Consider the following 57,671-nt stretch of genomic DNA (forward strand, 5'->3'; position numbering starts at 1 on the left):
AATGTTCTCCCCATCCAGTGAATCGAATTCCCGGATAAAGTTTTCTGTCATAGTATTTTCACGGTATACATCGGACCTCTTCGAACGATACTCCTTTCCCTGCCCGGCCCCTTCTTTTGCCAACTTATATTGTTTTGTATCTTTCAATCCGTTCTGCTCCAGATATTCCAGATACCGCTTTTCTGTAGTGTCATACTGATGTCCGACATCTATCCCGTGAAAAACCGTATCGGGACACTCCTCCTTTATCCGTTTATAGAAGTCTATTGCAAGAGGGTTTTGCGCCAATGTTCCTGTCCAGTCCTCGTATAACGCATCTAAAATATCATCATTATCCGACTCCATCCATATATTTAAAAATTCGCCGCCGGCATACGATAATTCGATAAACAAATGACGCATACCGTCATTGTGGTAATAGTCCTTCCATATTTCCAATTCCTTTTGTAATATTTTTTCTTCTGCGTGTTGTTCTCCGTATAAATAAATTTGTCCGGGTGACTGTGTTTCCGGTTTTGCCGTACAGGCCGTGATCCCAAACAGCATAGTTATCGCGATGACAAGTGCACCCCATTTTTTCTTTTTCATAAATCTATGTCCCCCCTGTATTCACAAAATAGCAATCGCCATTAAGTGAATTATAGCACATATAAAATGTTAATGTCGGAATCTTTTCACCTTCTTATGGTCTTCATAACTTTTGTTAGCTTTGGTACGATACATATAATATTACCTCACACTGCCTCAGTCAAAAACAACTCCGGCCTTTCACAAGCCGGAGTTGTTTTAATACAGAGTCCAATCCCCTACTCGACGATAAATCCCTCTGTTATGGGCTGACCGTCATCCGTATTTCCATCAGAACGCTCATAATCCTTTATAACAGAGCCGTCTGGCTGGGTAATCACAAGATAGAATACTTGTCCCTCTTCAATGAGCATTGGATATGCCCTATAGATTGATATTACCCCATTCTTTTTGTTATCTTTAAAATCTTCATAGGCATCTTCCAAACGCCAAAATTCGCACCACGTTTCATCTTCAGAGATCTGATGTTTTCCAAAGTATAACGCTTCATAGCTCTTCCCGTTTACTTCCATAGTATCTACTCTCAGTGGTTCGATATCTTTTATTATCCAAATCAAATCTTCTGAGTGAACGATATCACCATAATGCTGCTTTAGCTGGTTTCCCATACAGGGAACCCTACCCGTCTCGGACTCCATAGCATCAAGCCCTGTATGCGCTCCGCCAAAGATACCCATAATGCTCTCCTCCTCCAGCGAATCGAATTCCCGGATAAAGTTTTTTACCATTACATTTTCACGATATACCTCAGACCTCTTTGAGCGGTACTCTTTTCCTTGTTCAGCCCCTTCTTTTGCCAACGTATACTCTTCTGTATCTTCCAATCCGTTCTGCTCCAGATATTCCAGATACCGCTTTTCCGTAGTTTCATACTGATGCCCGACATCTATCCCATGGAAAATCGTATCGGGACATTCCTTCTTTATCTGTTTATAGAAATCCAGTACAAGGGGATTATGTCCCAATGTTCCTTCCCAATCCCCGTATAAAGCATTTAAAAAATCATCATTATCCGACTCCATCCACAAATTTAGATGTTGGCCGCCGGCATAGGAATACTCAACGAACAAGTGACGCATACCGTCATTGTGGTAATGCTCCTTCCATATCTCCAATTCCCTCTGTAATATTTTTTCTTCTGCGTGCTGTTCCCCGTATAAATATATTTGTCCGGGTGACTGTGTTTCCGTCTTTTCGGAGCAGGCTGTGCTCCCACACAGTAAAGTGATCGCAACGACAAGTGCGCCCCATTTTTTCATAACCACCTCTTATTTCAAACTATTGATTATCATTATATGGAATTAAACCATGAAATTGAAAGCTCATCATCCTTTATGTTTAACACCAGATTTTCCTTTGTTTTTTCGTTATACCAGTTATATGAATTTTTATCTCCTTTACCTTCCTTTCCATATCTTTCTCGTAATTTTTCCAGCACCTGACTCTCTAGTTCCTTTTTGGGATTTTTCACACCCCATTTAATATAACTTATTACATTTGCTGACAATGAAATTGCATTATAGCTTACTTCCCCTTCAGCACCGCAGATTTTAGCAGTATCTTTATAAAATGCAAAGCCCTCCAAATCAATGGAACTTTCGGCTGTAGCAGGAAGCTTATCCACATTTTGATTGAGATAATTGACAAAAGCGAACTCATCCTCTATTGGGTTGCCCTTCGCGTCATATAAGGGTACTTGTTTTTTAGCCGGTATCAATGCCCCCAGTATATTAAATGCTGAAGAATAATTATCAATCTTTTGTTGTTCGGAATCCTTGTAAGATGTAATATTTCCGGATGGGGCCAGCGCTAATTCTGCCAGCGCATTGAACGTAGTATGTACTTGCAGCGCCGCATCATAACATTTTTGAAGTTCCTCCGGACATTTCTGTAATTCTTGAATATAAGTGTTGAGCTTGCTCTGGATATCTTTTACATGCGTCAACTTCTTCTGGATGTCCTCATCATTATAAACATTTTGAATTGCCCCGTTAAAATCACTTGTTCCGGTTATGTACTTATTCGTCTCTTTATTATACTTCTTATAAATAGAATCTACCCACACATTAATTGTCAATACACAGACAGATTCGGCATCGGTGGCGCCGCTATAGCTAGACGAATATAATGCGTTTAAGTTATCCACAGCACTATTATACTCTCGTATTTTACGAACCTCGGCCTCCTGCTGCTCACGGATTTTTGCATTTCTCTGTGATACTATAATGCCTATAATAATGCATAACAAGGCTGCCGCCCCCAAAACCGCGCCGATAATGACTCCTTTTTTTGATTTACCTGCCGGCTTAGCTGTATCCGCCTTGGCACTTCTATATCCTTCCTCCGGAGCTGCTCCATTCATAATAGGCTGTTCATACCCCGTTTCTACCTCTTCGCTAATCAAACATTCCTCTTTTGCTTGTATCGGGCACCCACATTCCGGGCAACTGTCAGCTTTGTCGCTAATCTCTTTTCCACACTCTGGACACTTTATTAATGCCATAATTTTTCCTCCCTCATATTTAAAAATATACTAATTCATAATTCTCTCTTACTACTCATACGGTTCATAGACAAAAGTATCTGCTCCCACTTCTTTTTTCAGGCTGGTTCCTTCTCTTGTAAAAACAGCTTTAATCTCATAATTATTTTTTTCAACCAAGGTTTCACCCTCTAAGATATGGTATCTTCTACCACTTTCTGTAGCACTTAATCTCACCTTAAGCTTCTCTGGTTTCTTTCCTTTGACAGCGTAATCGTCTGCATAATAAAATCGAAGTTCCCCATCACGGTAAGTAGCTTCAATAATAAGAAAATCATCTGCTATATCTGACTTTTTATCGGAAGACTCCGTTTGTATCCACTTACCTAAGAACCCGCTGTCCAGCGCCCTCTTAATTTCACTTTTCATGTGCTCGCTGTCTTCTACCTCAGCATCCATATCCATAAGTTTTTCATACGCTTCTGATATTTTCAAGTTGGCCGCCAAGTCAGAAGCCTCCTGATAAAGCATCTTATTTCTGGCTTCGCTCATCTCCTCTTCCAAGTTCTGATATCTGAACTTTCCTTTAATGTTGCACCATTTTTCATATGCTTCTTTATACTGCTGATTTAAAAAATAGTATTTACCAAAATAGTATATGCCTTCTTCATAACCGGAATCCTCGAGTATTTGCAATGCCTCCAATGTGGTATCTGTCGTCTGTCCTTTGTCAATATCCTGTTTAACACCTTGATAGAGTGAATCTATATACAATTCCACACTGTCTTTATAGTCTTGTATTCTTCCGTAAAGTCTGGCTGCATCAAAATATTCGCCTTCCTGATACTTATTAAACGCCATCAAGTAATTGGTCTTTCTTTGTATGAATTCTTCCGCTTTCTGATACTGTTCATCACTATCTTTGTAGCCTGACGATTTGGCAAAATAATCTTTGGCTTCAGCATATTCTTCCTGCTCCATGCAAGTAATGCCCTGCTCATAATTTCGTGAGGGTATAATCTCCTTGTTGATATACATGTAAACCGCCACAACTACACAAAGGACTCCAATAATCACTCCAACACGCAGCGCTATCTTTCTTCCCTTTTTAATACGCTCTTTTCTTTCTGCTGCCTTTTCAACCTTAATCCGTTGCTGCTCTTCTTGCGCTTTCTGTTCTTTTTCCCTGCGGATTTCAAGATTTTTCTCTAGCTTTTCCTTTAAGGTAATTTCAGTCCACCACTCATACTCCTTTTGGCAGCATGGACATACTGTATCCTCCTTTAAATAATAAGTTCCACACGGACAAAATCGGATATTTTCTAATTCACATGGAAAGTAAACATCCTGACATACCACCCTTTCTTCACTCAGCTCAGTGAGCAATTCCTCGTAGAGTTCTTCGTTAAGACAGCGTTGTAGCGGCTGTTTTGGGGGTAATGGATTATAATTTTTATTTTCTTCATTACACCAAACTGTTTCATCTACAAACACAATTTTTGTACAGGTCAGCAGTACGTTTCTGGTTCGATTATTAGGAAGGCTTATTGGAATATCCCCTCCAAATATTGCCAATGACTGAACGCTTAAATCCAGATAAATAAATTGAGCAGCATTTTCCAACGGCTCATTTCCCGGCCCGCTGCAAAAAATTTTAACATAAACTGCCTTGATAATCTTATGGCCTAGATTCTGAAACTTAAATTGGGCCAGAACCTCATTCTTTTCTCTGTCGTAGGTCAGACCAGAATTTATCAATAATAAAGGGCAATCTTTTAAGTACTCTTCTCTATATGTTCTTTTTAGGATTTCATATCGCTCCATTTATCTCCCCCCTTCTCAAGATGTATACGCTTACAACTCGGGAATCTTTTCTTCATCTGGCCTTATAGACAAGAACAAAGCCGCCGTACCTGTAATAGCGCTAATAATAAAGCATCCCGTCCCCATTACGGCATACGCTGTAAAATACGTACCATTGATGATATAGTTATACGCGTCTCCTCCTACATAGGCATTGATACTTGTTTTACTATAAGAAAACTCTGAATCCGGATTTTTATAACTGTTCTTTTTATAAAATCCTACCGACAACATAATAATACCTAGCACGATAAATAGGATTGCCAGCACCTTTAAATACTTTATTGCCTTCTCCTTACTCATAAATCCCCCTCCTCTTCTTCGTCTATTTGTACAAATAAATTATATCATATTCGACATTCTTCGTCACTATTAAATAATTTGTTCTGCCAACTGCAGGTGGGTTTTATGACTCTTTTCATCGGAATCAGCATTAACGTGGCATGAGAATTAAAAAAGACAATCGAAACCGATTGTCTTTCTATTTTACATATAGCTTTCTATTTCTCAGATAAGCCAAAGTTCTCAGGCACAACAGGATTTTCCTTCTGCTTTATCGGAACAATAGCATTTTGTGGTTCAACAGGATCGCCTACCGTATAGTCGTCCCCCATCTCCTCGTCCGGGCAGACCGTTGTCCATGCCATCTCCATTACATCGTCAACGGTAAGGCCGCTCTTTGTAATAATTCCAAGGCGCAGATAGTCTTCAGCAATCTCACGAAGCGCATTTTCAGTAAATGCATCCGAAAGTCCAAAGTGCAATGAATCCCAGAACTCCATCTGGTTTTGTTTTTCACCGGTCATCTTATTTGTATCGAACATAGTCTGGACTGCCTCTTCAGAATTGAGACGGTTATACTCTCCGGCACGTTTGATTGCTTTCACTACATACTTTGCATGTACAGGGTTCTTTTCAATAAAGTCGTTGTTCATAGCGGTCACACAGCAGGCCTCGTCCTGAAATTCTTTGCTGTATGAAATGGAGCAGATCATACGCATATCTTCACGGTAGTTAGCCAGTACAAAATAATCCGAGAAAATAGAAGCGTCTACTTCGCCGCTCTCCATAGCCGCTACAGTCGCCGCGCTATCGTTAATATCTAAGAACTCTACGTCCTTGGTAGGATCGACTCCATATTCATCCAATAAGCGGTAACAGATATTCTGGTCGGAATTCCCGATACCGTCATGAATAGCTATTTTCTTGCCAACCAGATCTTCTGCAGTCTGGATATCGCTGTCAGCAGGCACAAAAATTGATTTACAGCCGATATGGGAACCTGCCACAAATGTCATATTAACATTGTTCGTAATAGGAACCAGCATGGTGGCAATATGATCCGTTCCCCACATGCACTGCCCTGTACCTACTGTCTCCACGACAGAGCTGCCCTCCACATAGGAAGCGTTAATTCCATATTCTTCATAATAACCGAGAACCTCAGCCATATATTTTGCGGATACACAAGCGCCGCCGTTGAAAAGATAATTAAGCTCCGTACCAAATGCAGGTTCTTTCTGCATTGCCTCCCAGTCTTCCTCTGATACGGCTTCTGGGCGTTCCAAAGTTTTTCCCGCTTCTTTTTTGGAAGAATCCTCTTTTTTAGACTCTTCCTTCTGTCCGCAGGCAGCGAGTGACAGTGTCATGACTACAGCTAGCGCCGCTGCCATAAATCGTTTTAATTTCATAATACATACCTCTCTTTTCATAATGCTATTTATCCATAAAATCATGGGAACTGCAGCAATTCCTCAGATTCATGGGAACATGATACATAGTAGATGCCCCTATCTCCTGCCTCCAAAGTGGAGTCTGTTGAGAATTTCATTGCGGTACTCTACAAAAACGGCAGAAGAGCGGTCTCTGGGATACTCTTCTTCTATTTTAATATCAGCTACCACCCGCCCGGGATTCGCGTCCATGACAATGACACGGGTTCCCATATAGATGGCTTCATCCACATCATGCGTGACCATCATAGCAAGCTGCTGATTCTCATGCCAGATTTTGAGGATTTCATCCTGCATATTCATACGAGTAAAGGCATCCAGCGCTCCTAATGGCTCGTCCAGAAGGAGAATGTCGGGTTCACTGATTAGGGAACGCACAAGCGCCACCCTCTGTGCCATCCCTCCTGATAACTGTCCCGGATAATCCCGCCGGAATGACTCCAACCCGATTACCCTCAGCATCTGCTCTACTTTCTCTTCATTGCCCTTCAGTTTCCCCTGCATCTTTAGGCTAAACGCAATATTCTTCTCCACCGTCAGCCATGGGAACAATGTAGGCTTCTGGAACACCATGCTGCGCTCCGGCGACGGTTCCCGAACCTCATTCCCATTTACGGCCACCCTGCCGGTAGTCGGGTGAATCAGCCCTGCCACNTCCAACCCGATTACCCTCAGCATCTGCTCTACTTTCTCTTCATTGCCCTTCAGTTTCCCCTGCATCTTTAGGCTAAACGCAATATTCTTCTCCACCGTCAGCCATGGGAACAATGTAGGCTTCTGGAACACCATGCTGCGCTCCGGCGACGGTTCCCGAACCTCATTCCCATTTACGGCCACCCTGCCGGTAGTCGGGTGAATCAGCCCTGCCACCAGCCGGAGAATTGTGGATTTGCCGCAACCGGAAGGTCCTACCAGACTGATGAACTCGCCTCCATTGAGTGTCAGGTCAATCTCATTTAAGGCATGGGTCACTTCATCGTTCTCCACCTTTGCAAAACTTTTTGATACCCGTTCCAATTTTAACGTAACATTTTTCTCCGCCATCTATTTTACAACTCCATTCTGCCATCTCAACACCCGGCGCTTAATCAGGTCAAGCCCCTTTGTAACAACAGTAAAAATAAAGCAAATCACAAACAATGCAGCAAACATTTTATCATAACTTGCCCAGGATTTAGCCCATGTCATATACCAGCCAAGCCCAGCCTTAACTCCCATCATCTCTGCAATCATAATTGCGACGCAGGCAGAGCTCATAGCCTGTGTGCACCCCTGCAGAATAGAAGGCATAGCATGCGGAATGGCAACTCTGAATATCAGCTGTCTGTCACCTGCTCCCAGTGTCCTTGCCGCTTCGAAAAAGTCTTTATCCACATTAGAAATACCTGTCATAGATGCGACAGTAACCGCGAACCATGATCCCAGTGCAATAATAAATACCGCGCCTTTAAATAGAGAAGTAGCTACGACCATCACTATCGGTATCCAAGTAGATGTAGGAATGGGACCCAGAAATTTGATAACCGGATTTACCCAATATCTCGCTCTTTCTGAATATCCACAAGTGATGCCGGTGACAAGCCCAAGGCCCACACCTATAAAATATCCTAAGAACAACAGCCGCAATGTATGCAGTGTACTTTCTATTAGATAAGCACGGTCAATCCATGCGATATTTAAAATGTAATTCATGCACGGAACAAACGGTTGCGTCAAAATACCTGTCTTTAACGTCAGATAATCGTATCCTGCAAGTAATAAAAACAATACCGCGTACAATGGTGCCTTATATAAAAGTTTGTCTATGACTTTCTTATCTCGCCTTATTCTTTTCACTATGGCGAACAAAAAGTAAACGCAGTACGCACAGATAAATGCAATGATTACTCCCAGATATGTACCCGGATTATCGTTAGGACTTCCGTCCGGTATAATAAGATACTCCAAAATAGCGATAACACCACAAATTATTGGAAGAAACATTATCACCCAGTCTAATATAATCCGTCCCCGAGTTTTTTTCTTTTCCTCCAATTCACGCAGCTGCTGTCTGGTCAGCTTGCCGGTATGGCCTGTCTCTCTTTCTTCTGAGCATTTTTCATTCTTTTGTACCATAAGGCATCCTCTCCTCGTATCTCATAATTAACTGCTGTCTTAGTTTAACAAACACGATTGTTTAAGTAAAATTCAAAATTATAATGATTCTTCAAAGTCATTTGTTTTTTCTATATACTATATACAAAATTAAAAAAACCTCTGCTTCTCCATTTAAAAAGAAAAGCAGAGGTTTTTATATACCTGTACACTATTCAGTTACTAAAGAAATCTCTTCCGCCAACTGCGGGTAGGCTTTCAGTTCACTCTCAATATAGCTTTCTAAAAAGGCCTTCATGCTATTCCGGCTGTAACGGTTTCCATGGATAATCTGTCCAAGACGCCGGACCGTATTTTCCACCGTATCATCTACAAGGATATAGTCATACTGTGCGGCACCAAGTATCTCCTCCTGTGCATAGTCAAGGCGTTCTTTGATTACCTCGTCGCTCTCGGTATGCCTCTCATAGAGCCGTCGCTCCAGTTCCTCCCAAGACGGCGGCATCAAGAAGATAAGTGTTGCGTCCGGACAAAGTACCCGTATCTTCATCGCCCCGATAATATCCGCCACTAATATTACATTCTTCCCCGCATTCCTCGCATCCTCTATTGTTTTTCTCGGGGTTCCATACCCGTTTCTATTATAGTAAGAATGCTCTAACAACTGGTTCGACCGCGCCGCCCGCTCAAATTCCAGATGTGAGACGAAGAAATAGTCTTTGCCGTCAACTTCACCCTCATGAGGCTCGCGTGTCGTCATAGATACGCATTTTACTGCATTGGGATGCTCAGCCAGATACTGTTTAATCGCAGTACGCTTACCAACTCCACTCGGTCCGGATATAATTATCAACTGCCCTTTTTCCGCTATTTTATCAAAATATTCTTTTCGTTCACTCATACGCAACTTCACCTTTCTTTTTTCGCTCTTATTTTTCCTATATTTACATTATAATTGTTTATTGTCTGAAACGTCAACCAAAGATAATTTGTTAACAAACATCTTCCAAAATTAACTATACGCTTTGTGTAAAGTTTGCTTGACACGCGCTTCCCAACGTACTATACTGAAAATGTAAAGTTTACTGTACAGCAACAGGGTGACCAAATTGTTAAATTCGCTGGGTAATATATACATTGACAAAAACAAATAAATATAGTACATTTGTATCAAGCGTATAGTACAATAATACAATATTCAAATATATTATCAAAAGGAGAGAGTCATGATTGAGATTAAGAACTTATCTAAAATTTTCAAACTTAACAAAAAGCAGATGGCAGAGCTAAAGACCAAAGATCCTGTGAAGACAGCCGTGGACGATTTAAGCCTGACTGCAAAGAAAGGAGAAATCTACGGTCTGCTTGGCCCCAACGGCGCAGGGAAAACTACGACGCTGCGTTGTATTGCCACCATTATCAAGCCTACAAAGGGTGAGATATATGTCAACGGGCATGAAGTACAGAAGGAGCCGGAGGCTGTGCGCACCAGCATCGGTTTTCTGACTAGTGACATTAAGCTGGATGAACAGTTCGATGTGGATTATATGTTCCAGTTCTTCGGCCGCCTCCATAACGTCCCTAAAGATGTGCTGAATCGAAGAAAGGAAGAGCTTTTTACATATTTTGGCATAAAAGAATTTGCCCATAAGCAAATCAAAGAGTTATCCACCGGTATGAAGCAAAAGGCAGCGATTGCAGTCAGTCTTGCTCACAATCCTGATATCGTGATTTTCGATGAGCCCACCAACGGCCTTGATATCATTACCGCCAGAAGCGTAACCGACTATTTAAAGAAACTGAAGGACGAGGGCAAATTAATCATCGTATCCACCCACATTATGTCCGAAGCGGAAAAGTTGTGTGACCGCATAGGAATTATCGTGGATGGACGGAAAATTGCGGAGGGTACATTGGGCGAGCTTCTTCATGAGACTGGAGCCGAAGATTTAGAGGACGCCTTTTTTGAATTATATAGAAATAGAAAGGAGGAAGCATAAGATGAACGGAATCAAACAAATTTTTAAGAAAGAACTGGACCGTGTATTTAAGGATAAGAAAATGATATTTTCCGTATTTCTGCTTCCCGTGCTCATTATGGTCGTCATCATGTCTATTGTAGGCAATCTGGCGTCCAACATGGAGGATGACATCGAAAATCACACCTCTATTGTCTATATACAGAATGAACCGGAATCTTTCGCAGAATTTCAGCGGCAGGCCACTGCCAAGTATAGTTTGAAGTTCATAGAATCCGCCGAAGACAGAAAAAAGGCTGAGAACGACATTTTAAATGGCAAAGCCGATTTAATCATTGAGTTCCCTGAAAGCTTTGACGCACAAGTGGCCGACTATGAGGAAGGGGACACAATCCCTCAGATTAAAACATATTATAACCCTTCCGAGGACTATTCCAACAGCGCCTTCCGCAATATATCCGGAACCACGCTTGAAGAATACCGCCAGATGCTGCTGGCACAAAGAATGGGGAATCTGGAGCAGATCGTAGTCTTCGAAGTCAATTCCGACAATGACAATATGATCATTCAGGACGACAAAAAAGCCAGCGGGAAAGCCGTCGGTATGATGCTTCCTTACTTTATAACCATTCTTTTGTTCGCGGGAGCAATGGGTATCGGCTCTGATATGATTGCCGGCGAAAAGGAACGCGGCACTATGGCAAGCCTTCTCGTGTCACCAATCAAACGAAGTTCCATCGTTCTGGGCAAAGTATTTTCCCTTATGGCCATATCAGGACTCTCCTCACTGGTATACGTGATTGTCATGGTAGTCTGTATGCCGCTTATGATGAAATCCATGGCCCCGGGCTCCGGCAGCGATTTGAACCTGCAGCTATCCGTTTCCCAGATTGTAATGCTGGGCGCACTGCTGGTGGCAATCGCTTTCCTGTATTCAACGATTATTGCTCTGCTCTCCGTGTTCGCCAAATCCACGAAGGAAGCAAACACCTACATTATGCCGGTTTACATGCTCGTACTGATTATCGGACTTATTACAATGTTCACAACGGGTGAGGCCAATAACATAAATTTCTTTATTCCGATTTATAACAACGCTCTGGCATTCCAAGGAATACTAAGTCAGGACATCACAGTTATGCAGTATGTCGTGACGCTCATAGAGACATTGGCATTAGGCGGCATACTCACGGCAATCGTGGTGAAAGCATTTGAGACAGAAAAAGTAATGGCAAAATAGATTTGTAAGGAAGTGATTCAAATGAGAACAATGGAATTTAAAATGGAACGGAACGGATTGATAGAAGTGGGTGACAAGGCAGTCGTCACAGAAGGCGTATTGCCCAACTCTTACTACTACACAATAGAGCCGGCAGTGGCGATGAGCGGCAATTACCGTACCTCCGAGCGACTGAAATCCAAAGAGGGAATCGTGAAGGAAATCAAAGAGACCTCAAAAGGATTCTATATCATTGCTGAATTTGACGAACCGTAATTACAGCAAAGTACTCTGTGAAGTTTAAAACTAGATGCTGGGCATGCTTATGCTAGCAAAGCTTTTTCCCGCAGCCCATGCGCAGTTGTAACATAGTAAAAAGAACCGCATTGGTAGATTAGCGAATTCATTAATCTACCAATGCGGTTCTTCTACAGTCGTCCCTATTCCATTAGAATAGCTACTTGATTAATCTGATATCCTAGTTACACGTATATGTCCCCACTCGCTCTCAGGATCAAGGTTTTTCACTTTATACTCGAATTCATGTTCCGTTAGTTTCAATATTTTGAACCATTGTCTATATTTATCCGAATCTTTTTCAGCAATGCACAAAAAGCCGTCTTTAATTATCCACTTTTTATCCTCAACATCACTTGTATCTTGTTTTGTATGGATATAATAATCTAATGTTTTACTTTCATAAACATTGAGCTCGACTGTAATATTAAGATTTGTCCCTTGACCTTGCCACTTCCCAATCAACAATTCTTCTTCACTTGGCGGCCTATCCTTAAAATAAAAAAAGAGTACAAGAGCGAATACAGCAAAAGCAATAGCAATGCTACCAACAATATAAACTTTTTTCTTATTACTTTTTAAAGTACTAACTTTATCTTGCAATGCAGCTTTTTTAATTTCCTTTATTGGACAACCACAATAAGGACATCTTTCAGCTTTATCACTTATTTCTTTTCCACACTCGCTACACTTAAATAACGCCATTATATAGCCTCCTATAACTAGTTATGCATCCTTGGGATACCAATTTATACTTAGTTTGGTATACTCCACATCTGTCCTTAATTCAACGCGTACACCGTCTTCATTTTTCCAAACATACCCCTTATTATCTATATCGCTGAACTTATTCTCTGATTCATATGATTCATCAAACTTCCCATATATTTTAGTTAAATAATCAAGGAACTTATTAATTTCCTCCTCTGTATAGCTGTTATCATTTCCCTGCCAAGCAACAATACTAATTTGTTCCGGCTCACAGTCACCAGCCGCTTCGTGCTGATAATAATAGCTTACTTCTCCTTCATAACCCAGTATCTGTTTAGTCTGCTTTGCAATAACAAGTCCTGTGAAAATTTCTTCTTCCTTAACATCTGACGGTAAATCTTTTGCGTATTTCCCTAAATAATCAGAATACACACTAAGTTCATTATTTCCTGTCATTTTTATGAAAACAACTATAATAGCTATCACAATTATAAGAACGGAAATCCCCAACAATACCTTCTTCTTATTTAACATCATTTTTTTAGCTATCTCAGGAATCTCTTTATCCTTAATTGCAATATCTCTCTTTATTGGATAGCCACACTTAGGGCACGCCTCCTCATTACCGCTCACCAGTGTCTTACATTCCGGGCATTCTATCTTTTGCTGAGCTTTTTCTTGCTCTTTTAGTCGTCGCCTATACTCTCCTATATTAAAACCACAATTAACGCAATTCTCAGCTTTATCGCTCACTTCTTTAGCACACGATGGACACTTAATTAAAGACATACTTCTCCCCCCGTTCTCATTAAATTATCATTCTTTATGAAAGTTATAAGTTACGTTTATTTTATCATTTCTCAGATACAATCACAAGATGATTCCTACAGTTCAACATGTAGAGAACTGTAATTACAGCGGGATTCTCCGTGAAATTTATTGCATTTCATCACATACTCTGATATGCACTTCTCTTAGCTGCTCCTTGGATACCTTTCCCGGAGCGCCGCACATCACATCCTGTGCCCTTTTATTCATAGGAAATGCTATCACCTCCCGTATGTTCTCTTCGCCGCCAAGCAGCATGACCATTCTGTCCAGACCGGGAGCGATGCCTGCATGAGGCGGGGCGCCATAACAAAATGCCTGATACATGGCCGGAAACTTCTTCTTCACATCTTCCTCACACATCCCCACAAGCTCAAAGGCCTTTACCATAATATCCGGTTCATGGTTCCGCACCGCGCCGGAGGACAATTCTATCCCGTTGCACACCAAGTCGTACTGGTAGGCATAGATGTCCAGCGGCTCCTTCTCCATGAGCGCTTTCATTCCTCCCTGCGGCATCGAAAACGGATTATGGCAGAACTCCAGTTTTCCGCTCTCCTCTCCGATTTCATACATGGGGAAATCAACAATCCAGCAGAATGCGTAGCAGTCTTCATCCATATACTGGGGATTCCTTCCGCCAAGCACCTTTCTCATAGCTCCTGCCGTCTTCTGTACTTCGCCCAGCTCATCTCCTAGGGCAAGGAATACCAGCTCTCCACCTTCCAGCTTAAGATTTTGTATGAACTGTTCCCTCACCGGATGTAAGTGCTTCGCCACACTCCCTATAAAGGCAAGCTCTCCCTTCTCATCTGGCTTGACTCTGAACCAATACACTGTATTTCCGGTCAGTACCTCTATCTCCTTTTGGCAGCGCTCAATCTCCTTCCTGCTGCCCTCATACTGAGGGGCTATGACCGCCTTTGCGTAGGTTTTATCCAGCAGTGGGGGCACATCTTGAATCTCCAGCTTTATCCGCAAGTCCGGCTTATCTGTTCCATACCGCTCCAGCGCCTCCCTGTAAGGAATACGGCAAAATGGCGCGGACGGCACACGGTGATACTTGCCATACTTTTCAAATACCGGCGGAAGTACTTTTTCTATGACTTCGAAAACCTCTTCCTGCCCGGCAAATGCCATCTCCATATCCAGTTGATAAAACTCTCCCGGGGAGCGGTCCGCCCGTGCGTCCTCATCCCGGAAGCAGGGCGCGATCTGAAAATACCGGTCAAAACCGGAGGCCATAAGGAGCTGTTTAAATTGCTGGGGAGCCTGCGGCAGTGCATAGAAACTTCCCGGGAAATTCCTCGAGGGCACCAAATAATCTCTCGCCCCTTCCGGGGAAGATGCCGTAAGAATGGGGGTGGTAATTTCCAGAAAACCCAGTTCTTCCATGCGCCGTCTAAGCTCAGCGGTGACTCGGCTTCTGAGAACTATGTTGTCCTTCACCGCAGGATTTCGTAAGTCCAGATAACGGTATTTCAATCTAATGTTCTCTTCGGCCTCCTTCGAGCGTCTAATCTCAAAAGGGAGTTCCTCATACTTACACCTGCCTAAGACCTCAATCCGCTCAGGCACCACCTCAATCTCTCCGGTAGGCATCTCATCATTTTTGCTGCTACGCACCCTTACCGTTCCCGTCACGGCCAACGTGCTCTCTCTGTTTATCTCCCGCAGCCTTTCCAGCATCTCCTCCGACTCTAACACAATCTGTACTATCCCGTAAAAATCCCTTAAAATCAGGAATCCCAGATTTTTACTCACTCGTCTCAGATTCTCATACCACCCATTCACACATACCTTTTGCCCCGCATTCTCTTTCCTTAGCTCTCCACAATTACATTTTTTATTCTCCATAACATTTCTCCTTTCGCGCAGGATGCGCATTGCCACAAAAAAAGAACCACAAAGTAAATTCAACAATTTACCAATGTGGTCCTTCTACATTCTGATATGCCGGATGCACTTAAGTACATCTATCACAATAAGTCTCCCACACAGGCACAGCACAATCAGCGCTTGTACCTGTGTCATCTTCACAGCTACAAGCGCTTCCTATCGTCGTCCCTGTTCAGTTCGGAAAACTGAAATCTTAGCATATCTACATCCCGCCTTTAATTTTCTACTACTTTACCACCGGCTCTTCTGCCTGTCAAGCCCTATATATATTTTGGTAATACGTGACTTTCCCATTTTTCCATGCTAAAATGTAACTAATCACAAATAAGGAATACCGAGTATCTATAAAAGGGGGAAATACACCGTGAATCTTACATACAAAAAGGCAGGCCTCAGCGACTTGGACCTGCTGACAGACTCCAGAATCGAAGTCCTGCGGGCCGCCAATGAATTGAGCGATGAGGTTGACATGTCTCTTGTCGCCAAGGAATCTTACTTTTATTACAAAGACTCACTCTCTGGCAGCGAACACGTGGCCTATCTGGTTTTTGACGATAAGACCTTTGTGGCAACCGGAGGAATCAGCTTTTACCGGGTGATGCCTACATACCATAATCCCAGCGGCAAAAAAGCTTACATCATGAATATGTACACCGTTCCCGAATACCGGCGCCGGGGCATCGCCCTAAACACACTTGACCTGCTTGTGCAGGAAGCGCGAAAAAGGAACATTGCCTATATTTCGCTGGAGGCGACAAAGGCCGGAATTCCTCTCTATGAGAGATATGGTTTTGTGAAGCTGGACTGTGAAATGGCATTACCACTGAACTAGTATATATGAATGGAGAATTTATTTTATGAAATTAGAAACTTTTCAATATCCCGAAGATAAGGCTTCTATGTACCGTATTTTGAGGACACAACTGCAGGGACTGACAGACGGTGTCCACCATGTGACCGCCAATCTTGCCAACGCCTCCGCTCTTTTGAATCAAGCTTTGGACAAGATTAACTGGGTGGGATTTTATCTTCTGGAAAAGGATACGCTTGTGCTGGGGCCATTTCAAGGCAAACCTGCCTGCATCGAGATTAAGGTTGGAAACGGCGTATGTGGAACGGCCGTCGCCGAAGATAGCGTAATGCTTGTAAAAAATGTACACGAATTTCCCGGACATATCGCCTGTGACAGCGCCTCCAATTCAGAGATTGTAATTCCCCTGCATAATGCAGCGGGAGAAATTGTAGGAGTGCTGGATATAGACAGCCCGCATCTGGCGCGGTTCGACGAGGATGATAAGACAGGGCTCACTGCCTTTGCAAAGGTACTGGAGCGAATATTCGCCTAAATTTAATCACGACAGCAAAAAGGCAAAAGAAAACTCGACTTTTCTTTTGCCTTTTATATTTCTGTCCACTCTGTAACTGTACTAGACAAACTGCCTTCGCTCATCCAAATACTCTTGATACAAATCCAAAGTTATCTGGGACTCCTCTATCGTCCGCCCCTTAAAGGTAGCGAAGCTCTCTGTCTCGTACCATTTTTCCTCTATACATTTCCTGAGCCAGCCTATCAGATTGTTGATATAGCTCTGCTCCCTCGCCATATTGACTGCTTTCTGTATCACATCCGTGCGGTTGTCGGATATCTGCAGCAGCATCCTTATATCCTGAATGGTAACCGGCTCACTGCCGAACATATCCGCCACCTTTAGAATCAACTTCTCATTGACCTCAGGCTTTTTCGCCGCCAGCACATTGGGGGCCACTTCTTCCGTCAGCTCTTCCGCCGGCGCCTGCATTTTATGTATATCCGAATGGTGTTTACAATTTGGATTCTTTTTTACAAAGAAACGAATGCCATTCACCTTTCCGCCCTTGCCGCTCTTCACCGGCTCATAGTCAAAGCAGATCTCCGAATACTCTGATTCTTCCAATTCTTTTTTCGCAACCTCCAGCACCTTGCGCCGGAAATTTCTCCAATCCTCGAACGGCGGATCCTTGATCTCCTCCAGTGCCTCCTCAAACTTCCCCTGCTCCACAAGACGTTTGACTGCCTTGGACGCGTTTGCGTCCACTACATTCAGAGTAAATTTCAGCTCCGGAATAGAATAAGGGTTCTTTGGCGGTCTCGGAACAGAGAGCACCTCTGTGCCTTCCCTGTCAAATCTATAGTAGTGCGTACGAAGAATTTCATAAATCCTTGTGGTGAACAACGACTTAAAAGAACAAAGCACATCCAGGCTCATCCGTGTATAGTCCTTTTTCAGATTGTAAATATGCGGTTTCATTTCCTTCGTAAAACGGGTGGTAAATACACCGTCCCTATATTCACATTTGTTGACCACATTAAACATAATGAAATTTTCCTTCTCATCATCCTCAATACTGACAACATGGCCCAATGTTTCCTTCGACACTTCTTTGAGTCTTGAATAAATAGAATTTCCACTGATGTGCAGATAATTCTTCACATCTTTTGTGGACACTCTTGCAATCAGCTCCCCATCTTCTACAAACGCCTTTGCAATCGCGATATTCAAAAGTTTCCTCTCAAACAAAGATGTACTGGATTTGCTCTCAATCAGCACATTAGACCGTGAGACCATGTCACGCTCCATCAAGTGTTTCTCTTTTGTCTTTTTGACTGTCTCTGTCATCTTCCCTATACCCCCAGATTTTATCTTGTGTACCTTTTGGGTCTCCCCTTGTAAAAAATGTGTACCTTTTAGGGTACTCATCCTTCTCAAGCTCTCTTTGTGTACTAAAACGGTAAATCTATCCCAAAAAGTAATTACCTGTGTACCAAAAAGGGTAATTATATCCTTTTTCGTGTACCTTTTAGGTAATTTTTCTGCTAAAAGATAGGAATTCGTGTACCATTCAGGTACACATATTCCTAAAAAATAGAATCTCCCCAACATACCTGCATGTCTATATTGTGTACTTTTCAGGTAATCCTGCCGTTAAAATATAGACATGTCTTCTTTCAGCCCGTTATTTCGTATACTTTTTAGGTTACTATACCATTTGTTTATTATTTTGTGTACTTTTAGGGTAAAGTTTTTGATTTCGTGTACCAAAAAGGTACGGCTTTCCCTAAAATATGTGTACCTAAAAGGTACAAAGCATATATTGATTATATACAAGATATAGGCTGTTGTAAAGTATAAAAACATTTTTTTGTGTTTTCGTGTACTTTTTAGGGTAATTCCTTTCCCCCAAAGGTACACTTCTTTACCCGTATGCCTACACAAGTTAGCCCTCTTATGTACACTTCTTTACCCGCTCAAGTAAACAACCTACCCCCTTTCAGTACACGAAATACCCTCGAAAATGGCTTAACCACGGGCTTTACAGCCCCTCCTAATATAAACAAATATAATTAAAATATTGTTGTTGTCATCTTTCTATTATATAAGGAAATATTAAGAAATTTACACACCTAAAAAGTACACAATATGCTAGAATAGACAAAAGAGGTGACGACATTGAAAAGACTTATAAAAAATATACTCAAAGCAGTACTATTACTTATATCTACCGGCCTGATTTTTCTACTCGGTATTAATTTTTATATAGAGAAAACAACCAAAAGTAGAATCATCTCATCCGAAAGCGCAGCCAAGCTTGAAGATGTCGACTGTATCCTTGTTCTTGGCGCAGGCGTGAAAAGCGACAAGACGCCTTCCTTGATGCTAGGAGAACGTCTTGACTCAGGTATAAGCCTCTATCAGTCCGGTGCTTCGCCAAAGCTGTTGATGAGCGGTGACCACAGGCAGGACAATTATAACGAAGTGCAGGTTATGAAAGATTATGCCATCGATGCCGGTGTGCCCTCCTCTGATATCTTCATGGATCACGCCGGAGTTTCCACCTATGACAGCGTCTACCGTGCCAAAGAGATTTTTCAGGCAAAGAAGGTTATCATTGTTTCTCAAGAATATCATCTGTATCGTGCCCTTTATCTGGCAAAAAGCCTTGGAATCGAGGCTTACGGCGTCTCCGCAGACACTCAGTGCTACAAAGGACAAGCATGGCGGGATTTCCGGGAAGTTCTGGCAAGAGATAAAGATTTTTTCACCGCTATCATTAAGCCAAAACCAGAAGTATTGGGTAATACTATACCAGTAAATGGAAACGGAAATATTACTAACGATTGATATTGTTTTCCTTCCATATGATTTTTTTATAGGATTTTATTTATACTCACGGCTGCTTGTTCTTATCATATGATATAGTAACAAGACAGTCAGGGAGGTTTGCTTATGTCATTCATCGGTTCCGTTCTCTGCATTCTTCTCGTCTTGATAATCGATCTTATTCTCTGTTTTGTAAGGGCACAGATTAAACGGAAAAATGATTCTTCTTAAAATCGATTAATCCCTCTTTTTTGAGTTTTGATAGTTCATTGGACAACGCGCTGCGCTCTACGGAAAGATAATCCGCCAGCTGCTGGCGGTTAAAGGGAATATCAAATTCATTTTTCCCCTGTCTCAGGGCCTGCCCCGACAAGTAGATCATTACACGTTCTCTGATGGACTTTGGCGTAAGCAAGTCAATCTTTCTTGTAAGATTTATATTCTTATTAGCAAGTACTCTCAGAAGGTTCTGCGTAAGCCGGCTGTGATAGGGGCAGGATGACGGGCAGCTGCTTTTCCCGTCGGATTCAAAGAGCCTTCCAATGTCCAAAAACAAAATCTTAGACTGCTCTGCCGCCTGTACGTTTACCATCATGGGCTCTGCTCCAAGGCACGCATACGTCTCCGCGAAAATCTGTCCCGCCCTCACATGATCTAAAATCTGTGTATTTCCCCATATATCGTCCTTTACAATATTCACAGAACCTGATTTGACGAGGCCAAGATAGCGCACCTTATCTCCAATTCTGTATATATAGCTTCCTTTTTCAAAGTCTTTCTCTTCTGCCTCCAGACACAAAAGTATTTCATTGATCTCTTCCTCATCAATCCCCGCAAAAAGCCAGCATTTTGAAAATAGATTTTCTTTCATATTTCAACCTTTCGTTGTTAAAACAACATATTTTTCATTTTTGTTATAGTATACTTCCACTTGTAGCAGCAGACAAGGCTTATTTCAGGAGGAATAAATATGATAAGAAAAATAATCAAAATCGATAAAAAAAAATGCAATGGATGTGGGATATGTGCTGATGCCTGCCACGAAGGGGCAATCGGCATGGTAGAGGGAAAGGCAGAACTGCTGAGAGATGATTACTGCGACGGGCTTGGAGATTGTCTTCCTGCTTGTCCTGCCGGGGCTATTTCCTTTGAGGAACGGGAGGCCGCGGCATATGACGAGGCTGCGGTAAAGGAACGCATGGCGGCCAAAAAAGCAGCGGCGGCTCCGCGTCCTGCCGAAAGCCAGTTGTCCCAGTGGCCTGTACAGATAAAACTGGCGCCCGTAAACGCTCCCTATTTTGACAACGCCAAGCTTCTAATCGCCGCCGACTGTACAGCCTACGCTTACGCAGCCTTCCACAGCGATTTTATTGCCGGCCGCATCACTTTGGTAGGCTGTCCCAAATTGGACGCTGTGGATTACTCAGAAAAGCTTACGGCGATTATTACCAATAATAATATTAAAGATGTCACGGTCGTGCGCATGGAAGTACCCTGCTGCGGCGGTATAGAACAAGCGGTAAAGACTGCGCTGCAAAACAGCGGAAAAATGATTCCGTGGCAAGTAGTTACCATCAGCATAGGCGGACAGATTCTTGCATAAATTTAGGGGAACTGCAGATTAATAAAACTGCAGTTCCCCATTTTTACGATTGTTCGCTTCCGCCCGTCTCAAAAGTACCTTCGTGATGCCTACCATGAGCAGCAAGCATATGCCAAGCCGCAGTAGATCTGCCCCTATCCCCGCACCGTCGCCGGTTATATGGAGGACGAGCCGTATAATATTCAGACAGTATGTGAGTGGAAATAAAAGAGATATCACTTTCGCCCACACAGGAAAACATGCGGCAGGTATCCGTGTCCCTGAAAACAAGACCATCGGGGTATCAAATAAGTCCATAAAAATCTCGGCGTCCCTTGAAAATAAAAAAATGGCATTCATCATTCCGCCCCAAATTGTGGAAGACCCCAGTAAAAGAATAAATATGACTGGGAGCAGAAAAATATTGTCCCAGCGGATACTTTCTGCATAGAGCAGAATAAACAGGCAAAAACAGCAGAACATCCATACCTCCTGTAAAAGCGCCCCAAGCGCCTTGCCATAATTCATGGCCATCCGGCTGGCAGGGGACAAAAAGGAGACTTCCAACGTCCCTCCGGTACGCTCCTGATAGCTCATGGACCAAGCATTTTGTACCATAGACCAGTAGCAGTTGTATGCCATATAGCCTGTGGCCAGAAACGCCAGCAGTTCCTTCCCGCTGGATATTCCAATAAAGTTTCCTGTGAGAGAAAATGGTTTATATGTATAATAGACTTCTAGAAATCCCAAAACAGGCCATATAAGGAGCGAGAAGTACACAAAATACGAATGATAGTTATGCTCCTGCTGCTTCTTAATTTCAGCCTTCATAACAAGCAAAATATTCTTCACTATGCGTGTTCCCCCCTTGAATGATTTATAAGGTACATCAATGTCTCTTCCAAATCAGGCTCCTTAATCTGGCTCACGACCTTCCGCTCGTATCCAAGCAGGTCTTTCAAATCCTCTTTCGTACCCTCCGCAATCATAGCGCCTTTGTCCAGCACATAAATATAATCACACAACTCTTCGGCCTCACTGATATAATGTGTGGTCAGAAGTACACCTTTGTGATGCTTTGCCGCCAGCTCCATCACGAGGGCACGGATTTCCTTTGCGATGACGATATCCAGCCCCAGTGTAGGCTCATCAAGGAAAATGTACTCCGGGTCATTGATAAGTCCTCTTGCAATCTGAAGCCTCTGCTTCATTCCCTTGGAATACCTCTCCACCGGTGTGTCTGCCGCCTCTGTGAGTCCTACGATTTCTAAGAGCCCACGGATGCGCTCATCAAGCACACTCCCGCTGACACCATAGAGACTGCCAAAATACTGCAGATTCTCCACCGCGGTCAGCCGCCAGTACAGATTCCGCTCTCCGCCGGATATCACATTGATCCGCTCCTTCACCCACAGGTGATTTGCCACTGCGTCCACACCGTCCATGGTCAGCGTGCCGGAGGTGGGGACTATTATGGAGGAGAGCATACGGATGGTAGTCGTCTTTCCGGCGCCGTTAATTCCAAGCAGGCCTGTAATCTTACCCTTGGGAATCTCCACCGATATATCCTTGACCGCGTGCACTGTCCTACGCTTCTTCGGCCGGAAGAATCCCTGCTTCTCCTTTAATTCATAATTTTTCACCAGGTTTTTGGCCACGATTTTATCCAAATATTCGTTCAATTAAAATCCTCTCCTTCCTTCTGAACCAGACAATTCCAATTACCGCGTATATTACGCTCAATATAAGAAGCTGCGCCAGCAGTTCTACGTTCTCTCCAATTCCCTGCCCGTGTATCATCACACGCCGGAATAATTCTACCGCCGGCGTCAGTGGGAATATCTGCGCAAATGACTGTACCCACTGCGGCAGATACTGAATCGGAAACGCGATGCCGCAGGTCAGGCTCATGAGAAAGAACAAAGTGTTCTGAGTAATATAGGTATCCCTTGCCTCAAGCATGACCGCGGACAAGGACAGCCCCATGCAAAAAAAGCCCAGAATCGCCAGCAGAATCACAAGCACGAACTGCAAGGTAAACGTCTGCCTCAAATCCGCCCCGAAAATCCCGCCTACAGCTAAGACCGTGCCAAACTCCAGCAGCGCCCGCATCGTCTGCTCGCCAAGACAGCCTAAGAAATATCCGGTCCGTGATGCGGGGGACAGCAAAAGCACCTCCAATGTTCCCTCCCGTAGTTCTGTGATCAACGCCCGCCCTACATTCATCAGTGTGGACACCGCCAGCACATTGAGAGCCGCCCCTAACACAATATATGTGATGTAATCGGCCCCGCCTGTATACACCCCAAAGTCCGCGTTTAAATTTCCCGCCAAGAAATAATGGTAAATAAAAAAGGGAAAGACAATCTGAGTCACACCGGTCACCACCCGTGACACAATGAATGACCACGGCATAGCCCGGATTATCCCTATTCGGTTTTTCTTATAAGTCGCTCCTATTACACGTACCATCCCTGCATTCCTCCTTCTCCTGAGCACTAGCGCAGAACCCACTCATAAAGTTGATATGGTATAAAATCAATCGTACTCTGCCGCAGCTTATATTGTATGTAGCGCCCGCTCCTGTGCTTTTCCGCAACACCGGATTCCAAAAGAATCTTCAGATGCTTGGAGACTGCCGCTTCAGAAATTTGTATTTTTTCGGCCATCTCTTTTGTCGTGCTGACTCCCTTAAGAAGTTCCCTCACAATCCTTATTCTGTTTTCATCCGCCAGTGCCTTCAAGACGAGAAGTAGATCCTGAGGTACGGTATCTCCCTTCTTCTCAACATCCACCGTTTTTACAAATTCTAACTCACCGTCCCGGGCGTACATCCACAAGTGAGGTGACAAATAAGTACTCACCGTAGCATATGCCTTGCGGATATCTTTCTTTTTGTATGAGTAATCCCGGTTCTTCATATAAAGAAGCTCCTCCTCGTTCACAAGAAGCCGCGGGTGCAGCCCCGCACACCACGGATAGAAACCTTTACTCTTGCACTTCTTCGTCTCTTCCCGTATAATTTTTATTAAAAATGGCCGTAGAATCATTTCTTCCCGTTCGTACAGCTCCACATAATACCGCTTGATTACCCCCATAATATAATCTCGTTCCCGGACGGTCATAGCGCCCCTATAATAATGAATCATTTGATTCCACTGCGCTATGTTCATCTGGCTCAGGCGGTGAATGGCTTCCGGTATCTCCATCTGCCGCATGCCCTCCCAGATATCAGAATCTATGACCAGATTCCAGCCATCGGCCGCATAATGGAACCCCCGCAGCTCCCGCACCAGTTCCCCATGCCTTTGTTCCACATTTGCCACCCAATTACTTCTTTCCTGATGATGCTCCGGTCTGGAAAGTACATGCATGGAAGCAAACATCTCCCATACCGGCATATATGAAAATACGATTTCCATGTCCTGTTCATAATAAGTGTCTATAATCATGTTGCGCTCCTATCTGCCTTTCTTTGATTAACCGAATGGTTAATTGAAGGGTGTTCCTTTGAAAGTGCAGTCATTATAGACAGTGGGTCATCAATTGTCAAGCGTTTGCGGACAAAACAAAACACATTTAATCGGGAGCACATCATTTTTTAATGTTATGATTGATACACAGTCAAGGAGGAAAACACTATGGAATGGATACAAAGCATCAGTGAAGCTATCAACTATATTGAAGAGAATCTTACCGAAGAGCTAAGTGTTGAACAAATAGCAAAGGAAGTCCATATTTCACCGTTCTATTTTCAAAAAGGATTTTCTATGCTCTGTGGGTATACCGTCAGTGAATATATCAGGCTGCGGAGACTCGCTCTTGCCGGCAGCGAGCTTATCTCCACAGACAGAAAAATCATCGATATTGCCCTGAAGTACGGATATGATTCACCCGACAGCTTTACTAAAGCTTTTACACGCTTTCATGGCGTCACACCTACAACTGTGCGAAAAAACGGAGCGATTATAAAATCATTCGCTCCTCTTAAAATTTCATTTACATTGAAAGGTGGTTTTACTATGGATTACAAGATTGTGGAAAAAGAAGCATTTACAGTGATAGGAGCATCTAGAAAATTCCCGTATGAAAATGCAAAGCAAGATGTCCCCAAATTCTGGGCGGAGCACTACCGAACCGGAGGCGGCAGTACGGTATGTGGTGTATACGGTATTAATATCGATGAAAGTATGAGCGGCGGAGAATTCGAGTATCTGATAGCAGATGAGTATAGAGAAGGTGCAGAAGTGCCGAAGGGCTTTGTCACAAAAACTATCCCCGCGTTAACATGGGCCATTTTTCCATGCAGAGGAAAGATGCCGGAATCCATGCAGGAAGTAAATCAAAAAATTTTCTCCGAATGGCTGCCGAACTGCAAAGACTACGAGTTTGCTGCCGGTTATTGTGTAGAATTGTACGACGACGCTTCTTCTTATCCCAACGGTGTCCAAGATGAAAACTATTACACCGAAATCTGGATTCCTGTTAAAAAGAAATAAATAATTTGTCATGGCAAGCTATGGCATTTATGCTCTATTATCGCACAAAGGAGATGCCCTTCTCAGCCGGGCATCTCCTTTATCATTTTCTATCTGGTCATCTCTTATTACTTCTTACGTCTTTTGAGTCTGGCTACTGTAAATGACACAATCACCACCACTGCCGCCGCCATTACAATCATAAGCAGCATTACCGGCGAGGTGTCTCCTGTCTGTGCCCCGTTAACCGCGTGGCTGTTCACAACCGGATTTTTCGTTTCCGGACTTCCCGGCACGGGCTCCTGCATATCCTCTGCCCCCACCGTCGCAAACGGCGACAGAGAATATACGGTTATTTGAACGGCGCCGTCCGCCACAGTCAGATTCTCGTATACATCCACAGTATCCTGTGCCACAGGTTCCCCTGCTGCATTCAAGTCACCTTTTTTCACATAATGATACACGGAAATCTGCTTGTCTTTGTATGCGTCACCGACCGGTATGATCAGTCTCAGGGCGCCTGTTATATCTGCCTTGCCGCCGCCTGCTGTTTTTGCCCGCAAATCGAATACATTCAGAAGCTTCTGCCCCTTCTTCAGCATTGCCTTAAATGCGTTAAGAACGGCTTTGTCATCCACATTATCAATATGCAGCACTTCGTCGCCTGTCAGGTTGCCTGTCATTGTAAAATGAGCTGTCAGAGAATCCGGAAGTTCAGAATTATTCTTGACTGTCCCCGCCTTCACGGGTTCAATCGTCAGCTGCCCGTCTGCAAAACTGCCGACTTTATAGTTCTTGTCTGTCAGTTCTGCGCTCTTTATCTTCAACGTATAGACTCCATACGGATTGCCGGACGGCACATCCTGCGGCTCAATTTCGACGGTCGCTCCGATAGAATCTGCTGTGGCCTCATTTACCAGACCGGACACTTCAAAATCATAGGATTCGGGAAGATTTCCGCTGTATTTGATAACGGCATCCTTTACCTGAAAGTCAACCGGACGTTCGGTGATTGTTAAAATCCCCGGGATAGCTGTAACTTTATAGTTTTTATTTTTCCCTGTTCCGGTAATACTTATATCCCCAACATCGGTAGCGGTATCTGCGTCACAGTGAAATTCCATCTCCAGACCTTCCGCCGTATCCGTGCCTGCCAGCACACCGCCAGCCGGCGTCTCTATCGCAAACTGTGGATTTTCATCGCCGTATACTTTTTTAGCATCCTTTACCGTCACCTCAATGGATTTGGGATTCACAATAACTACTGCCCCATTTTCGACGCTTTCATAATTATCACTGTCCGTCGGCTCAAAGGTATATACATATCTTGTATTCATACTGTCGCTGACCTGCGGACAGATTGTACCGTCCTTCCAGCTGCCGGTTCCTTCTACCGAGACCGAACTTCCCTTCTCTTGAGCCTGAGCCTTCGGCGTTACCTTACTTAAAGTGTCTCCATAAGTAAGGGCGCCGGTTTGTGTATTCATGATAACCGGTTTCGCCCTATTTACCTTCAGAGCTACATCGGCTTTGTAGGTAAAGTATGGACTGCCCTCCTCCGGCGTAAAGGTTGCCGCATATGCGCCCGTCTTCACATCCGGAACCGTGTCCGGTTCATCCCAGCTCCAGCTTCCGCCGTCTGTAGGCGGAAAGACCACATTTTCCAGTTTATTGTTCTTACTGTATGTAATTTCGCCAAGCTGTGGTACCTCTGGTGCATCCTTTACCCATGCAATGACATAATATCCCATGGAAGATACATCTGCCGTCAGCGTCCCGTCTGCATTATTTGCCACTTCCGTCAGGCTCATGCCATCCCCGCCTCCGGACGCCTGATACAGCACAGTCTTCTCACCGGCCGGATAGGAACTGTCCGGCTGGATGCTCAGATTCACAGTCTGCCCTTCCTGTAATGCAGGATTTAACGTCAGATTATATACATAGAATGTATCTGCCCCGCCATATGGCTCCAGCGCTGTCCGAATCCCGTCATAATCCGCGCCTTCGGTAACCTTATCCGCTGTCAGCGCAGCGCTGGCGGCAGGAAGACATTCATTCGTATCTGTCACAACAACTGCGTCATTATCTGCCTTCAATACCAAAGCAACGCTTGTAAATGCAAACTCATAAGTCTTTGTATCGATTCCAACCGGAACGGACTTTGTGGTAACCGTCAAAGTAGACATATCCTCTCCCTTGGCAATATCCGACTTCTGAATCTTATCTCCCGGCGTGTACTCACTGCCGTTCACTTTTATTTCCACCTGCTCCTTATTACCGGAAGTCAACTCCACTCCGTCTGCCGCAATGATAACATAGGACGTTCCAGCTGGAAGCTGGTCGACAAAGCTCGTCCGACTATCGGTATCAATCTTACGTGCATCGCCAATCGGTGTATCGTTGTTGTCATAAGCTGTATAAGTCAAGGAAGACACGGCCGGCGCCTCTTCCGCCTCACCGTTCTTTGTAAATGCCTTAATCATTACATTTCCGAAGCCGACGTCCTGATTTGAATCTGACATATCCGAGGTATCTGTAACTGTATCATTTTCTATCACATAGCTCTCACCCGGATTGCAGACTGCACTCTGATGTCCTTCTGCACTTGCCAGTTCCATGGGGACATAGCATTGGCTGCTACTGTCCTGAATCGTCTCCACGATAGAGAACTGTTCTCCTTTTATCAGCGTTACCGGCTTATTCAATGTAAGAGTATGATACCCACTGTACGGAAGATCAAACGTCTGCTCTGCTACAGGATTCGTACCGGCGGGAACCGGTCCCTGCCCACCCTCAGGTATCTTGTATACTTCCACTTTCACCGCTGAGTTCGGCGCCATTGTCACTGCGGATATAGCTTGAAGTTCTTCTATGCCATTCACACCATTAGCGGTAAACACATTTGCCACGGAAACCTGAGCGTCCTGAGAATTCATACTATAGTCGCTTGCCAGACCGAGATAATCATACTGATAGTTGTTGTCATAATTATCCGTCTTGCTTCCCTGAAAGCTTGTCACCTGATCGATAGTCCTGTCATAGTAAGAGAGCCAGAAATAACCGGTTCCATCAATCCCCCAGCTTACGTTGCTTCCCCAGCTGTTCTTTACAAGCCATGCACCATCACCCTCAGGCTGTTTATCGGCATTAAAATTAAATTTGGAAAAATTATCATCCCAGCCTACAATACTGACGGAGTGATTCTGCACGGTTTCCACAGTATATTTGTCTACATACTGGCACCAGTTGGTATAATTAAAGTAAGTCCCGTCCTGACTTCCCTCCGGCATGGACTGGTCTGCGTAGTATGCAATGGCAACTGCTCCATTCGTCATAATTGCCTGCTTAATCGCCGCAACAGCATTTGTATCTAACGTATAGGCTGCACCCGCTGACGGATAGCGTCCGTCATAAGCAGACGCCGTTACCGGTGTGGGGAGAAAATCTGCATTCTGCAGATGTACGGCAGAGTTATTTCTATTAGAAGGGTCCACCGTCCAGTCTCCGCTCGCATCTATTGTACCAGCCTGATTCACATACGGGACATCCGTCTCATTCGCCGCACCCTGCCATGTTGACAGAAGCGCAACAGCCTGAGGCATATTTCCGCCATCATTCAGACGCTCGGAGCCGGTTGACGCAGACGAAGTTCCTTCCCCCACCTGCCCGGCGCCTGCCGGGCTGTCTGTCAGGCTTTCCTCATTCTGCGTATCATAGGCAAACCATGCCAGCTGCAATTCGGAATAATCCGGGGCTGTCGCTTCCTGAGTTCCGCCTGCTCCCGTCTTATCGAGCATACTGCTCTCCAGCGAGGATAACGACCCGAACGCCCAGCAGGAACCCCATGGCGCCTGATCCTTTACAGTAGTTGATCCGGCGCACTGCCTCAAATCATAAGTTGTCGGCAATGTTCCCCTGCTGCGGAACTTAACCTTTGAATCATTCCTGTATGCCTGCTCATAAGCGGTAGGGGTAATGCCGCCCGCTGCCTGTTTTTCACCGGCTGAAAACAGTTCTGCCTCCTCCCACACTGTTCCGCCGCCGTTCCCGCTCTCCGGCGCAGCCGATACGTGCAGAAGCGAACCAGAAACAACAAGCGCCGCCGCAAGTCCCAAAGCCGCAGAACGTTTCATAAATTCTTTAAACCTCATCCACCCTTCCTCCTATTGTTCTCATTCATATATATATACTATCACACACAAGTATCCTTGTCTAAGTTATTATGGGGATTTCACATTTAGATTGTGTCTACGATTTGACTGATAAAAATATGTTTATAGAAAAAGAAAACACCGCTCCCACAGCGCATTTGCTGTAAAAACAGTGTTCTAGTGCGCCTTCAGGGACTCGAACCCTGGACAAATAGATTAAGAGTCTACTGCTCTACCAACTGAGCTAAAGGCGCATATTCTTTTGTAACGCAAGTGATATTATATAATATAAAATTACAAAATGCAAGGGGTTTTCCGATATTTTTTAAATTTTTTTACATAAATTTTTCCCTGCTGTCAGAGCTCCTCACTTATCAGCACTACACGGCATGGAGCGCCGTCGCTTCCCGCCAGTTTCAGAGGCATGGCACACAAAAAATATTCTCCCGGCTCAACACCATTCAGAACCAGTCCCTCCACGATGACCATATCTGCCGCCAGCAGTATTTTGTGTACCTTTTGGGTACTTTGCATCGTACCCACCGTCTGCCCTTCCACCCCCAAAAGCTCCAAGCGGGCATCGGCAAAAACGGAGGCGGCCTCTTCTGTAATTTCCGTGTTCCCTTTAAAAAGCAGCTTTTTCCCATGCTTGCTCATGAAACGGCGGGCCGTCTGCCCGTCAAGCACTCCTTCAAAAGCCAGAACATGACAACTGCCCATAAACTGCTCCGGAGCAATCTCACCGATATCTCTTCCTTCTTTTATAAAATGACAAGGAGCGTCCATGTGTGTACCATTATGGGTACACATCTTCAAATATGTCAAATTACAATCATCGCCCTTACCCAAGTCCTGAATTCTCTCACACTCTGGTGAAGGATCTCCGGGGTATACGCAAGAAGAGAATACCTCCTGCGTGACATCATAAAATTTCATACGCCTTCCTCCATGTCAAAAACTTTTTCCTTGTCTGTTCAGTGTATCATAGGAATTCATTTTCTCGCAAGAGTAATACAAATCTTCTTCCATGCTTATAAAAAGTGGCGTATAATATAAGTATTAGCTTTACAAAGGAGGAGAACCATGTCATCAGAAACGATTTCTTGTAAAATTGAACACCACGCAGTGCTTTTTGCTCTTTTATCTAAATATGCCATGACCTTGGCCGGAGATGAGGGGAAGGATGCCATTCAGGCAGGAATGATTGCATACGGCAGAGAACGTGGCGCACGAATGGCAGCCAACGCTGCCGCCCATGGTGATGAACTGACAACAATGACGAGTCAAGTCTACGGAGAATGGCTGCCCGATTATGAAGGCCAGATGGAATGTGGCTGGCTCCAGACAGAACCTACATTCCAGACCTATGTCACGAAATGTGCCTGGTGTGAAGCATGGAAAAAGCATGGACTGCTTGCATATGGAAAGTATTATTGCGTCAACGTAGACAATGCCGTATATCAAGGATTCCGCCCTGATTTTTCATGTCACATTCTCAAAGATACTCTAAGCTTTGGAGGAACACGGTGCGAATTTGACTGGGGCCATCCCCTGACACTTGAAGATGTCCGCAATCTGGAAAAACGGAAGGCCGAAATCGGGACTTCCTGCACGAAAGATTTCAACTTCCATACAGCCCACCTTCTTCATACGGTTGGAAATAAACTAAAAGAATGTCTCGGCGATATAGGAGAAGAAGCTGTGCAGAAAGCCATCGATGAATATATCCAAATATTCGGACAAGAATATTTCGATGTACTGAAGGGAGTACAGCATGGATTCACTGGATTATGAAATACTTAATATATTGAAAAAAAACGCCCGCAAAAAAGCGTCCGATATAAGTAAAGAGATTCATCTGTCCGTCTCAACTGTAATCGAGCGTATCCGCAAAATGGAAAGCTCCGGTGTGATAGAAGCTTATACTATCATAACAAACGAGCACAAGGTCGGCAATGATTTGACGGCTCTCATGGAAATCAGCCTCGACCATCCCAGATACAATGAATCTTTTTCGACAAAAATAATGGAGCATCCCAATATTATATCCTGTTACTATCTGACCGGAGATTTTGATTTCATGATCAAGATAAGCTGCCGTTCCTCCGAGCATTTAGAGCAAATCCATAAATGGATCAAAGATCAGGAGGGCGTACGCTCAACAAAGACGCATATCGTGCTGCGGAATATTAAAAATATCTACTCTTCTCTGCCTTCGGCAGAAGAGGAATAAAGAACTAAAGTGAGGATTATTTTATGAAGACCTTGGGATATTATAATGGTAAATACGGTGAGTTGGACGAGATGACCATCCCCATGAATGACCGCGTCTGCTGGTTCGGTGACGGAGTGTATGACGCTGGGCCCTGCCGGAATTATAAGATTTTTGCAATTGATGAGCATATAGACCGCTTTTATAGAAATGCAGGACTTCTGGATATGAAAATTCCAGTAACAAAACAGGAGTTAAAAGAACTTCTGGAGGATTTGGTGGCAAAAATGGATACCGGCAATCTGTTTGTCTACTATCAGGTGACAAGAGGAACCGGAATCCGCAATCATGTGTACCCGGAAGGAACCGGAAATCTATGGGTGATGCTTAAACCGGCAGAAATCAGCGACGGAATAAAGCCAATCAAATTAATCACCACGGAAGATACCCGCTTTCTTCACTGCAATATTAAAACGTTGAACCTGATTCCTTCCTGCGTAGCATCCGAGAAAGCCCGTCAGGCAGGATGTCAGGAAGCAGTCTTTTACCGCCCCGGCGGAAGGGTCACTGAGTGCGCGCACAGCAACTGCCATATCATCAGGAACGGCACGCTTGTGACCGCGCCGGCCGATAATCTGATTCTTCCGGGCATTGCAAGGGCACATTTAATCCGCAAATGCAAAGAACTGGGTATCCCGGTAAACGAGACTCCTTATACATTGGAAGATTTATATAACGCCGAAGAAGTGATTGTAACAAGCTCCAGCAATCTATGTCTTCACGCCTGCGAGATAGACGGCCGTCCAGTCGGCGGCAGACAGGCCGAACTTCTGGAAACAATCCGCAAGGCACTTTTAGAAGAATTTTGGGACGCCACCAAAGAAGAAGCTTAGATGTTTATTATGGTATAAAGAAAAGGGCAGCCATAATTGGCTGCCCAGTCCATATTATCCTACAGAGTCTTTCCAAAGGTGTTGCACAGTGCTTCCACCGCGCCTTCCTCTATAATACAACTCTCATGTTCCTTCAAAAACAACTCAGAAATCGCTTCTTTCTCTACCAAGCCTCCGAACTCCTCTGCGGAAATGATTTTATTTGCCGAGTTCCGTCCGGCTTCGGTATTCTCAAACTCCATCAACAGATAGTATATATCGTCATGTTCATAAAGACGGCTCTGCGCTGCCTTTCCTGTGCCGAATACTTGACAAAACTGTATGACATAGTCTAACGACGGGAATAAAATCTGATAAGATATTAGATCGCCTTCGTAGTCTCCCTCCTCCAAGGGAAGCAGTGGCAGGCGGTATTCCCGCTGTAAATCCGCAGTCTCTTCTTCATCAAGCTCTTCCTCTATATCTCCACAGGATATGGACAGCAGCAGACTTTTATCCGGAAGAAACGTACCATAAAAGCTCTGTACACCGTTGTCGATATTAATCCCTAGAACTTCTTTCCCCTTTTTCACAAGTATATCCAAGAATTCCTGTGTACGTTCTTGGTTCTGAGTCAATTCTGCCAAATCATACCCTAACGCCTGAATCTCTTGATGTGATATCAGGCAGTTCATACGGGTATCTGTAATCTTCCAAAAAGTCATACGCTCACCCCCTGACTAACTATATGTTTTGTCTTTTGTTCTATTTATTATATAACAATTGGAGGTTATGTCAATATGTTTTCCGAACTTTATATTACTTTAAGATTTACTTTTCATCCTTTTAATAACTTTAAGACGGGTAAATTCTTCTCTTTCCTTCTCTTCCAGCGCGTTGGTAATACTGTACACCAATCCCTCATAAGTCGGGATAGTTATATTCTTCAGCGCATTTGCCCTCTTCTGCGTCTTCTTAATGTTAGTCGCAAGGCGGTATGCCGAATTCTCCACCTGCGACAGCTTCACCGTCAAATCCTTCACCTGCCGGAAAGCCTCCCGCGCCACATCGATCGACTCACGGGATGTGCTGAAAGCATACGTTGGCCGGTTCACTTCATCTTTGTATTTTACCAGCGGAATCTCCGTTCCCATAATACTGCGGGTCTGAATCTTGATAGAATCCTCGATAGGAACCGTATAGGCCAGCTCAGCAACCGTACTGATACCGTGCTCAATATTAGCCCGCTGCAGACATTGATAAGCATAGGTGAAGGTACTGTCTATTTCCTCCTGAATATCCTTGGCCTCATCGATCAAATCCATAAGCTCTCTTATTAAGATATTCCGCTTCTTATCCATCAGTTCATAACCCTGACGCGCAAGCACAAGAGAATTTTTCGCAAGTATTAAATTACCCTTTGTAGGAAATGTACGTGGATCCATAAACTACCTCCTTTCCTTCGGCAGAAGCACTCTCAGACGACTGACGTGCCAGCACGTCGTATTCTGCTCTTGCTTCTGGTCCTTGAGACGACTGAACCTCGCGAAACCTCCGGTTTCTCTCAGTCGCGTTGCTCCTTCGGCAGAAGCACTCTCAGACGACTGACGTGCCAGCACGTCGTATTCTGCTCTTGCTTCTGGTTCTTGAGACGACTGAACCTCGCGAAACCTTCGGTTTCTCTCAGTCGCGTTGCTCCTTCGGCAGAAGCACTCTCAGACGACCGACGTGCCAGCACGTCGTATTCTACTCTTGCTTCTGGTTCTTGAGACGACTGAACCTCGCGAAACCTTCGGTTTCTCTCAGTCGCGTTGCTCCTTCGGCAGAAGCACTCTCAGACGACTGACGTGCCAGCACGTCGTCTTCTGTTCCTGCTTCTGGTTCTTGAGACGACTGAACCTCGCGAAACCTCCGGTTTCCCTCAGTCGCGTTGCTCCTTCGGCAGAAGCACTCTCAGACGACTGACGTGCCAGCACGTCGTCTTCTGTTCCTGCTTCTGGTTCTTGAGACGACTGAACCTCGCGAAACCTCCGGTTTCCCTCAGTCGCGTTGCTCCTTCGGCAGAAGCACTCTCAGACGACTGACGTGCCAGCACGTCGTCTTCTGTTCCTGCTTCTGGTTCAGTCTGCTTATCGCGAATAGTATTGTTCTAGTATTTTTGTGTCTACTCGGTCTAGTTCTTCTTTGGGTAGGATTCTTAGGAGATCCCAGCCTAGGTCTAGTGTTTCTTGTATGCTGCGGTTTTCGTTGGGGCCTTGGCCGATGTAGCGTTTTTCGAATTCTTTGCCGAATTCTAGATATTTTTTATCTAAATCTGAGAGTTCGTCTTCTCCGATAACGGAGGCAAGATTTCTGGCCTCGCCTACTTTGGCGTATGCGGAGAAGAGCTGGTTGGCCAAATCTTGATGATCGTCTCTTGTATACCCTGCTCCTATGCCGTCTTTCATGAGACGGGAAAGGGACGGCAGGATACTGATTGGCGGGTAGATGGACTGTCCGTGAAGATTGCGGTCCAGTACAATCTGTCCCTCTGTAATATATCCGGTCAGATCCGGGATAGGGTGTGTGATATCGTCATTGGGCATGGTGAGTATGGGCAGCTGTGTCACGGAGCCGTTTACGCCCTGCACGATGCCTGCACGCTCATAGATGGTCGCAAGTTCACTGTACAGATATCCCGGGAATCCTTTACGGCTTGGAATCTCTCCCTTGGAGGAGGACACTTCACGCATGGCTTCTGCAAAGGATGTCATGTCTGTAAGAATAACAAGAATGTGCATGTTTTTCTCAAATGCCAGATATTCTGCAAGTGTCAGTGCCACCTTAGGGGTAATCAGACGCTCCACCACCGGGTCGTTTGCCATGTTCAGAAACATAGCCACATGGTCTGCCACACCGCTCTCCTCAAAGGTACGCCGGAAGAAATCTGCCACGTCATGCTTTACGCCCATAGCGGCAAATACAATCGCGAACTCCTCATCCGAATTATCGCCCAGAGAAGCTTGTTTCACAATCTGGGCGGCCAGCTGGTCGTGTGGAAGTCCGTTTCCCGAAAAGATAGGAAGCTTCTGTCCTCGAATCAGTGTTGTCAGCCCATCAATAGCGGAAATACCGGTACGGATATAGTTTCTCGGATATTCTCTGCGCACCGGATTCAGCGGCAGTCCATTCACATCCCGAATCTTATCAGCGTTAATCGGCCCCAGATCGTCGATGGGCTCCCCGATACCGTTAAAAGTACGGCCAAGCATTTCGGGTGAAAGCGCAATCTCCATCGGATGCCCGGTAAGCCTTGTATGGGTATTGATCAGGGACATCTTTTCCGTCCCCTCAAATACCTGTATCACCGCTTTATCCTCGTAAACCTCAACAATACGCCCCATTTTATGTTCATTTTTATCTACAACAAATTCTACAATCTCGTCAAAAAAAGCGTCCTGCACACCTTCCAGTGCAATCAGAGGACCGTTTATGCTGCTTAATCCCAAATATTCTATTGACATCTACGCTTCCTCCTTACGCGTTCTTTTCCATTATCGTGTTATGAAAATTATCTATATCCACCATATACTGATCCAACAGCTGCATATTGTCATTGGGAACGTCATATTTAATGGCGATGACACGCTCAAAGATGTTCTCCTCCTTCAGCACGGACATCGGCATATTCATAGCTATTAATTCTCTGCATCGTTTATATAGATATAAAATAATTTCCATCATTTTATACTGCTTCTGCAAGGAAACACAGGTGTCATCCTTGTGGAACGCATTCTGCTGAAGAAAACCAAGCCGGATAACTCTCGCAATTTCAAGCACCAGCTTCTGGTCGTCCGGCAGCACATCGCTTCCTATCAGCTTTACAATCTCCATCAGGCTGCTCTCCTGATTCAGCAGGGCCATCAGACGGTTTCGGTAGTCTACAAACTTCGGAGACACATTGTCGTGATACCATGCGGCCAGATCCGTCAGATACTCACTGTAGCTCGTAAGCCAGTGAATGGCCGGAAAATGTCTGGAATAGGCAAGACTCTTATCCAGTCCCCAGAAACAACGTACAAAACGCTTGGTGTTCTGTGTGACCGGTTCTGAAAAGTCTCCGCCCTGCGGGGATACCGCGCCGATAATTGTCACAGAGCCGTCTGTACCGTTCAGATTGTGCATCATCCCTGCGCGCTCATAGAACGCGGACAGCCTGCTGGCCAGATAGGCCGGGAATCCTTCTTCCGCCGGCATCTCCTCCAGACGGCCGGACAATTCTCGCAGAGCCTCCGCCCACCGTGAGGTAGAGTCCGCCATGATTGCCACGTCATACCCCATGTCCCGGTAGTACTCCGCCAGTGTAAGACCAGTGTAAATACTAGCTTCACGGGCCGCCACAGGCATGTTGGATGTATTCGCGATCAGTGTGGTCCTGTCCATCAGCGGATTGCCGCTCTTCGGGTCCACCAGCTGTGAAAATTCTTCCAGAACTTGTGTCATCTCATTTCCACGCTCGCCACAGCCGATATAGATAATGATATCTGCGTCGGACCACTTGGCAATCTGATGCTGTGTCATAGTCTTTCCCGTACCGAATCCACCCGGAATCGCCGCAGTGCCGCCCTTGGCAATGGGAAACATCGTATCCAGTATTCTCTGGCCGGTAACAAGAGGCACGCTGGCCGGAAAGCGGTGGCTTGTAGGACGGGCAGTCCGGATGGGCCACTTCTGCGTCATTGTCAGTTTCTTTGTCTCGCCTTCCGGTGTCTTAAGCGTCAGCAGAACTTCGTCAATGGTATACTGGCCGTCCGGAACCACATCGGTCACCGTACCGCACATTCCCGGAGGAACCATACATTTATGGACGATAGCCCTCGTCTCCGGCACCTCTGCAATAATGTCGCCGCCGTGCAGCTCACTTCCCACAGACACCGTCATATGTGTATCCCACAATTTATCACGGTCAAGCGAATCCACGCTCACGCCCCGTGTGATAAACGCTCCGCCGGTATCTGCTATCCGTTCCAGCGGGCGCTCGATTCCATCAAAAATATTGTCAATAATTCCCGGTGCAAGCGTTACCGATACCGGGCTTCCTGAGGCCTCCACGATTTCTCCCGGACGCAGTCCCGAAGTCTCTTCATATACCTGAATGGTAGTCATATCCTTATCCAAAGAAATGACTTCCCCCACCAGCTTTTCTTCCCCAACATACACCATCTCAGACATCATAAAGCCCGTGTTGCCTTTTAGGTAGATGACCGGCCCGTTAATCCCATATATACTTCCTGTCTTATGCAATGCCTACACCTCCTGCTCCAAAACGGAACTTCTGATATTCTGATTCCAGAGCGGTCTGGAAAGAATGGTCAATGAGGACGTTCCTGTCCTGAATGACTGCCCTGAGCCCTCCCATAAAATCATATCCACTGACCGTCAGATGCATGCCTGTGCGGTCTTCCAGCTCCTCGATTTTATCCTCATCAGAAGGGGTAATATACAGAGTAAGCCCCTTTCCCTCCGCAAAAACAGCGGCCTGAGTTATCAGCTTAGACAGATAATCCAGATATTCTTCTGTCTTTGTGTAATCTATAAGAAGCTCTTTGACCTCCTCAAACAGCTTAACCTTCAACTCGCTCTGACATTTTCCCATGGCGCGCTTCAGCTCTGTCTGTGCCTTCGCCGCCGCCTGATTGAGCTGTCGTCTTGCATTGGTCGTCTCTGATTGAATTCTGATTTCCGACTGCCGCTCCGCTTCCTCTTTATGCTTTTCGAATAAAGATTCCAGCGTCTTTCTATGATTTTCAATAATCGCATTCCCCTCCGCCCGTGCTTCTGTCATCACGGTTTCTTGAAGATGCGTAATCTTTTCGTCCAGAGTCAATTGAATCACCTTCTTTACTTTCTTGTTACAATTTCAGTCCAATTGCTTCATTTACATAGGATGTGATAAAGTCCTTTTTACGTCCGGTTCCGTGCCTGTCTGGGATTTCTATCAGCAGAGGCATCTTTCTTTTCAGCTTGATTTCATCGATCATATCCGGAAACTCTCTTCCGAACTTTTCAGTCAAAAGTACAATCCCGATTGAGCTGTCGCTCATAGCAGTCTCCAGAGCCTGCCTTAGTTCCTCACGCTCGTGCACGACCACGCCGTCCACCCCGGCAAGGCGCATCCCAGTATAGGTATCTACATTATCACTGATTAAATACATTTTCATCTTAATTAACCCAGCTTGCTCAAGATCATGAAGGAGATAATCAGACCATACAGGCAGACACCTTCTGCAAGACCTACGAAAATGAGCGACTTACCAAGGACACTGGAGTCTTCACTGATAGCTCCAAGCGCCGCGCTCGCCGCACTTGCCACAGCAATACCACCGCCGATACAGGATAAACCGGTAACCAATGCGGCTGCGATATAGCCTAATCCTACTGCCAAAGAACCGCTGCCTGCCCCGTCTGCAGCATGGACGCTCACCCCGCCGAACAACATGATTGCAGCAACTAAAAATGTACCAAAATAGAAGAACACATTCACGCCCAGCGCAGTCTTATAGCGGCCTTTATTGCGCTCTCCGATAAGATAATATCCAAATGGAATAAAGATACTCAAAACCAATGCGGCCACCAATACTAACTTTGTTGCTAAATTCATAATAATTACCTCCTGCTTTAAATTGTTTTCTTAAATTCCCGTCCACTGCCTTTATAGAATCGGCTGAACATCTCATAATACTCAAGACGAAGTACCTGAATACCAACAATCAGTCCTTCGAATCCACAAACAAATATATTTCCCAGAATCATCACGGCCCAGTTAATCTTTCCGGTCTCCGCCCCGGCGAGCATGAGCACCACCTGCATAATCGATGCATGGCTCACTGCAAAAGCGCCGATACGGATGAAAGATAGCGTGTTAGAAAAATAACTCAGCAGTGTCTCGAACAGTTCAAAGAATGCCTGCGTGACGAACATTGCCTTGCTTTCTTCCATCTTCTTAGCACTTTTCGTTATCTTTCTTGTCAGCGGTTCCTTCAGCGCAATCAAAAGCAGAGGAACACCAAACATAATCAACATCACAATTCCGCCTGGCATCGCGTGCCCCGTCATGAACAATGCCACGACTGCTACGACTGCACTGTAGAAAATGAGTCCCGCCAGACCATTGGCGTCGAACCAAACATTTTCTGTATCATGGGCCCGCAAAGCATTTACAATATGCAGAATCATGGAAATAATTATAATCAGCATACCGAAGCCGATAGATACGATAAATACAGTATTCAGCTTCCCGATAAACGGAAGGTTAGTCATATGTTCAATCGGCCGTATCCACCTTGCCTCAATAATATCTTCGAATCCAAAAATGCTGCCGAACATAAATCCGAAGAAAGTAGAAAATACACCGGCCAGAGAGATAATACCTGCCAGATTCGCCTTTTTCTTCAAATAGATAAGGCCTCCTCCGATGAAAAGTAAAAGTCCCTGACCCACGTCGCCGAACATCGCGCCAAAAATAAAGGTATAGGTTAGGCCCACAAATACGGTGGGATCCATCTCGCCGCTCTTTGGCAGCCCATACATCTTTGTAAACATCTCGAAAGGCTTGAACAGCTTCGGGTTTTTCAGCTTCGTGGGCGGTTCTCCGAAGAACTGCTCTTTATCCTCTTCCACCACGATATAGATTCTCGGATCATTCTTCGCCTCTTCGATAAAGGCCCTCACGTCGTCCTCGGCCATCCAGCCGCAGAGGATATAATAGTCTTCTTTCTCCTCCTCGGTTCTGGCCGCATATTTCCGGATATCGAAGTTCTTTGACAAACGCTCCAATGTAATCTGTGCGCCGAGAAGATCTGATGCATGTTCGCGGAACATCTGCTGCCGCTTCTGCTTTATCTTATTAATGTCATCATTGATATCCGACACATCCTTTTCCAGCTTCCGGTAAGCCTCGAGCGGCGTGCCTCCAAAATCTTCTGTCAAACTGATTCTCTCAAAGTGGAGGGATTTCATCATGGAATCAATTTTCCCGGACTCCGCGTCCGACACAAAGTAGATGCCGTATACATAGTTCTCATCTCTGGCGCCCTCCACAAATACTGCGTCGATGTCTCCGAGAAGCGAGCGCTCCAGCCGGTGATAATAGTCTACGCTGATTCTGCCAAATCTGAACTTGATGTATTTGAACTGCAGAATATCATGCAGTTCGAAATCCAGAGGTGCAAAGGGCTCCACCGCTCTCATCCGCTCGGCCAGCTCTTCCCTCTTTTTCTTCAATCCCTCTTTGCTCTCCTGAAATTCCATATAATCATGGTTCACGGAGCGTATCATCTCCATCATCTCATGCTCTTCCAGCGTAAAAGAAGGCTCCGTCTCCAGCTCAGGAAGATAAGAAAGAAACTGCTTCACCTTGGCCAGCGGATCCTTATAGGGGTTCACCTCCAGGAACGGAAGCAGATTATCCACCGTCTTCAGTTCAGTCAGTGCATTTTCCAACTGCATCTCATATTTTGAAAGATATAAGTTCGTTACTCTGTCGATGTCCGTTCTCGGCCCGGTAATACTTAAGAACTTCATCTTTACTATCATTTCGCCACACCTCCAATGTAATTAAGCGTCTCCCGGGCGGGCAGTCCATAGCGGACACACTCAAGAGCCGTTGTTAACTTTTCCAGCTCCTCCTCTTTGAGGAAGAGATAGGTATTCACAGCCGCAATCGAATAAGGATTGCTTCTTCTGTCCGCAAGGTAGAGCTTATACAGACAATCTTTGTACATTTTCTCTATAGTCAGGTTCTTTGTCAAATTGAACTTGCGGGCATAAGCCGTCTTCTCAGCCGATTTCATGAATTCATCCAGAGAGGGAGTCTCGACCAGCTCCTTCAGCAAATCTATGTGAATTCGATAATGAATCGGTATCAAGAGAGAGTAAATATCGGGCGGAAGCATATGATAGTATTTCTTCGCACGGTAAATCCACTGAAGATTCAGAAGATCGATTTTCGTTCCACAATCCCGCGTATAGATATCTAATTCTCTTTTTTTGAGTATCTTTTTCCGCGTCTTCCACATCGTTGTGAAATAGTAGAGATTCAGCGCTAAATCATAGTCGAAAAGAGTTGTTTCCTTTGCGTCTTCCAACTTCTTTAGGGCGCTGTAGTATTCCGTCCCCTGAAGATTCTCTACAAGCTCATGTACATTTTTCGAAGTGATGAGCCTGTCGATTGTAAGGCTTGAATACTGATCAAAAAATGACTTTTTATAATTCAGGTCAAAAGGCTGCTCATAGTGGTTAAATACAATTCTAAGACAGTAGTTGATCAAGTTGACTTCATACCGTTTTAAATAAAGCTCCAAAAATCTTTTCTGGGTCATCCCTGAAAAACGGTAGAGCCTGATATAATCACTGTAAAGGGATTGTATCAATATCTTTTCAATATCTCCCCTGTGAAGCTTATCCTCGTCAATATCTTTCAGATGCGGCTCATAAGCCGGCTTGCCTTTCAGATACGAGACAATTTCTGTCACAGTCTTTAAATTGGCGATATTTTGGAAATCTTCCTCTGTCAGCAGCTTTGCCTGCATTGCACGGACTTTGGTTACAAGTCCACTGTATGCCAATAAATTTCCCATATGCTATCCCTCGATAATATGCTTTACGATTTCCGTCGCATAAATAGTATGCTTCTCCTCAAAGTCACGTCTAATCTGCTCGATGGCAGACTGGTTTTTCTCTTCCTGCTTTTTCAGGACCTCTTCCATCTGCCTTTCCAGACCGCTCCGTATCGCCTGAAGCTGCCCCTGCGTCTTCCGCTCCAGCTCCTCATCGTAAGCATCGCGTTCTGCCTGTATCTCCTTCTCAAGCTCTGCTTTCTGCTCTTCAGCATGGGAGACAACTGCTTCCGCAGCGTGTTCAATCTCAGAAAGTTTTTTCACGATTGTATCCATAATAAGGGCTCCTTCCATATTCTCCAAACATAACCTTATTCTACTCCTATTGATTTACGTTTTCCACTAAATAAATACTACATTTTCCTCAAAAATTTTCTGTATTTTTGTTGAAAATTATGAATTTTAACCAATTTCATTTTCCATGTTTCCAATCTCCTGCCTATAGTGTAAAATAAATGATGCACCTTTATTCTAAAAAGAAGTGTATTTTTATCTATGGAAAGAGAAATGAGGATACAATATGCGGCTACGAAATGTACCGGGAGCGGACGCTTATCTCACCGCCCACCCCCTTGTCATAAAAAATGAAACCAGATACCGCGGAAGCTGGAAGGAGACCTTTGAACACTCAGAGAATCCCATCCATATTGAAATCGGTATGGGAAAAGGAAAGTTCATTCTCACACTGGCAAAAGAAAATCCGAATATCAACTACATCGGCATTGAGCGCTACTCCAGCGTTCTTGTCCGCGCTTTAGAGCATTTGGACAACGACGAAGAATATAAGGATTTGACCAATATCCGTTTTATCTGCATGGATGCCAAAGAGCTCCCCAACGTTTTTGCCGTCGGAGAGCTGGATAAAATCTACTTGAACTTTTCCGACCCGTGGCCGAAGGCGCGTCATGCCAAGAGAAGGCTTACATCCCGTGAATACTTTGAGCGGTATGATAAGATACTCGCCTTTGACGGCGTTGTAGAATTCAAGACGGACAACAAAGAATTGTTCGAATTCTCTTTGGAGCAGGTAGATCTGGCAGGCTGGATACTGCTGGCCAAGACTTTTGACTTGCACAACGACCCAACACTCAGCAGAGGGAACGTCATGACGGAGTATGAAGAGAAGTTCTCCGGGCTGGGACATCCTATCCACAAGCTGATAGCGATGAGACAATAACAAAAAGGTGCTTCCATCAACCGACAGGAAGCACCTTCTTTTTATATTCCAATATTGAGTTAGATTCCCTTCTTATACAGTATAAAAGAATATGCTGCCGGTATAAGCATTATCGCCAAAATAATAACTATCACCGCATTTCCGACATCAAGTATCCCTGCCGCCATAAGCGCTGTTCCGGCCAGTATCCAGAGCCATCCGGCCAGACGATGGGTCTTGTTCCAATTCTCTTCACTGGAGAGCGTCCATGGCAGCTTAATTCCAACTGTATAATTTTGTTTTAACTTAGGCATATAATTGCCAACCAGCACAAATACGAATCCTACTGCACATCCGGTAATCATGCCTATATTGATTTTTTTCCCCAATGCCGCCATATAGATGCTGATATTACAGATAAGTGACACAACCGGAACAATCCAAAATATAAGCCCTTTCATCTTTTCACTAATATTCTTTCTCTTGGGGTCATTCAATGTTATCCCCACACATATCAAGTGTACCGCCAGCATAAGCACAGGAAGCCCAATTACCGCAAAAGGTTTGCTACTCCACCCATTGGGCGAATTGTCTGTTCCAAAATGGACCGCCATAGTATCAGGCAGTTGTTTCCACAGAATCAGTCCCGCAATCATAGGCAGTACTACAATAATGCTAGTCAAAATAATTGTTTTTTTATACTTCATCATTTCCATGCCCTCCTCTTAATTCTGACAGCCACACCATTATCTCTTCCACCACGGAAGTATTCAACTCATAATAAACAAAATTCTTCTCCTTCGTCTCCCAGACAAGATCTGCCTTTTTCAAGACACTCAAGTGATATGATATAGTTGCCCCTGTCATGTCAAAATGACTTCCTATCTCTCCAGCGGACATTCGGCCGCCCTTAAGGAGTACCAGTATCTCTCTCCGCACCGGGTCGGAAAGTGCTTTAAACGTCTCGGCAAAGCTCATTGCTTATCATCTCCTTTAAAGGAACTATTTAGATATCCTTCTAAATACTTTATATCATGGTACTGCATTGGTGTCAATACCTATTTAGATAATTTTCTAAATACTTTTTATTCTCTCAAGTAACATCCTTCATTCCTCCGCATATAATAAACAGAGAACACATAAGAGCGAGGCATGTGCACATCATGAAACATAAACGAAAAATCCACAACACCATGCGTTGTTTCTGCTACGATAACCAGAAGCTTAATAAGCGGCTGATCTGCCTGCGTAAGTCCTTCTGGGAAGTATATCATATCCTGAATCCGAAGTGCATGCCTTAAGCTTTAGGCGTAAACGGGGGATATATATGTCAATCAAGCCAATTACCCATGATTATACAGCAGAAGTTACCAATGAACGTCTCCCTGTCGTAGTTGAATTCTACGCTGAGTGGTGCCCGAAATGCCAGATGATGAAAGACGTGGTAGAGCGCCTTGCCAGACGCTGCCGTGGAATTTACATTTTTAAAAAAGTGGACATTGATATCTGCGAAAAAATTGCTGAGGACCTCGGGGTCGAGACCGTCCCCACCTTTGTCATATATCGGCACGGAGAAATCATGGGGTATACTACCGGTGTAATCTCTGAAAAAATACTGGAAGAGCGAATTGCGGATATGCTGAGATAACTGTGTAAACACTCATATTTGTTTGGAAATTAAGAGCGACGGACGGCAGGTCCTCACAACCTGCCGTCCGTCTTCTATGGTTAGATAATAAAGATATTATGATAACGTCATCTTTTCTTTTTCGGCATCACATGAATCGCGCCGCCCGCCATCTCTTCCAGAGCTTCCCCGATTGCTTCATTGTAAGTAGGGTGGGCCCGCATGCCTTTTCTCATATCCTCTGCCGTCATATGATTGGCCATGGCTGTCACGAATTCTCCGATCATATCCGTCGCTCTGGCACACATCATCTGCGCGCCAATAATTTCCTTTGTCTCCGCGTCTGCCAGTATTTTGATAAATCCTCGCTCTTCTTTTGAAATCAGAGATTTTCCGTTGGCGCTCATCATCACCTTGCCAATCTCTACGGAAATTCCCTTCTCCTTCGCTTCCTCCTCGGTTATGCCCACGCCCGCTATCTCCGGACTGGTATACACACATCCCGGAATTATAGACAGATTGACCTCCGGTTCTTTTCCTGCAAGGCGTTCCGCCACATAGATTCCCTGTGCGCTTGCGCTGTGGGCCAGCTGGATTCCCGGAATCACGTCTCCGATCGCATAGACTCCATCCATACTGGTACGGAATTCCTCATCGACTAGAATTCGTCCTCTTTCTATATTAAGTGTGGTTCCCTCTCCAAGTAGGCCGTCCGTATTCGCGGCTCTTCCCACAGCGGACAACAGAGCGTCCGCGCTGATTCTATGTTCTTTCTCCTTTTCGGTGAAAATACAGGCAAAGCCGTCGCCCTCTCTCTCCACCTTCTGTACAAACGCTCCGGTGTATATCTCCACACCGCGCTTTTTCAAAATCATCTTCAAATTCTGAGAAATCTCTTTGTCCATACCCGGCAGGATTCTCGGCAAAGCCTCCACAATGGTAACCTTTGCGCCCAGCGCCTGAAATACGGTCGCGAATTCCACGCTGATGACCCCGCCTCCGATGATAATCATGCTCTCCGGCACATCCTGCATCTGGAACACATCGTCGCTTGTCATAACGCCCGGCAGATCCATTCCTTCTATCGGAAGCACCAGCGGCTTAGAGCCGGTGGCAATCAGAATCTTCTCTGCGCCATAACAGGTGCGCTCCTCGCCGGACGCCACCGTCACCGTCTTGTCCTTCTCGATAGACGCAAGCCCCTTGATCACCGTCACTCCATTGGCAGCCAAAAGCTGCTCCACGCCCTGACGCAATCCCGCAGAAACTTCGTTTTTATAATCAAGAATCTTTCCATAATCGTAGCGCACATTGTCTGCCAGAATGCCGAAGCGTTCCCCCGTCTTCGCACTCTCCAGCACCTCTGCCGCATGTATCATTGCCTTTGTGGGAATACACCCTCTGTTCAGACAGGTTCCCCCAGCCTCACGGCTCTCTATAATCGCAGTCTTAAGGCCCAGCTTTGCCGCTTTGATTGCGGCTGGGTAACCTCCCGGGCCTGCGCCGATCACTATCAAATCAAATGTTTCCATATAACCTCCTCTGGCCTTCGCTTCCGGCCGCCGGCGTCATGCCATCCTCAAGTATGAACCTTTGGATATCCTGCATCATCATCCGTTCCCCGTCATTTAGCGCCGGAACCCGGTACATTCCCACGCAGAGGTCTTCTTTGCCGTACCGGCAGCCCTTCAGATACTCAGGAATCCGGCTGATGAATCCTTGCTCCATGGCGTCAGAATAAATCTGCATATCTGTGATAATTCCTTTATTCACCTGAAGCTGCATCGTAACCCCGCCCCATGGGAACCGTGTATCGATTTCATACTGGAATTCCATCCGCCGGCCAAATATCCATTCCCATGACGAGAACTTTTCTTCCGCCTGATCCAGCTCTTTTTTTTCTAACATATCCGGAGTTATCTTTTTTGCGGATAATCCGTATACCTCCTCAAATGCTTCTAAAAGCTTCTCTTTCAACAATGAAATCGTCAGTTCAGGGCAGAATTCAGTGAGGTTCGCCACCCGTGACTTCACGGAATCCACGCCTTTCGAGCGCAGCTTTTCTTGTGAAACATTCAAATATTTGGACAAATCCTCTACATTGACATTTACCATCAAAGTACCGTGATGATAACAGTGTCTGTCCAAGTTCAAAAATGCATTTCCCGAGAACTTTCTTCCTTCCACCGTGATATCATTTCTGCCGGATTTGACCGCATGGATGCCCAGCTTATTTACGGCTTTTAAGATAACCTCGAGCTGCTTTTCCAGATTATAGTTTTCTTCCTGCACAAGAAAGGTAAAGTTAAGATTCCCCAAATCATGGAATACAGCCCCTCCTCCGGATAAACGGCGTACCACGCAGCCATTGTCTTCTTTTAGTTTTCCGACAAGACATTCCTTCCACGCATTCTGGTTATACCCGACCACGACCGTATGCTGGTTCTGCCAGAGATAGAGGATACACTCCTCCGGTTTCACATGCCGGAGGAGGTATTCTTCTATTGCCAGATTACGGTAGGGAACTGTCCCGTCACTCTCTATATAAGTAAGCTCATATATCATATTATTTCATACCTTAACTTTGGATGTCTGGCCGCCTCAACCTCGTCTAATCTGGTGATCGGTGTATGAAGGGGCGCCAGATGAAGGCTCTCGGCATCCTTATGCGCTGTTTCATATAACTGTAAAAATACCTCCACGGCCTCATCCAAAGTCTCCTTTGTCTCAGTCTCTGTCGGCTCCACCATCAACGCCTCTTCCACGATCAGCGGGAAGTACATGGTCGGCGGATGGATTCCATTATCTAAGAGTCCCTTAGAAATATCCAGAGCGGATACTCCGGTATCCTTCTTCAAATCCTTCAGGCTCATTACAAACTCGTGCATGCAGATCTCATCGTAAGCCATCGTATATTTATCTTTCAGGCACGCCATCATGTAGTTAGCGTTTAATACCGCATGGGTACTCGCCTCCGGAATTCCCTCTTTTCCAAGTGTCAAAAGATATGTAAGCGCTCTTACGACAACCAAAAAGTTTCCATAGAAGCTTTTTACTCTTCCGATACTGTGCTCCGGATCCACAAAATAATATGCACCCTTTCCTTCTGTCAAATCGACAGGAAGAAATTCTGCCAGAAGATTCTTACATCCAACTGCCCCGCTTCCCGGGCCTCCACCGCCGTGCGGAGTAGAGAAAGTCTTATGGAGATTCAGATGAATCACGTCAAAGCCCATATCTCCCGGCCTTACCGTCCCCATGACCGCGTTCAAATTGGCCCCGTCATAATAACAGAGGCCGCCTGCCTCATGGACAATCCGGGTAATCTCCAGAATATTTTTGTCAAACAGGCCTACCGTATTAGGATTGGTCAGCATCAGTCCTGCTGTGTCCTCTCCCACTGCCTCACGCAGTTTCTCCAAGTCTACACACCCATCCTCTCTGGAAGGGATGCTGACTACAGAATATCCGGCCATCGCCGCACTGGCCGGGTTCGTACCATGGGCAGAGTCCGGCACAATAATTTTCGTACGGTTCTGCTCATTCCTTGCGTGGTGATAAGCCTTCATCAGTAAAAGTCCGGTAAATTCTCCATGCGCCCCGGCAGCCGGCTGGAATGTCATCCTATCCATACCGGTAATCTCTGACAGATACCGCTCTGCCGTCTGAAGCACTTCCAGACAGCCCTGCACCGTGTGAAGAGGCTGAAGAGGATGCACCTCCGTAAAACCTGACAGCCCAGCCATCTCATCATTAATCTTCGGATTATATTTCATGGTACATGAACCCAGCGGATAGAATCCGTCGTTTACCCCGTGGGTCTTTTTAGCCAGTTCAGAATAATGACGGCTCAGCTCATTTTCCGATACCTCGGGAAGGTGTAGTTCCTGCTCTCTTTGATTACCGCCGGTAAGCTCTACAGCCGGGACGTCAAGAGGCGGAAGCAGTGACAGATGTCTTCCTTTTTTGCTTTTCTCGAATATTAACATGACTCTGCACCTCCTTCCAGAATCCGGACAACCGTGTCCATCTCTTCTTTTGTGTTCATCTCCGTGCAGCACCACAGTATGCGGCTCTCATCCAGAGGATATCCGCCCAAAATGTCAGACTCCTCCAACACTTTCAGCACTTCACTGGAAGACCTGTCAGAAGATGTCACGAACTCATGGAAAAATTCGCCCTTGTTCTCTACTGTAAATCCAATCCGGCTCAGCCCCTCGGCCAGATAGTGTGCCTTTGAGGTACACTGGCACGCAGCGTCACGAAGTCCCTCCGCGCCCATCGCGCTTAAATACACTCCAACTGCCAGCGCGCACAGTGCCTGATTGGAACAAATATTGCTAGATGCTTTTTCCCGTCTGATATGCTGCTCTCTCGCCTGAAGCGTCAGCACATACCCGGTCCTGCCATCCCGGTCCTTCGTCTCTCCCACGATACGCCCGGGAAGCTTTCTCATCATTTCACTGGTACAGGACATAAATCCGAGGTACGGGCCTCCAAAAGCAAGGGGAAGTCCAAGCGGCTGCCCATCTCCCACTGCTACGTCCGCCCCATATTCACGGGGTGTCTTCAAAAGTCCAAGAGAAATTGGGTTCACGCCCATAATAAACTTCGCTTTACATTCGTGTGCCAGCTCCCCTACTGCAGAGGCGTCTTCCAGATTCCCATAATAGTTGGGATGCTGAATGTAGACGCAGGCTGTTTCTTTATCCAGATTCTCTTTCAAGAAGTCAAGGTCTGTGACCCCGTCCTTTTCCGGAATCAGCACCAGCTCCATCTCATTACCGAAGCAATAGGTCTTCACCGTATCGACTACCTGCGGGTGGGCGGTCATGGAGACGAATGCTTTCTTTTTCTTGCGGTCGCGGCACATGGCCACAGCCTCTGCGGCAGCCGTTGCCCCATCATACACGGATGCGTTCGATACATCCATCCCCGTCAATTCGCAAATCATAGTCTGGTATTCAAATATAGACTGCAATACTCCCTGACTGATTTCCGCCTGATAAGGTGTATATGCCGTTAAAAACGTTTCATTGGAAATTACACTTTTAACAATAGAGGGAATAAAGTGGCGGTAAGCCCCTGCTCCACGGAACATCACAGGAAACACCTTATTCTTTGCCGCCATTTTTTCCATGGCCCTGCGTACCTGAAGCTCAGACATGCCGCCGGGCAGGTCTAACCCTCCTTTAATCTTAACATCATCGGGAATCATGCTGAATAAATCGTCCATACTGTCAATGCCGATTCTTTGGAGCATTTCCTCCCGGTCTTTTTCCGTAACCGGAACATAGGAACCCATATGTATTCCTCCTTCCAAAGTATATGTGAAGCGGATACTACCGATCCGCCTACGCCTGCTCGCTCTCTACAAATGCCGTATACTCTTCTGCGCTTAAGAATTCTTCTTTGTCTGTGATATCCTTGACTTTGACAAACCAAGCATCGTAAGGCTCGGAATTGATTTTTTCCGGCTCATCCATCAAATCTTCATTCACTTCAGCGACAATACCGGTAACCGGTGAGTACACGTCAGAGACTGCCTTCACTGATTCTACGTCGGCGAATGCCTCGCCTACGGTCACTTCATCCTCTTCTTCGGGAAGATTTACGAATACAAGGCTCCCAAGCTCACCCTGCGCGTAATCGGTAAGTCCGATCACTGCCGTCGTATCATCCTCAAATTTTACCCATTCATGTGATTTGGTATAAAATAATCCTTCTACTACATTGCTCATCTTTTCTTCCTCCTGATTTTCCGGCTTCCGCCAATATTAATTTTTTTCTGGTTTCTTATAGAAAGGAGTCGGCACAACTTCCGCCTCCACCTTGCGCCCTCTGACGATTGCTGTTACTTTTGTTCCTGCTTCTGTATAATCAATGTCCAAAAACGCCATGGCAATCGGGTATCCCAGATACGGGCAATGGGTTCCTGATGTAGAGAATCCGATTTTTTTATCCCCGTCATAGATCTCCGCTTCTTCACGGATAATCCCCCGTCCTGTCACCTTAAGTCCTACGCGCTTTCTTGTAAGCTCATCCTTTGTGGGAAGGAATTCCTTGCCGATAAAGCTCTCTTTCTTTCTCTTGACAGCAAATCCGAGTCCTGCTTCAATGGGGTTGACGTTCTCATCCATTTCGTGTCCATAAAGGGGCATCGCCGCCTCGAGTCTCAGTGTGTCTCTTGCTCCAAGCCCACACGGAATCAATCCTTCTTCTCTTCCGGCCTCCATCAGCGCCTCCCACATAGCAGGGGCGTCCTTCGAAGCGAGATAAATCTCAAATCCATCCTCACCGGTATAGCCTGTCTGGGAAATCAAACATGGGATTCCCGCCGCTTTGGCGTGGAATACAGCGTGATAATATTTTTCCGGAATGTCTTCGGCGCCTGCAATCTTCTGAAGAATTTCAAGAGATTTTGGGCCTTGGAGCGCAATCTGGGCCACCTCGTCTGAAATGTCCTCAAACACAGCCTCGCCCGTCTCATGGCTCTTCATCCACTGGAAATCCTTTTCCCTGTTGGCAGCGTTCACTACAATTAAATAACACTCGTCGTTATATTTATAGACAATTAAGTCATCGACCGTACCGCCCTTTTCATTACACATCGGGCTGTATCTTGCCTGACCTTCCACCATGTTGGTGAAATCATTGGTCATAATCTCGTTCAGATTCGCCAGAGCATCCTTGCCTTTCACGAGCACCTCACCCATATGGGACACATCGAAAAGTCCTGCCTGTGTGCGGACTGCCATGTGCTCCTCGATAACTCCCTGATACTGTACCGGCAGGAGATACCCTGCAAAGGGAACCATCTTTCCGCCATATTTTACATGTGTGTCATAAAGTGGTGTTTTCAATTCCATCTTCAATCCCTCCTATTCATACAACGGATACTTTGCACAGATTTCATTGACTGTCTGACGTATCTCATCCGCTTTTGTTTCAAAATCTGTAACCGTCAGTTTAATCAGTTTCGCAATTTGCTTCATATCCTCTTCCACTAAGCCTCTCGTAGTCACAGCCGGGGTTCCAATTCGGATACCGCTTGTGACGAACGGGCTGGCCGGGTCGTTTGGCACTGCATTTTTATTGACAGTGATATAGACTTCATCCAGTCTTCTCTGTAACTCTTTGCCGGTAATGTTCATATTCTGCAAATCTACAAGCATAAGGTGGTTGTCTGTACCGCCGCTGACCAGATTGAATCCTTCTTCGGTCAATGCCTCTGCCAGCGCCTTTGCATTGGCCAGCACCTGCTTCTGGTATTCCTTGAACTCTGGCTTCAGCGCTTCCCCAAAGCACACTGCCTTTGCCCCGATAATGTGCATCAGCGGGCCTCCCTGTGTTCCGGGGAAAATCGCTTTGTTGATTGCCTTGGCATGTACTTCCTTGCACATGATAATTCCGCCCCGGGGGCCTCTCAGTGTCTTGTGTGTCGTGGTGGTCACTACATCCGCATACGGAACCGGGCTCTGATGCAGTCCTGCCGCTACCAGACCGGCGATATGCGCCATATCTACAAACAACAATGCGCCTACTTCCTGTGCAATGTCGGCAAAAATATCGAAACGGATCTCTCTCGGGTAAGCGGAAGCGCCTGCAACTATCATTTTGGGCTTACATTCCTTTGCGAGAGCTCTGATTGCGTCATAATCCAGATACCCTTCTTCGTTGATATCATAGGCAACGAAATGATAAAGAATACCGGACATATTTACCGGTGAACCGTGAGTCAGGTGTCCACCGTGTGCAAGATTCAGTCCCATCACTGTATCTCCGGGTTTTAAAAATGCCTGATATACTGCATTGTTAGCATTTGCTCCTGAGTGCGGCTGCACACATGCATGCTCACAGCCAAATAGCTTTTTGGCACGCTCAATGGCCAGATTCTCCAGCACATCTACTTCCTCACATCCTCCGTAATAACGCTTGCCCGGGTAGCCTTCCGCATATTTGTTCGTCGGCATAGTTCCCATAGCCAGCATCACCGCCGGACTTACAATATTCTCTGAGGCAATCAGCTCCAGATTCCTCCTCTGACGAGCTGCTTCCTTCTGCAGCGCTTCTCCCACCTCGGGATCTTGACCTTTGATGTAATCCATCACATCGTTAATTCTGTTCATAGCTTTTTTCTCCTTTCGAGTCAAATGGAATTATTGTTCGCTTTTTCACATTCCTGTTATTTCCTAAACGAGAATGCAAAAAAGCAGATAAAAGAAATCTCCGAATTGGAAGTGTTCTTTTATCTGCCTCTGTCCTTTAACCTGAAAGATTTCCATCGCCGCATATGAGCAACATGGTTACTTCTTCGGTACATATGTATGTTCTCCAGAGTGTCGTCCAAATTTGTTACTTTTGCCTGAGAGTTTTTGCACTGCACCTTCGGCGCCATTCGGAGAATGGTCTCTCACAAATTCTTCAATCGACTTAAATTATGCATATTATACAGTGCTGTTTTTGAAACGTCAATACCTTTTGTGAAAGTTATATAATTAACAGGATTAATGTTTTTTTAACTATTGCCCAATTTTACGACAAATGCCGGAATAGGTGGATGATTTGGGCGGTTATAATATTCGCTTACAATGACCAGAAATCTCTTGGAGTCCAGCGTTCTCAGCCACGCAAGCACAGCATCCTTCTCCTCAAACCCACTGTCGCCGCCGCTATAGATACAGAGACTCATAATACCGCCTGCCTTCAACAGTGCAAGCCCTGCTTCCATAGCCGCAATGCTGGTCTCCCCCTTGGTCGCCATTGCATGGTCCCCTCCCGGCAGATAGCCAAAATTAAAGACTATGCAGGACACCTCCCCAGCTTCTTTTATATAGCGCGCCATATTTTCATGCCCCGACAAAATTACTTCTGTCTCACATGCGGCATCCTTGATCCGCTCTCTTGTGCGGATGACGGCTTGCTCCTGAATATCAAAAGCGTATACCTTTCCGGTGCCCTTCAGCAATCCGCAGAGATATGCCGTATCATTTCCATTTCCGGCGGTAGCGTCAATACAGATATCTCCCGGCTCAACGTGCTCTTTGATAAAGCCGTGGCACCAGTCAGTCACTTGATAACGATTCATCTAAAATTCAAAGACCGCAACACCATAAGGCGGCAGCTTATATCCAAAGGAATAGGGGCGGCCGTCACATTCCTTTTTCACGGCCCTATATACAAGCGGACGCTCCTCGCCTGTCCCTCCATACTTCACCTCATCGCTGTTAAACACGAGCTTATATTGCTTCCTCCTCGGAACCCCCACCCGGTAATCTTCCCGCTCAATGGGAGTAAAATTGCAGACGAACAAAAGGTTCTTCTTATTGTCCTTAGAATGACGGATAAAGCTGTAAATGCTCCGGTAGCCATCATCTGCGTTCACCCACTCAAAGCCCTCGTAGGACGTATCCAATTCGTACATTGCCTTATTTCTCTTATAAAGGTGCAGCAAATCCTTATAGAATTCTTGTACAGCCACATGCTCCTTCTCAGCAAGCAGGAACCAGTCCAATTCCCGGGCTTCGCTCCACTCTCTCAGCTGTGCGAACTCTTGTCCCATAAACAACAGCTTTTTACCGGGATGCCCCATCATAAAGGCATAACCTACCTTCAAATTGGCAAATTTATCAAAACCGACTCCCGGCATCTTATTCAGCATCGAACACTTCAGATGCACCACCTCATCGTGGGAGAGTACTAATACATAATTTTCACTGTAAGCGTAAGTCATGGCAAAGGTCATCTGGTTATGATGTCCCTTGCGGAAATAAGGGTCCAGCTTCATATATTCGGTGAAATCATGCATCCAGCCCATATTCCACTTTAAGCTGAAGCCCAGTCCGTCATCCTCCGGCCTGCCGGTGACTTTCGGCCACGCGGTTGACTCCTCCGCAATCATAAGCGCCCCCGGATTCCGCCCAAGAATTACAGAATTCAAATGTTTAAAGAACTCAATAGCCTCAAGGTTCTCATTGCCTCCATATTTATTGGGAGCCCACTGTCCGTCCTGCTTGCCATAATCAAGGTAAAGCATCGATGCCACCGCGTCTACACGCAGGCCGTCAACATGATAATGCTCAATCCAGAACAAGGCATTGGCAATCAAAAAGTTCTTAACTTCATTCTTGCTATAATCAAATATCTTGGTTCCCCAGTCGGGATGTTCCCCTTTTCTCGGATCGGCATACTCGTAGGTAGGCGTGCCGTCAAAATCCGCCAGACCATGGGCATCTCTTGGAAAATGCGCCGGTACCCAGTCCAAAATAACTCCTATCTTGTTCTTATGCAGATAGTTGACCATATACGCAAAATCCTGTGGAGAACCATAGCGAGAAGTCGGGGCAAAATATCCGGTCACCTGATACCCCCAGGAACCGTCAAAGGGATATTCCGCTATCCCCATCAGTTCTACATGTGTATATCCCATCTCCTTTACATAGTCCGTAAGAGCATGGGCCATTTCACGGTATGAATAAAATCCTTCTTTGTCGGGTTCAGGATGCCTTTTCCATGAACCTATATGTACCTCATAAATAGATATAGGCTGTGTATGGTGATCCCACTCCGCACGCTTTTCCATCCACTTTGCGTCGCTCCACTTGAGATTCAGGATATCCGCTATTCTAGAAGCGGTTCCCGGTCTCATCTCTGCACTGTTAGCGTATGGATCAGCTTTGTAGATAAGTTCCCCCTTGTACGTCTCTATGCAGAATTTGTACAAAGAACCTGTCTGTACTCCCGGGACAAATGCAGTATAGATGCCAAGCGGTTCGTTGCGCTCCATCGGATTTGCTTTGACGTCCCAGCCATTGAAATCCCCGACAACAGAAACGTTCTCTGCATGGGGTGCCCACACCGCAAAATAGACGCCTTCTCTCCTGCCGTCCTTCACCACGTGAGCTCCCAACTTCTTATAAATCTCATAATGGTTCCCTTGACCAAACAAATACTGGTCCAGCTCACCGATTTCATAGGCCTTTTTCGGTCTCTCCATCTTTTTCTGTGTTCCCTTTGCTGTTTTCTTTACTGCCATACCATCACCCTCTATCAGTTCATATAGTTAGAAATATTATACTAGAATATGTTAAAAAAAGAAAGAGTTTTGGTCAAAATACACATACCAAAACCCTTCTCTTTCGTTATTATTTATGATTTGAAGTCTTCTTCCTTCAAAATGATGCGGTCTGCTTCATCAGTACTCTTTCCGAATACCCGTTTCACCAGATGCTTCACATTAGCTTTCTGGGAATGTTCAATAGCTTCATCCATTATCTCTTTTACTTCGGCGACAGTTACTGCGTGGTCTTCCCTCTGCATCATATCAATTCTGCTGTAGAGAGCCAAAATTCCCATTTCATCGATGCGGTATCCGTTCTCCTTGGCATAAGTCTGGCCAAAAGTCACAAGCTCATCATTAATGAAAATCGGCAGTTCCAATCTAGAAGTAAACTTTTTCTTGAATTCAGGATTAGCCGCAAACAGTTTCTCCAATGGCTTTCTCTGCTCTTCCAGCACGAACAGAAGCTCATTTGTCTGTTCTTCCATCAACTCATTTAACTCACGTACGGTGCGGGCATTCATTTTTGCCGCTTTTTCAATAATAATTGCGCCTCCGTTAAGCTTATCTATGATAGTGCTGATTTCCTTTTTATTGAGTGAGTCGCCGGTTACTATAGCAACTTTACCCTGTTTTAGTTTACGTTGTTTCTGAATCGCTTTTACAATATCAACGGCAAGTACTGTCTTACCTGAGCCTTTCCGGCCAATAACCAGAATATTACCTGTGCGGGAAGTTCCATATCGATTCTTACATCTCTTGTCATTTTCCAGCACTTCAACAATCTGCTCACTAACTCCGCGGATAGGCACAAAATAAGAAAATAGCTTTTTCTGTTCCTCCGTCAATCCTACCTTTAAACCGATTTCACTGGTGGCGCTCAAGTCATAGCGTCCCTGAACAACAAATCCCGTGTCGAACTTATTCATACGGGCCGTGATTTCTTCCTCGGAAGGTTCCTCAATTTCAAGAACCGCTTCTTTTTTCTTCGGCTGAGGCTTTATGTCAGGCAGTACTCTCGTCTCAGAAGCGGCTGCCGCAGAAGC

54 protein-coding genes, 1 tRNA gene, 2 pseudogenes and 1 riboswitch (2 of these 58 cut by a window edge) are annotated in these 57,671 nt (G+C 45.2%); of the genes and pseudogenes, 13 read left to right on the top strand and 44 right to left on the bottom strand.

What is annotated here, in order from left to right; genetic code table 11:
- The 10 genes and pseudogenes from BN6465_RS19435 to gmk form a co-directional block, all read right to left on the bottom strand.
- Positions 1–588: the 5' portion of a hypothetical protein gene (locus BN6465_RS19435; protein WP_066738350.1), read on the bottom strand. The gene continues 459 nt to the left of window position 1, outside the view; only the first 588 of its 1,047 coding nucleotides appear in the window; the start codon lies at positions 586–588; its stop codon lies off the left edge, out of view.
- A 218-nt stretch (positions 589–806) separates the two neighbouring features.
- Positions 807–1,847: a hypothetical protein gene (locus BN6465_RS19440; protein ID WP_066738353.1), complete on the bottom strand. Its 1,041-nt coding sequence runs from the start codon at positions 1,845–1,847 to the stop codon at positions 807–809.
- A 32-nt stretch (positions 1,848–1,879) separates the two neighbouring features.
- Entirely contained in the window at positions 1,880–3,091 is a 1,212-nt protein-coding gene (locus BN6465_RS21295; RefSeq protein ID WP_066738356.1) for a zinc ribbon domain-containing protein, read from the bottom strand.
- Positions 3,092–3,142: 51 nt separating this feature from the next.
- Positions 3,143–4,894 (bottom strand): hypothetical protein, encoded by a 1,752-nt coding sequence (locus tag BN6465_RS19450; RefSeq protein ID WP_066738359.1) that lies wholly within the window; start codon positions 4,892–4,894, stop codon positions 3,143–3,145.
- Positions 4,895–4,924: 30 nt separating this feature from the next.
- Positions 4,925–5,236, bottom strand: a complete 312-nt coding sequence (locus tag BN6465_RS19455) for a hypothetical protein (RefSeq protein WP_066738362.1) — start codon at positions 5,234–5,236, stop codon at positions 4,925–4,927.
- A 197-nt stretch (positions 5,237–5,433) separates the two neighbouring features.
- On the bottom strand, positions 5,434–6,624 hold the full coding sequence (locus BN6465_RS19460; protein WP_154670295.1) for an ABC transporter substrate-binding protein: 1,191 nt from the start codon (positions 6,622–6,624) through the stop codon (positions 5,434–5,436).
- 99 nt (positions 6,625–6,723) lie between these two features.
- Positions 6,724–7,320, bottom strand: a pseudogene (locus BN6465_RS21795) (ABC transporter ATP-binding protein); the annotation flags it as partial.
- 3 nt (positions 7,321–7,323) lie between these two features.
- Positions 7,324–7,710 (bottom strand): annotated as a pseudogene (locus BN6465_RS21800) (ATP-binding cassette domain-containing protein); the annotation flags it as partial.
- Positions 7,711–8,781 (bottom strand): ABC transporter permease, encoded by a 1,071-nt coding sequence (locus tag BN6465_RS19475; RefSeq protein ID WP_066738366.1) that lies wholly within the window; start codon positions 8,779–8,781, stop codon positions 7,711–7,713.
- Positions 8,782–8,971: 190 nt separating this feature from the next.
- Positions 8,972–9,661 (bottom strand): guanylate kinase, encoded by a 690-nt coding sequence (gene gmk / locus BN6465_RS19480; RefSeq protein ID WP_066738372.1) that lies wholly within the window; start codon positions 9,659–9,661, stop codon positions 8,972–8,974.
- A gap of 325 nt (positions 9,662–9,986) precedes the next feature.
- On the opposite strand from gmk, the gene BN6465_RS19485 reads away from it, so the two are divergent.
- The 3 genes from BN6465_RS19485 to BN6465_RS19495 are packed head-to-tail and all read left to right on the top strand — an operon-like array spanning position 9,987 to position 12,234.
- Complete coding sequence (locus BN6465_RS19485; protein WP_066738373.1) at positions 9,987–10,760, top strand: ABC transporter ATP-binding protein; 774 nt, start codon at positions 9,987–9,989, stop codon at positions 10,758–10,760.
- Position 10,761: 1 nt separating this feature from the next.
- On the top strand, positions 10,762–11,979 hold the full coding sequence (locus BN6465_RS19490) for an ABC transporter permease (RefSeq protein WP_066738375.1): 1,218 nt from the start codon (positions 10,762–10,764) through the stop codon (positions 11,977–11,979).
- 21 nt (positions 11,980–12,000) lie between these two features.
- Positions 12,001–12,234, top strand: coding sequence for a hypothetical protein (locus tag BN6465_RS19495; RefSeq protein ID WP_066738377.1), 234 nt, complete (start codon positions 12,001–12,003; stop codon positions 12,232–12,234).
- Positions 12,235–12,423: 189 nt separating this feature from the next.
- On the opposite strand, the gene BN6465_RS19500 is transcribed toward BN6465_RS19495, so the two are convergent.
- From BN6465_RS19500 to aspS, 3 genes are all read right to left on the bottom strand, one after another.
- Positions 12,424–12,960: a zinc-ribbon domain-containing protein gene (locus tag BN6465_RS19500; RefSeq protein ID WP_066738379.1), complete on the bottom strand. Its 537-nt coding sequence runs from the start codon at positions 12,958–12,960 to the stop codon at positions 12,424–12,426.
- Between the two features lie 21 nt (positions 12,961–12,981).
- Positions 12,982–13,755 (bottom strand): zinc ribbon domain-containing protein, encoded by a 774-nt coding sequence (locus tag BN6465_RS19505; protein ID WP_066738385.1) that lies wholly within the window; start codon positions 13,753–13,755, stop codon positions 12,982–12,984.
- A gap of 147 nt (positions 13,756–13,902) precedes the next feature.
- Positions 13,903–15,651 (bottom strand): aspartate--tRNA ligase, encoded by a 1,749-nt coding sequence (gene aspS, locus BN6465_RS19510; RefSeq protein WP_082891802.1) that lies wholly within the window; start codon positions 15,649–15,651, stop codon positions 13,903–13,905.
- A 406-nt stretch (positions 15,652–16,057) separates the two neighbouring features.
- On the opposite strand from aspS, the gene BN6465_RS19515 reads away from it, so the two are divergent.
- Both BN6465_RS19515 and BN6465_RS19520 read left to right on the top strand, forming a co-directional pair.
- A complete protein-coding gene (locus tag BN6465_RS19515; RefSeq protein ID WP_066738391.1) occupies positions 16,058–16,525 on the top strand; it encodes a GNAT family N-acetyltransferase in 468 nt (155 codons plus the stop codon).
- 25 nt (positions 16,526–16,550) lie between these two features.
- Positions 16,551–17,039 (top strand): GAF domain-containing protein, encoded by a 489-nt coding sequence (locus tag BN6465_RS19520; RefSeq protein ID WP_066738394.1) that lies wholly within the window; start codon positions 16,551–16,553, stop codon positions 17,037–17,039.
- Between the two features lie 81 nt (positions 17,040–17,120).
- Here BN6465_RS19520 and BN6465_RS19525 read toward each other — a convergent pair whose 3' ends face one another.
- Positions 17,121–18,350, bottom strand: a complete 1,230-nt coding sequence (locus BN6465_RS19525) for a replication initiation protein (RefSeq protein WP_199882865.1) — start codon at positions 18,348–18,350, stop codon at positions 17,121–17,123.
- An 831-nt stretch (positions 18,351–19,181) separates the two neighbouring features.
- Here BN6465_RS19525 and BN6465_RS19535 point away from each other — a divergent pair.
- On the top strand, positions 19,182–19,853 hold the full coding sequence (locus tag BN6465_RS19535) for a SanA/YdcF family protein (protein WP_066738402.1): 672 nt from the start codon (positions 19,182–19,184) through the stop codon (positions 19,851–19,853).
- A 184-nt stretch (positions 19,854–20,037) separates the two neighbouring features.
- Here the strand turns inward: BN6465_RS19535 and BN6465_RS19540 are convergent, their stop codons facing one another.
- Positions 20,038–20,703 carry a Crp/Fnr family transcriptional regulator gene (locus BN6465_RS19540; RefSeq protein WP_066738406.1) on the bottom strand — a complete coding sequence of 222 codons (666 nt, stop codon included), beginning with the start codon at positions 20,701–20,703 and terminating at the stop codon, positions 20,038–20,040.
- 99 nt (positions 20,704–20,802) lie between these two features.
- Between BN6465_RS19540 and BN6465_RS19545 the strand changes: the two genes are divergently transcribed.
- On the top strand, positions 20,803–21,435 hold the full coding sequence (locus tag BN6465_RS19545) for an ATP-binding protein (RefSeq protein WP_066738409.1): 633 nt from the start codon (positions 20,803–20,805) through the stop codon (positions 21,433–21,435).
- An 18-nt stretch (positions 21,436–21,453) separates the two neighbouring features.
- Here the strand turns inward: BN6465_RS19545 and BN6465_RS19550 are convergent, their stop codons facing one another.
- Genes BN6465_RS19550 through BN6465_RS19565 form a run of 4 tightly spaced genes read right to left on the bottom strand, consistent with a single transcriptional unit; the run spans position 21,454 to position 24,866 of the window.
- Positions 21,454–22,266: an ABC transporter permease gene (locus BN6465_RS19550; protein WP_066738412.1), complete on the bottom strand. Its 813-nt coding sequence runs from the start codon at positions 22,264–22,266 to the stop codon at positions 21,454–21,456.
- Positions 22,266–23,096, bottom strand: coding sequence for an ABC transporter ATP-binding protein (locus tag BN6465_RS19555; RefSeq protein ID WP_066738415.1), 831 nt, complete (start codon positions 23,094–23,096; stop codon positions 22,266–22,268). Before BN6465_RS19555 ends, BN6465_RS19550 begins: the two co-directional genes overlap by 1 nt.
- Positions 23,077–23,886, bottom strand: a complete 810-nt coding sequence (locus BN6465_RS19560; protein ID WP_066738418.1) for an ABC transporter permease — start codon at positions 23,884–23,886, stop codon at positions 23,077–23,079. Before BN6465_RS19560 ends, BN6465_RS19555 begins: the two co-directional genes overlap by 20 nt.
- Before the next feature lie 26 nt (positions 23,887–23,912).
- The gene (locus tag BN6465_RS19565; protein WP_066738422.1) at positions 23,913–24,866 is read right to left on the bottom strand and encodes an ArsR/SmtB family transcription factor; all 954 of its coding nucleotides are present in this window, start codon (positions 24,864–24,866) and stop codon (positions 23,913–23,915) included.
- Between the two features lie 189 nt (positions 24,867–25,055).
- Between BN6465_RS19565 and BN6465_RS19570 the strand changes: the two genes are divergently transcribed.
- On the top strand, positions 25,056–25,913 hold the full coding sequence (locus tag BN6465_RS19570) for an AraC family transcriptional regulator (RefSeq protein WP_066738425.1): 858 nt from the start codon (positions 25,056–25,058) through the stop codon (positions 25,911–25,913).
- A 107-nt stretch (positions 25,914–26,020) separates the two neighbouring features.
- On the opposite strand, the gene BN6465_RS19575 is transcribed toward BN6465_RS19570, so the two are convergent.
- The 3 genes from BN6465_RS19575 to BN6465_RS19585 all read right to left on the bottom strand — a co-directional run bounded on the left by BN6465_RS19575 (position 26,021) and on the right by BN6465_RS19585 (position 30,979).
- Positions 26,021–30,043 carry a lectin like domain-containing protein gene (locus BN6465_RS19575; RefSeq protein ID WP_066738429.1) on the bottom strand — a complete coding sequence of 1,341 codons (4,023 nt, stop codon included), beginning with the start codon at positions 30,041–30,043 and terminating at the stop codon, positions 26,021–26,023.
- Between the two features lie 181 nt (positions 30,044–30,224).
- A tRNA-Lys gene (locus BN6465_RS19580) sits at positions 30,225–30,297 on the bottom strand.
- 103 nt (positions 30,298–30,400) lie between these two features.
- Positions 30,401–30,979, bottom strand: a complete 579-nt coding sequence (locus BN6465_RS19585) for a cyclase family protein (protein ID WP_066738432.1) — start codon at positions 30,977–30,979, stop codon at positions 30,401–30,403.
- 147 nt (positions 30,980–31,126) lie between these two features.
- On the opposite strand from BN6465_RS19585, the gene BN6465_RS19590 reads away from it, so the two are divergent.
- From BN6465_RS19590 to BN6465_RS19600, 3 genes are read left to right on the top strand one after another with little or no spacing between them, the layout of a single operon-like run.
- Positions 31,127–31,837, top strand: a complete 711-nt coding sequence (locus BN6465_RS19590; protein ID WP_066738435.1) for an L-2-amino-thiazoline-4-carboxylic acid hydrolase — start codon at positions 31,127–31,129, stop codon at positions 31,835–31,837.
- Positions 31,818–32,276 (top strand): Lrp/AsnC family transcriptional regulator, encoded by a 459-nt coding sequence (locus BN6465_RS19595; protein WP_066738438.1) that lies wholly within the window; start codon positions 31,818–31,820, stop codon positions 32,274–32,276. The genes BN6465_RS19590 and BN6465_RS19595 overlap by 20 nt, the downstream gene beginning before the upstream one ends.
- 23 nt (positions 32,277–32,299) lie before the next feature.
- The gene (locus BN6465_RS19600; RefSeq protein WP_066738442.1) at positions 32,300–33,148 is read left to right on the top strand and encodes an aminotransferase class IV; all 849 of its coding nucleotides are present in this window, start codon (positions 32,300–32,302) and stop codon (positions 33,146–33,148) included.
- 59 nt (positions 33,149–33,207) lie between these two features.
- On the opposite strand, the gene BN6465_RS19605 is transcribed toward BN6465_RS19600, so the two are convergent.
- From BN6465_RS19605 to BN6465_RS19650, 10 genes are all read right to left on the bottom strand, one after another.
- Positions 33,208–33,852 carry an adaptor protein MecA gene (locus BN6465_RS19605; RefSeq protein ID WP_066738444.1) on the bottom strand — a complete coding sequence of 215 codons (645 nt, stop codon included), beginning with the start codon at positions 33,850–33,852 and terminating at the stop codon, positions 33,208–33,210.
- 99 nt (positions 33,853–33,951) lie between these two features.
- The gene (locus BN6465_RS19610) at positions 33,952–34,572 is read right to left on the bottom strand and encodes a V-type ATP synthase subunit D (protein ID WP_066738446.1); all 621 of its coding nucleotides are present in this window, start codon (positions 34,570–34,572) and stop codon (positions 33,952–33,954) included.
- A gap of 684 nt (positions 34,573–35,256) precedes the next feature.
- Positions 35,257–36,630: a V-type ATP synthase subunit B gene (locus BN6465_RS19615; protein WP_066738448.1), complete on the bottom strand. Its 1,374-nt coding sequence runs from the start codon at positions 36,628–36,630 to the stop codon at positions 35,257–35,259.
- Between the two features lie 13 nt (positions 36,631–36,643).
- Positions 36,644–38,410: a V-type ATP synthase subunit A gene (locus BN6465_RS19620; RefSeq protein WP_066738450.1), complete on the bottom strand. Its 1,767-nt coding sequence runs from the start codon at positions 38,408–38,410 to the stop codon at positions 36,644–36,646.
- On the bottom strand, positions 38,403–38,993 hold the full coding sequence (locus BN6465_RS19625; RefSeq protein WP_066738454.1) for a V-type ATP synthase subunit E: 591 nt from the start codon (positions 38,991–38,993) through the stop codon (positions 38,403–38,405). The genes BN6465_RS19620 and BN6465_RS19625 overlap by 8 nt, the downstream gene beginning before the upstream one ends.
- A gap of 25 nt (positions 38,994–39,018) precedes the next feature.
- A complete protein-coding gene (locus tag BN6465_RS19630) occupies positions 39,019–39,327 on the bottom strand; it encodes a V-type ATP synthase subunit F (RefSeq protein ID WP_066738457.1) in 309 nt (102 codons plus the stop codon).
- A gap of 5 nt (positions 39,328–39,332) precedes the next feature.
- Positions 39,333–39,767 (bottom strand): ATP synthase subunit C, encoded by a 435-nt coding sequence (locus BN6465_RS19635; RefSeq protein ID WP_066738460.1) that lies wholly within the window; start codon positions 39,765–39,767, stop codon positions 39,333–39,335.
- A gap of 17 nt (positions 39,768–39,784) precedes the next feature.
- Positions 39,785–41,701 carry a V-type ATP synthase subunit I gene (locus BN6465_RS19640; RefSeq protein WP_066738464.1) on the bottom strand — a complete coding sequence of 639 codons (1,917 nt, stop codon included), beginning with the start codon at positions 41,699–41,701 and terminating at the stop codon, positions 39,785–39,787.
- A complete protein-coding gene (locus tag BN6465_RS19645; RefSeq protein WP_066738467.1) occupies positions 41,698–42,744 on the bottom strand; it encodes a V0D/AC39 family V-type ATPase subunit in 1,047 nt (348 codons plus the stop codon). The genes BN6465_RS19640 and BN6465_RS19645 overlap by 4 nt, the downstream gene beginning before the upstream one ends.
- A 3-nt stretch (positions 42,745–42,747) precedes the next feature.
- Positions 42,748–43,059: a hypothetical protein gene (locus tag BN6465_RS19650; protein WP_066738470.1), complete on the bottom strand. Its 312-nt coding sequence runs from the start codon at positions 43,057–43,059 to the stop codon at positions 42,748–42,750.
- 244 nt (positions 43,060–43,303) lie between these two features.
- Here BN6465_RS19650 and trmB point away from each other — a divergent pair, with 244 nt between their 5' ends.
- Positions 43,304–43,960, top strand: a complete 657-nt coding sequence (gene trmB / locus BN6465_RS19655; protein WP_066738473.1) for a tRNA (guanosine(46)-N7)-methyltransferase TrmB — start codon at positions 43,304–43,306, stop codon at positions 43,958–43,960.
- Between the two features lie 59 nt (positions 43,961–44,019).
- On the opposite strand, the gene BN6465_RS19660 is transcribed toward trmB, so the two are convergent.
- The gene (locus BN6465_RS19660; protein WP_066738476.1) at positions 44,020–44,649 is read right to left on the bottom strand and encodes an SdpI family protein; all 630 of its coding nucleotides are present in this window, start codon (positions 44,647–44,649) and stop codon (positions 44,020–44,022) included.
- Entirely contained in the window at positions 44,636–44,917 is a 282-nt protein-coding gene (locus tag BN6465_RS19665) for an autorepressor SdpR family transcription factor (RefSeq protein ID WP_066738479.1), read from the bottom strand. Before BN6465_RS19665 ends, BN6465_RS19660 begins: the two co-directional genes overlap by 14 nt.
- 349 nt (positions 44,918–45,266) lie before the next feature.
- On the opposite strand from BN6465_RS19665, the gene BN6465_RS19670 reads away from it, so the two are divergent.
- Positions 45,267–45,587, top strand: coding sequence for a thioredoxin family protein (locus BN6465_RS19670; protein WP_066738482.1), 321 nt, complete (start codon positions 45,267–45,269; stop codon positions 45,585–45,587).
- 107 nt (positions 45,588–45,694) lie between these two features.
- Here BN6465_RS19670 and lpdA read toward each other — a convergent pair whose 3' ends face one another.
- The 10 genes from lpdA to BN6465_RS19720 form a co-directional block, all read right to left on the bottom strand.
- A complete protein-coding gene (gene lpdA / locus BN6465_RS19675) occupies positions 45,695–47,098 on the bottom strand; it encodes a dihydrolipoyl dehydrogenase (RefSeq protein ID WP_066738485.1) in 1,404 nt (467 codons plus the stop codon).
- Positions 47,085–48,131, bottom strand: coding sequence for a lipoate--protein ligase (locus BN6465_RS19680; RefSeq protein WP_066738488.1), 1,047 nt, complete (start codon positions 48,129–48,131; stop codon positions 47,085–47,087). Before BN6465_RS19680 ends, lpdA begins: the two co-directional genes overlap by 14 nt.
- On the bottom strand, positions 48,128–49,555 hold the full coding sequence (gene gcvPB, locus BN6465_RS19685) for an aminomethyl-transferring glycine dehydrogenase subunit GcvPB (RefSeq protein ID WP_066738490.1): 1,428 nt from the start codon (positions 49,553–49,555) through the stop codon (positions 48,128–48,130). The genes BN6465_RS19680 and gcvPB overlap by 4 nt, the downstream gene beginning before the upstream one ends.
- Complete coding sequence (gcvPA, locus tag BN6465_RS19690; RefSeq protein ID WP_066738492.1) at positions 49,549–50,871, bottom strand: aminomethyl-transferring glycine dehydrogenase subunit GcvPA; 1,323 nt, start codon at positions 50,869–50,871, stop codon at positions 49,549–49,551. Before gcvPA ends, gcvPB begins: the two co-directional genes overlap by 7 nt.
- 49 nt (positions 50,872–50,920) lie before the next feature.
- The gene (gene gcvH, locus BN6465_RS19695; RefSeq protein WP_066738493.1) at positions 50,921–51,307 is read right to left on the bottom strand and encodes a glycine cleavage system protein GcvH; all 387 of its coding nucleotides are present in this window, start codon (positions 51,305–51,307) and stop codon (positions 50,921–50,923) included.
- 36 nt (positions 51,308–51,343) lie between these two features.
- On the bottom strand, positions 51,344–52,435 hold the full coding sequence (gene gcvT, locus BN6465_RS19700) for a glycine cleavage system aminomethyltransferase GcvT (protein WP_066738495.1): 1,092 nt from the start codon (positions 52,433–52,435) through the stop codon (positions 51,344–51,346).
- A 12-nt stretch (positions 52,436–52,447) separates the two neighbouring features.
- Positions 52,448–53,695 (bottom strand): serine hydroxymethyltransferase, encoded by a 1,248-nt coding sequence (locus BN6465_RS19705; RefSeq protein WP_066738500.1) that lies wholly within the window; start codon positions 53,693–53,695, stop codon positions 52,448–52,450.
- Between the two features lie 214 nt (positions 53,696–53,909).
- A riboswitch (glycine riboswitch) is annotated at positions 53,910–53,994 on the bottom strand.
- A gap of 90 nt (positions 53,995–54,084) precedes the next feature.
- Positions 54,085–54,654: a class I SAM-dependent methyltransferase gene (locus tag BN6465_RS19710; RefSeq protein ID WP_066738503.1), complete on the bottom strand. Its 570-nt coding sequence runs from the start codon at positions 54,652–54,654 to the stop codon at positions 54,085–54,087.
- Positions 54,655–56,562 (bottom strand): 1,4-alpha-glucan branching protein GlgB, encoded by a 1,908-nt coding sequence (gene glgB / locus BN6465_RS19715; RefSeq protein ID WP_066738825.1) that lies wholly within the window; start codon positions 56,560–56,562, stop codon positions 54,655–54,657.
- Between the two features lie 152 nt (positions 56,563–56,714).
- A protein-coding gene (locus tag BN6465_RS19720; RefSeq protein WP_308013066.1) for a hypothetical protein crosses the window boundary here: on the bottom strand, positions 56,715–57,671 show its 3' end. It continues 1,833 nt past the right edge of the window; only the last 957 of its 2,790 coding nucleotides appear in the window; its start codon lies off the right edge, out of view — the gene reads right to left on this strand; its stop codon occupies positions 56,715–56,717.

Source organism: Bariatricus massiliensis (assembly GCF_900086725.1).
Taxonomy (GTDB): domain Bacteria; phylum Bacillota; class Clostridia; order Lachnospirales; family Lachnospiraceae; genus Allocoprococcus; species Allocoprococcus massiliensis.

Excerpts from the sequence above, each read along its gene's own strand:
- BN6465_RS19455 (WP_066738362.1), bottom strand. The coding sequence starts at position 5,236 with ATGAGTAAGGAGAAGGCAATAAAGTATTTAAAGGTGCTGGCAATCCTA.
- BN6465_RS19505 (WP_066738385.1), bottom strand. The coding sequence starts at position 13,755 with ATGTCTTTAATTAAGTGTCCATCGTGTGCTAAAGAAGTGAGCGATAAA.
- glgB (WP_066738825.1), bottom strand. The coding sequence starts at position 56,562 with ATGGAGAGACCGAAAAAGGCCTATGAAATCGGTGAGCTGGACCAGTAT.
- BN6465_RS19570 (WP_066738425.1), top strand. The coding sequence starts at position 25,056 with ATGGAATGGATACAAAGCATCAGTGAAGCTATCAACTATATTGAAGAG.
- BN6465_RS21295 (WP_066738356.1), bottom strand. The coding sequence starts at position 3,091 with ATGGCATTAATAAAGTGTCCAGAGTGTGGAAAAGAGATTAGCGACAAA.
- BN6465_RS19585 (WP_066738432.1), bottom strand. The coding sequence starts at position 30,979 with ATGAAATTTTATGATGTCACGCAGGAGGTATTCTCTTCTTGCGTATAC.
- BN6465_RS19615 (WP_066738448.1), bottom strand. The coding sequence starts at position 36,630 with ATGTCAATAGAATATTTGGGATTAAGCAGCATAAACGGTCCTCTGATT.
- lpdA (WP_066738485.1), bottom strand. The coding sequence starts at position 47,098 with ATGGAAACATTTGATTTGATAGTGATCGGCGCAGGCCCGGGAGGTTAC.
- trmB (WP_066738473.1), top strand. The coding sequence starts at position 43,304 with ATGCGGCTACGAAATGTACCGGGAGCGGACGCTTATCTCACCGCCCAC.
- BN6465_RS19475 (WP_066738366.1), bottom strand. The coding sequence starts at position 8,781 with ATGGTACAAAAGAATGAAAAATGCTCAGAAGAAAGAGAGACAGGCCAT.
- BN6465_RS19500 (WP_066738379.1), bottom strand. The coding sequence starts at position 12,960 with ATGGCGTTATTTAAGTGTAGCGAGTGTGGAAAAGAAATAAGTGATAAA.
- gmk (WP_066738372.1), bottom strand. The coding sequence starts at position 9,661 with ATGAGTGAACGAAAAGAATATTTTGATAAAATAGCGGAAAAAGGGCAG.
- BN6465_RS19635 (WP_066738460.1), bottom strand. The coding sequence starts at position 39,767 with ATGAATTTAGCAACAAAGTTAGTATTGGTGGCCGCATTGGTTTTGAGT.
- BN6465_RS19630 (WP_066738457.1), bottom strand. The coding sequence starts at position 39,327 with ATGAAAATGTATTTAATCAGTGATAATGTAGATACCTATACTGGGATG.
- gcvPB (WP_066738490.1), bottom strand. The coding sequence starts at position 49,555 with ATGTTAATATTCGAGAAAAGCAAAAAAGGAAGACATCTGTCACTGCTT.
- BN6465_RS19660 (WP_066738476.1), bottom strand. The coding sequence starts at position 44,649 with ATGATGAAGTATAAAAAAACAATTATTTTGACTAGCATTATTGTAGTA.
- BN6465_RS19605 (WP_066738444.1), bottom strand. The coding sequence starts at position 33,852 with ATGACTTTTTGGAAGATTACAGATACCCGTATGAACTGCCTGATATCA.
- BN6465_RS19640 (WP_066738464.1), bottom strand. The coding sequence starts at position 41,701 with ATGATAGTAAAGATGAAGTTCTTAAGTATTACCGGGCCGAGAACGGAC.
- BN6465_RS19680 (WP_066738488.1), bottom strand. The coding sequence starts at position 48,131 with ATGATATATGAGCTTACTTATATAGAGAGTGACGGGACAGTTCCCTAC.
- aspS (WP_082891802.1), bottom strand. The coding sequence starts at position 15,651 with ATGGAGAATAAAAAATGTAATTGTGGAGAGCTAAGGAAAGAGAATGCG.
- BN6465_RS19545 (WP_066738409.1), top strand. The coding sequence starts at position 20,803 with ATGATAAGAAAAATAATCAAAATCGATAAAAAAAAATGCAATGGATGT.
- BN6465_RS19670 (WP_066738482.1), top strand. The coding sequence starts at position 45,267 with ATGTCAATCAAGCCAATTACCCATGATTATACAGCAGAAGTTACCAAT.
- BN6465_RS19450 (WP_066738359.1), bottom strand. The coding sequence starts at position 4,894 with ATGGAGCGATATGAAATCCTAAAAAGAACATATAGAGAAGAGTACTTA.
- BN6465_RS19460 (WP_154670295.1), bottom strand. The coding sequence starts at position 6,624 with ATGAAATTAAAACGATTTATGGCAGCGGCGCTAGCTGTAGTCATGACA.
- gcvT (WP_066738495.1), bottom strand. The coding sequence starts at position 52,435 with ATGGAATTGAAAACACCACTTTATGACACACATGTAAAATATGGCGGA.
- BN6465_RS19650 (WP_066738470.1), bottom strand. The coding sequence starts at position 43,059 with ATGGATACAATCGTGAAAAAACTTTCTGAGATTGAACACGCTGCGGAA.
- BN6465_RS19525 (WP_199882865.1), bottom strand. The coding sequence starts at position 18,350 with ATGACAGAGACAGTCAAAAAGACAAAAGAGAAACACTTGATGGAGCGT.
- gcvPA (WP_066738492.1), bottom strand. The coding sequence starts at position 50,871 with ATGGGTTCCTATGTTCCGGTTACGGAAAAAGACCGGGAGGAAATGCTC.
- BN6465_RS19590 (WP_066738435.1), top strand. The coding sequence starts at position 31,127 with ATGTCATCAGAAACGATTTCTTGTAAAATTGAACACCACGCAGTGCTT.
- BN6465_RS19490 (WP_066738375.1), top strand. The coding sequence starts at position 10,762 with ATGAACGGAATCAAACAAATTTTTAAGAAAGAACTGGACCGTGTATTT.
- BN6465_RS19575 (WP_066738429.1), bottom strand. The coding sequence starts at position 30,043 with ATGAGGTTTAAAGAATTTATGAAACGTTCTGCGGCTTTGGGACTTGCG.
- BN6465_RS19610 (WP_066738446.1), bottom strand. The coding sequence starts at position 34,572 with ATGGATCCACGTACATTTCCTACAAAGGGTAATTTAATACTTGCGAAA.
- BN6465_RS19520 (WP_066738394.1), top strand. The coding sequence starts at position 16,551 with ATGAAATTAGAAACTTTTCAATATCCCGAAGATAAGGCTTCTATGTAC.
- BN6465_RS19440 (WP_066738353.1), bottom strand. The coding sequence starts at position 1,847 with ATGAAAAAATGGGGCGCACTTGTCGTTGCGATCACTTTACTGTGTGGG.
- BN6465_RS19595 (WP_066738438.1), top strand. The coding sequence starts at position 31,818 with ATGGATTCACTGGATTATGAAATACTTAATATATTGAAAAAAAACGCC.
- BN6465_RS19705 (WP_066738500.1), bottom strand. The coding sequence starts at position 53,695 with ATGAACAGAATTAACGATGTGATGGATTACATCAAAGGTCAAGATCCC.
- BN6465_RS19665 (WP_066738479.1), bottom strand. The coding sequence starts at position 44,917 with ATGAGCTTTGCCGAGACGTTTAAAGCACTTTCCGACCCGGTGCGGAGA.
- BN6465_RS19560 (WP_066738418.1), bottom strand. The coding sequence starts at position 23,886 with ATGGTACGTGTAATAGGAGCGACTTATAAGAAAAACCGAATAGGGATA.
- BN6465_RS19485 (WP_066738373.1), top strand. The coding sequence starts at position 9,987 with ATGATTGAGATTAAGAACTTATCTAAAATTTTCAAACTTAACAAAAAG.
- gcvH (WP_066738493.1), bottom strand. The coding sequence starts at position 51,307 with ATGAGCAATGTAGTAGAAGGATTATTTTATACCAAATCACATGAATGG.
- BN6465_RS19495 (WP_066738377.1), top strand. The coding sequence starts at position 12,001 with ATGAGAACAATGGAATTTAAAATGGAACGGAACGGATTGATAGAAGTG.
- BN6465_RS19540 (WP_066738406.1), bottom strand. The coding sequence starts at position 20,703 with ATGAAAGAAAATCTATTTTCAAAATGCTGGCTTTTTGCGGGGATTGAT.
- BN6465_RS19600 (WP_066738442.1), top strand. The coding sequence starts at position 32,300 with ATGAAGACCTTGGGATATTATAATGGTAAATACGGTGAGTTGGACGAG.
- BN6465_RS19710 (WP_066738503.1), bottom strand. The coding sequence starts at position 54,654 with ATGAATCGTTATCAAGTGACTGACTGGTGCCACGGCTTTATCAAAGAG.
- BN6465_RS19645 (WP_066738467.1), bottom strand. The coding sequence starts at position 42,744 with ATGGGAAATTTATTGGCATACAGTGGACTTGTAACCAAAGTCCGTGCA.
- BN6465_RS19565 (WP_066738422.1), bottom strand. The coding sequence starts at position 24,866 with ATGATTATAGACACTTATTATGAACAGGACATGGAAATCGTATTTTCA.